This is a genomic window from Enterobacter sp. R-1.6.2 (genome assembly GCF_035064085.1).
Taxonomy (GTDB): Bacteria; Pseudomonadota; Gammaproteobacteria; order Enterobacterales; family Enterobacteriaceae; genus Enterobacter; species Enterobacter asburiae_B.
Genome location: NZ_JASEYI010000009.1, coordinates 110556 through 168226, shown reverse-complemented (window position 1 = coordinate 168226; position 57671 = coordinate 110556). Strand labels below are relative to the sequence as shown.

Annotated in this window: 52 protein-coding genes (1 of these 52 only partly in view); 29 read left to right on the top strand and 23 right to left on the bottom strand. The window is 58.5% G+C overall.

Features of this window, described 5'->3' with window-relative positions:
• Positions 1-127 carry the 5' end (the start) of a DUF6387 family protein gene (locus QMN93_RS12145; RefSeq protein WP_001067212.1) on the bottom strand. Its footprint begins 719 nt before the window's first position, so the window shows 127 of its 846 coding nt (coding positions 1-127); its start codon is at positions 125-127; its stop codon lies off the left edge, out of view.
• Between the two features lie 707 nt (positions 128-834).
• Here QMN93_RS12145 and QMN93_RS12140 point away from each other — a divergent pair.
• A complete protein-coding gene (locus tag QMN93_RS12140) occupies positions 835-1191 on the top strand; it encodes a hypothetical protein (protein ID WP_182382592.1) in 357 nt (118 codons plus the stop codon).
• 174 nt (positions 1192-1365) lie between these two features.
• A complete protein-coding gene (locus QMN93_RS12135; protein ID WP_193139836.1) occupies positions 1366-1923 on the top strand; it encodes a YceI family protein in 558 nt (185 codons plus the stop codon).
• Here the strand turns inward: QMN93_RS12135 and QMN93_RS12130 are convergent.
• The 3 genes from QMN93_RS12130 to QMN93_RS12120 are packed head-to-tail and all read right to left on the bottom strand — an operon-like array spanning position 1915 to position 3768.
• Positions 1915-2706: an anti-sigma factor gene (locus QMN93_RS12130; protein ID WP_193139839.1), complete on the bottom strand. Its 792-nt coding sequence runs from the start codon at positions 2704-2706 to the stop codon at positions 1915-1917. The two genes, QMN93_RS12135 and QMN93_RS12130, sit on opposite strands and share 9 nt — an antisense overlap.
• The gene (locus tag QMN93_RS12125; protein WP_081318797.1) at positions 2703-3233 is read right to left on the bottom strand and encodes an RNA polymerase sigma factor; all 531 of its coding nucleotides are present in this window, start codon (positions 3231-3233) and stop codon (positions 2703-2705) included. The genes QMN93_RS12130 and QMN93_RS12125 overlap by 4 nt, the downstream gene beginning before the upstream one ends.
• A 7-nt stretch (positions 3234-3240) precedes the next feature.
• Entirely contained in the window at positions 3241-3768 is a 528-nt protein-coding gene (locus tag QMN93_RS12120; protein WP_023294382.1) for a tetratricopeptide repeat protein, read from the bottom strand.
• A gap of 761 nt (positions 3769-4529) precedes the next feature.
• Between QMN93_RS12120 and QMN93_RS12115 the strand changes: the two genes are divergently transcribed.
• The 7 genes from QMN93_RS12115 to nudI all read left to right on the top strand — a co-directional run bounded on the left by QMN93_RS12115 (position 4530) and on the right by nudI (position 20824).
• Positions 4530-14585 (top strand): BapA/Bap/LapF family large adhesin, encoded by a 10056-nt coding sequence (locus QMN93_RS12115; protein ID WP_193139841.1) that lies wholly within the window; start codon positions 4530-4532, stop codon positions 14583-14585.
• An 81-nt stretch (positions 14586-14666) separates the two neighbouring features.
• A complete protein-coding gene (locus QMN93_RS12110; RefSeq protein ID WP_039263438.1) occupies positions 14667-16070 on the top strand; it encodes a TolC family outer membrane protein in 1404 nt (467 codons plus the stop codon).
• Positions 16067-18265: a type I secretion system permease/ATPase gene (locus tag QMN93_RS12105; RefSeq protein WP_182382597.1), complete on the top strand. Its 2199-nt coding sequence runs from the start codon at positions 16067-16069 to the stop codon at positions 18263-18265. The genes QMN93_RS12110 and QMN93_RS12105 overlap by 4 nt, the downstream gene beginning before the upstream one ends.
• Before the next feature lie 10 nt (positions 18266-18275).
• Positions 18276-19445, top strand: a complete 1170-nt coding sequence (locus QMN93_RS12100; RefSeq protein ID WP_086374946.1) for an HlyD family efflux transporter periplasmic adaptor subunit — start codon at positions 18276-18278, stop codon at positions 19443-19445.
• A gap of 251 nt (positions 19446-19696) precedes the next feature.
• Positions 19697-19996, top strand: a complete 300-nt coding sequence (locus QMN93_RS12095) for a type II toxin-antitoxin system RelE/ParE family toxin (protein ID WP_033146338.1) — start codon at positions 19697-19699, stop codon at positions 19994-19996.
• A 10-nt stretch (positions 19997-20006) separates the two neighbouring features.
• Entirely contained in the window at positions 20007-20354 is a 348-nt protein-coding gene (locus QMN93_RS12090) for a HigA family addiction module antitoxin (RefSeq protein WP_033146339.1), read from the top strand.
• Positions 20355-20398: 44 nt separating this feature from the next.
• Entirely contained in the window at positions 20399-20824 is a 426-nt protein-coding gene (nudI, locus tag QMN93_RS12085; protein ID WP_064673552.1) for a nucleoside triphosphatase NudI, read from the top strand.
• Here the strand turns inward: nudI and QMN93_RS12080 are convergent.
• Positions 20796-21527: an AraC family transcriptional regulator gene (locus tag QMN93_RS12080; RefSeq protein ID WP_087823320.1), complete on the bottom strand. Its 732-nt coding sequence runs from the start codon at positions 21525-21527 to the stop codon at positions 20796-20798. The genes nudI and QMN93_RS12080 overlap by 29 nt on opposite strands.
• Before the next feature lie 97 nt (positions 21528-21624).
• Between QMN93_RS12080 and QMN93_RS12075 the strand changes: the two genes are divergently transcribed.
• Positions 21625-22044: a nuclear transport factor 2 family protein gene (locus QMN93_RS12075; protein ID WP_039263434.1), complete on the top strand. Its 420-nt coding sequence runs from the start codon at positions 21625-21627 to the stop codon at positions 22042-22044.
• A 2-nt stretch (positions 22045-22046) separates the two neighbouring features.
• On the opposite strand, the gene QMN93_RS12070 is transcribed toward QMN93_RS12075, so the two are convergent.
• From QMN93_RS12070 to QMN93_RS12060, 3 genes are all read right to left on the bottom strand, one after another.
• Positions 22047-22565 (bottom strand): DUF6622 family protein, encoded by a 519-nt coding sequence (locus tag QMN93_RS12070; protein WP_069303206.1) that lies wholly within the window; start codon positions 22563-22565, stop codon positions 22047-22049.
• Positions 22566-22649: 84 nt separating this feature from the next.
• Complete coding sequence (locus tag QMN93_RS12065) at positions 22650-23831, bottom strand: PLP-dependent aminotransferase family protein (protein ID WP_182382598.1); 1182 nt, start codon at positions 23829-23831, stop codon at positions 22650-22652.
• A 19-nt stretch (positions 23832-23850) separates the two neighbouring features.
• The gene (locus QMN93_RS12060) at positions 23851-24738 is read right to left on the bottom strand and encodes a LysR family transcriptional regulator (RefSeq protein WP_193139843.1); all 888 of its coding nucleotides are present in this window, start codon (positions 24736-24738) and stop codon (positions 23851-23853) included.
• A 97-nt stretch (positions 24739-24835) separates the two neighbouring features.
• Between QMN93_RS12060 and QMN93_RS12055 the strand changes: the two genes are divergently transcribed.
• A complete protein-coding gene (locus tag QMN93_RS12055; RefSeq protein ID WP_193139845.1) occupies positions 24836-25438 on the top strand; it encodes a short chain dehydrogenase in 603 nt (200 codons plus the stop codon).
• On the opposite strand, the gene QMN93_RS12050 is transcribed toward QMN93_RS12055, so the two are convergent.
• The 7 genes from QMN93_RS12050 to QMN93_RS12020 form a co-directional block, all read right to left on the bottom strand.
• Positions 25432-26166 (bottom strand): bifunctional 2-polyprenyl-6-hydroxyphenol methylase/3-demethylubiquinol 3-O-methyltransferase UbiG, encoded by a 735-nt coding sequence (locus QMN93_RS12050; RefSeq protein WP_193139847.1) that lies wholly within the window; start codon positions 26164-26166, stop codon positions 25432-25434. The two genes, QMN93_RS12055 and QMN93_RS12050, sit on opposite strands and share 7 nt — an antisense overlap.
• Positions 26167-26343: 177 nt before the next feature.
• Positions 26344-27723: an amidohydrolase family protein gene (locus tag QMN93_RS12045; RefSeq protein ID WP_193139849.1), complete on the bottom strand. Its 1380-nt coding sequence runs from the start codon at positions 27721-27723 to the stop codon at positions 26344-26346.
• Position 27724: 1 nt separating this feature from the next.
• On the bottom strand, positions 27725-28681 hold the full coding sequence (locus QMN93_RS12040) for a carbamate kinase family protein (RefSeq protein WP_069303212.1): 957 nt from the start codon (positions 28679-28681) through the stop codon (positions 27725-27727).
• Positions 28678-30258: a xanthine permease gene (locus QMN93_RS12035; protein ID WP_069303213.1), complete on the bottom strand. Its 1581-nt coding sequence runs from the start codon at positions 30256-30258 to the stop codon at positions 28678-28680. The genes QMN93_RS12040 and QMN93_RS12035 overlap by 4 nt, the downstream gene beginning before the upstream one ends.
• A gap of 11 nt (positions 30259-30269) precedes the next feature.
• The gene (locus tag QMN93_RS12030) at positions 30270-31685 is read right to left on the bottom strand and encodes a DUF1116 domain-containing protein (protein ID WP_064673544.1); all 1416 of its coding nucleotides are present in this window, start codon (positions 31683-31685) and stop codon (positions 30270-30272) included.
• The gene (gene fdrA / locus QMN93_RS12025; protein WP_193139851.1) at positions 31685-33226 is read right to left on the bottom strand and encodes an acyl-CoA synthetase FdrA; all 1542 of its coding nucleotides are present in this window, start codon (positions 33224-33226) and stop codon (positions 31685-31687) included. Before fdrA ends, QMN93_RS12030 begins: the two co-directional genes overlap by 1 nt.
• A gap of 106 nt (positions 33227-33332) precedes the next feature.
• Positions 33333-33938 (bottom strand): ankyrin repeat domain-containing protein, encoded by a 606-nt coding sequence (locus tag QMN93_RS12020; protein WP_039263421.1) that lies wholly within the window; start codon positions 33936-33938, stop codon positions 33333-33335.
• Between the two features lie 320 nt (positions 33939-34258).
• On the opposite strand from QMN93_RS12020, the gene QMN93_RS12015 reads away from it, so the two are divergent.
• Positions 34259-35188 (top strand): LysR substrate-binding domain-containing protein, encoded by a 930-nt coding sequence (locus QMN93_RS12015; RefSeq protein WP_033146353.1) that lies wholly within the window; start codon positions 34259-34261, stop codon positions 35186-35188.
• Here the strand turns inward: QMN93_RS12015 and QMN93_RS12010 are convergent.
• On the bottom strand, positions 35185-35343 hold the full coding sequence (locus QMN93_RS12010) for a YqaE/Pmp3 family membrane protein (RefSeq protein ID WP_023308917.1): 159 nt from the start codon (positions 35341-35343) through the stop codon (positions 35185-35187). The two genes, QMN93_RS12015 and QMN93_RS12010, sit on opposite strands and share 4 nt — an antisense overlap.
• 179 nt (positions 35344-35522) lie before the next feature.
• On the opposite strand from QMN93_RS12010, the gene QMN93_RS12005 reads away from it, so the two are divergent.
• The 3 genes from QMN93_RS12005 to QMN93_RS11995 all read left to right on the top strand — a co-directional run bounded on the left by QMN93_RS12005 (position 35523) and on the right by QMN93_RS11995 (position 36612).
• Positions 35523-35822 carry a helix-turn-helix transcriptional regulator gene (locus tag QMN93_RS12005; RefSeq protein ID WP_029742056.1) on the top strand — a complete coding sequence of 100 codons (300 nt, stop codon included), beginning with the start codon at positions 35523-35525 and terminating at the stop codon, positions 35820-35822.
• Between the two features lie 9 nt (positions 35823-35831).
• Entirely contained in the window at positions 35832-36353 is a 522-nt protein-coding gene (locus QMN93_RS12000; protein WP_193139853.1) for a rhodanese family protein, read from the top strand.
• Positions 36354-36432: 79 nt separating this feature from the next.
• Positions 36433-36612, top strand: coding sequence for a hypothetical protein (locus QMN93_RS11995; RefSeq protein WP_023308920.1), 180 nt, complete (start codon positions 36433-36435; stop codon positions 36610-36612).
• Between the two features lie 38 nt (positions 36613-36650).
• Here QMN93_RS11995 and stpA read toward each other — a convergent pair whose 3' ends face one another.
• Positions 36651-37055 (bottom strand): DNA-binding protein StpA, encoded by a 405-nt coding sequence (gene stpA / locus QMN93_RS11990; protein ID WP_033146355.1) that lies wholly within the window; start codon positions 37053-37055, stop codon positions 36651-36653.
• Positions 37056-37551: 496 nt separating this feature from the next.
• On the opposite strand from stpA, the gene alaE reads away from it, so the two are divergent.
• Entirely contained in the window at positions 37552-38001 is a 450-nt protein-coding gene (gene alaE / locus QMN93_RS11985; protein WP_193139855.1) for an L-alanine exporter AlaE, read from the top strand.
• 32 nt (positions 38002-38033) lie between these two features.
• Here the strand turns inward: alaE and QMN93_RS11980 are convergent, their stop codons facing one another.
• Positions 38034-38378, bottom strand: a complete 345-nt coding sequence (locus tag QMN93_RS11980; protein WP_193052143.1) for a DUF2002 family protein — start codon at positions 38376-38378, stop codon at positions 38034-38036.
• Between the two features lie 160 nt (positions 38379-38538).
• Here QMN93_RS11980 and QMN93_RS11975 point away from each other — a divergent pair, with 160 nt between their 5' ends.
• The 13 genes from QMN93_RS11975 to leuA all read left to right on the top strand — a co-directional run bounded on the left by QMN93_RS11975 (position 38539) and on the right by leuA (position 53386).
• Complete coding sequence (locus tag QMN93_RS11975) at positions 38539-38865, top strand: DUF883 domain-containing protein (protein WP_023308924.1); 327 nt, start codon at positions 38539-38541, stop codon at positions 38863-38865.
• Positions 38866-39107: 242 nt separating this feature from the next.
• The gene (gene nrdH / locus QMN93_RS11970; protein ID WP_033146356.1) at positions 39108-39347 is read left to right on the top strand and encodes a glutaredoxin-like protein NrdH; all 240 of its coding nucleotides are present in this window, start codon (positions 39108-39110) and stop codon (positions 39345-39347) included.
• Complete coding sequence (nrdI, locus tag QMN93_RS11965) at positions 39344-39754, top strand: class Ib ribonucleoside-diphosphate reductase assembly flavoprotein NrdI (protein ID WP_021241965.1); 411 nt, start codon at positions 39344-39346, stop codon at positions 39752-39754. Before nrdH ends, nrdI begins: the two co-directional genes overlap by 4 nt.
• A complete protein-coding gene (gene nrdE, locus QMN93_RS11960) occupies positions 39727-41871 on the top strand; it encodes a class 1b ribonucleoside-diphosphate reductase subunit alpha (protein ID WP_193139857.1) in 2145 nt (714 codons plus the stop codon). The genes nrdI and nrdE overlap by 28 nt, the downstream gene beginning before the upstream one ends.
• Positions 41872-41880: 9 nt before the next feature.
• Positions 41881-42840: a class 1b ribonucleoside-diphosphate reductase subunit beta gene (nrdF, locus tag QMN93_RS11955; RefSeq protein ID WP_048979798.1), complete on the top strand. Its 960-nt coding sequence runs from the start codon at positions 41881-41883 to the stop codon at positions 42838-42840.
• A 331-nt stretch (positions 42841-43171) separates the two neighbouring features.
• Positions 43172-44383, top strand: coding sequence for a glycine betaine/L-proline ABC transporter ATP-binding protein ProV (gene proV, locus QMN93_RS11950; protein WP_032660399.1), 1212 nt, complete (start codon positions 43172-43174; stop codon positions 44381-44383).
• Positions 44367-45437, top strand: coding sequence for a glycine betaine/L-proline ABC transporter permease ProW (gene proW / locus QMN93_RS11945; protein WP_193139859.1), 1071 nt, complete (start codon positions 44367-44369; stop codon positions 45435-45437). Before proV ends, proW begins: the two co-directional genes overlap by 17 nt.
• Positions 45438-45446: 9 nt before the next feature.
• Positions 45447-46442, top strand: a complete 996-nt coding sequence (gene proX, locus QMN93_RS11940) for a glycine betaine/L-proline ABC transporter substrate-binding protein ProX (protein WP_045404718.1) — start codon at positions 45447-45449, stop codon at positions 46440-46442.
• Between the two features lie 214 nt (positions 46443-46656).
• A complete protein-coding gene (locus QMN93_RS11935; protein WP_045889178.1) occupies positions 46657-47841 on the top strand; it encodes an MFS transporter in 1185 nt (394 codons plus the stop codon).
• A 313-nt stretch (positions 47842-48154) separates the two neighbouring features.
• A complete protein-coding gene (gene mprA, locus QMN93_RS11930; RefSeq protein WP_323619698.1) occupies positions 48155-48685 on the top strand; it encodes a transcriptional repressor MprA in 531 nt (176 codons plus the stop codon).
• A 126-nt stretch (positions 48686-48811) separates the two neighbouring features.
• A complete protein-coding gene (gene emrA, locus QMN93_RS11925; protein WP_045909303.1) occupies positions 48812-49984 on the top strand; it encodes a multidrug efflux MFS transporter periplasmic adaptor subunit EmrA in 1173 nt (390 codons plus the stop codon).
• A gap of 16 nt (positions 49985-50000) precedes the next feature.
• Positions 50001-51548, top strand: coding sequence for a multidrug efflux MFS transporter permease subunit EmrB (emrB, locus tag QMN93_RS11920; RefSeq protein ID WP_032660391.1), 1548 nt, complete (start codon positions 50001-50003; stop codon positions 51546-51548).
• 182 nt (positions 51549-51730) lie between these two features.
• Positions 51731-53386, top strand: a complete 1656-nt coding sequence (gene leuA / locus QMN93_RS11915) for a 2-isopropylmalate synthase (RefSeq protein WP_182382612.1) — start codon at positions 51731-51733, stop codon at positions 53384-53386.
• Here leuA and QMN93_RS11910 read toward each other — a convergent pair.
• From QMN93_RS11910 to yqaB, 5 genes are all read right to left on the bottom strand, one after another.
• Positions 53373-54137 carry a helix-turn-helix domain-containing protein gene (locus tag QMN93_RS11910; RefSeq protein ID WP_033146363.1) on the bottom strand — a complete coding sequence of 255 codons (765 nt, stop codon included), beginning with the start codon at positions 54135-54137 and terminating at the stop codon, positions 53373-53375. The genes leuA and QMN93_RS11910 overlap by 14 nt on opposite strands.
• A 54-nt stretch (positions 54138-54191) precedes the next feature.
• Positions 54192-54707 (bottom strand): S-ribosylhomocysteine lyase, encoded by a 516-nt coding sequence (gene luxS / locus QMN93_RS11905; protein ID WP_014884972.1) that lies wholly within the window; start codon positions 54705-54707, stop codon positions 54192-54194.
• Between the two features lie 153 nt (positions 54708-54860).
• Positions 54861-56405 carry a glutamate--cysteine ligase gene (gshA, locus tag QMN93_RS11900; protein WP_069303220.1) on the bottom strand — a complete coding sequence of 515 codons (1545 nt, stop codon included), beginning with the start codon at positions 56403-56405 and terminating at the stop codon, positions 54861-54863.
• Positions 56406-56488: 83 nt separating this feature from the next.
• Positions 56489-56917: a YqaA family protein gene (locus QMN93_RS11895; RefSeq protein ID WP_008499541.1), complete on the bottom strand. Its 429-nt coding sequence runs from the start codon at positions 56915-56917 to the stop codon at positions 56489-56491.
• Positions 56914-57480 (bottom strand): fructose-1-phosphate/6-phosphogluconate phosphatase, encoded by a 567-nt coding sequence (gene yqaB, locus QMN93_RS11890; RefSeq protein ID WP_032648006.1) that lies wholly within the window; start codon positions 57478-57480, stop codon positions 56914-56916. Before yqaB ends, QMN93_RS11895 begins: the two co-directional genes overlap by 4 nt.
• Positions 57481-57671: the final 191 nt, after the last annotated feature.

Here is a 57671-nt window from a genome sequence, read left to right as displayed (position 1 = left end):
AGAACAAGTTACGAGCCCATATCTCATGGTAAAACTGGAGCAATGAGAGGTCTTCAAATTTGCGATATGTATCAATCTTAAACCAACTCTTGATGTCTTTTGTGTGCTCTGGTGACCAGTTGTTCAAAATCCATTCTCCACCTATGCTGGTACTGCCCTACGGATAGAATTCAGTTTCGCTGAAAAACTACCGCATTCACTAATCGGTGAAAAGCAGATCCTGCTTGCGCAGTTCAGCTACTAGCAGGGAGTTGAACTGAAGAATTTGTTTCCTTTTGATACAATTCTCCAATCCGCTAATCGTGATAACCCATACCATTACGATTTATGGTTCCTTTTTAGAACCACACATAAAATTCAAAGTATAAATAACATTAAAAATCAATGGAATGAATGGCTAATTACAGGGACGCCAGCCCAAAATTCTCCATCGGCGATCACCAGAGTCGACTGATGAAGTCCTGAAAGCCCGCACGGCGCAAGCCCTGCGGTTTTTTTTGTGCCCCATGCCCACGGTTCCTTCCATCCCTTTGACAAACATCATCCCCCTTCCCTTTCTCCTGTGCAAAATTACCCACACCACCCAGCGCTACGGAATAGCCGCTCAACCCGGAAGGAACCCACCATGTACAGACCCATAACCGTTATTATCTTCATTCTCCTGACTCTCGCCGCCCTTGCTGAAATAGGCTTTTTATCCTTTGGATAATCCTCAGGCGAAATATCCCTCATCAGGGAACATTGATCTCATTACAGTTTTTTCCTAAAGCCATCCCGTTTCGCCTGTGCCATGCTGAATCACGCTCATAACCGATAACGTTAAATGAGGATATTATGAAAAAAACAATTATCACATTATCTGCCGTTCTGCTGGCTTCCCCAGTATTTGCTGCGACCACACATGCAACTGACGATACCGTCGCTGCGGCGAACGCAAACGCCAACGAGGCGAAGCAAAAACTGCACGAAGAGCAGAACAAAGGTGAAGAGCTGAAGCTGAAACAGAAGCATGCTGCGGAGGGTAAAAGCGAAAGCCTGGGCAGCAAGGTCAGCGAAGATTCCCAGAAAGCCTGGCATAAAACCAAACAAGGCACCGAGAAAGGGTGGGATGCCACCAAAGAAGGCGCTGAGAAAGGCTGGAACAAAACCAAAGAAGGTGCCAGCGAGCTGGAAAAGAAAGTCACTGAGTAATCCCTTCGAAAGGCCGCGCAAGCGGCCTTTTTTATTCCCCGCAGCTCTGCGTTCTCAAGGCTACACTTGTCACCAGGTCCGGTTATCGCGCTCCGGTTGAAATAATGTCAACAAAGCCGAATAGATCCCGGGGGTGACGCGTTTACTCCCTGCCCCCCTAAAAGAGATCCTGAGATGCTGCGACGCCTGGTGATAGTGCTTGTTTTGGTTTGTCCGTGGGCGATGGCTGCCCCGAAGAGCTACATAATTGACGCCAATAACACCGCCATTCGGCTGTCGTGGCATGCCTTCGGCGGCATCCTCTCCTGGGCGACGTTCAGTGGCGTGACGGGCGCCGTGACGCTCAACCCGGAAAACGACGTCGACGACCATATTCACGTCACCATTCCCGTAGCGACTCTCGTAGCCTCAAACAAGCTGCTCACCTGGCAGCTGAAAAGCGATATGTTTTTTGAATCCGAGCGCTACCCGACTATCGAGTTCATCAGCTCTCGCGTGGTCGCCCAGGGCGACGGGCGGTTCAGGGTGTTCGGCACGCTGACCGTACGAAACATTGCCCGCCCGGTGATCCTGGAGGCCATCGTGAAAGACCCACACGCGCAGGCCCTCACGCTGGATGCCACGACGGCGATCTCGCGCGCGGCCTACGGGATGGATAAGTTTGCGCTGGTCGTGGACGATCGTATTGCCATCGCTATTGCGATTCAGACGAACGACGTGCCGTCATCCTGAGATGAGGCGCTGTAGCTGCTCCGCGTTTCCCCGCAGGTGAGACGGCGGGTTGCGGCCAATCAGGACAAACTGGTAGCCCGCCTCCTGCCACCACGCCAGGTTCATGCCGTGCCGCTGCTCCTGGCGCAGAGAGGCCATAGTCTTCTCATCTACAGGAGAGATACAGAGCGCCATCGGGCCGTAGTCGGCGTTGATCCAGGCAATCTGCGCGATCGAGGTTGTTTCATAGCGCAGCATTCGCACCATTTTCAGCTCTGCCCCCTGCAGGACAAGCTGCGACATGTGCAGCTTGATGCCGATGTCCTGCGAGGCTCGTTCCAGCCCGCGCTGCAGGACCGGCGTTACGCTGTCCATATCCAGCAGCGTCTCAACGCTGTACAGGGACATATATTGCGCTTCGAGGTCGCGAATATGAGCGTTCTCATCCGCTGGCGCGGAAGCGGGCCGCAGCAGATAGCCCAGCCCGGATCCGACCATCAAAAAACTGACCGACGCGGCGATCAGCGCCCGCCTGCTGACGCCAGCCGGCGTGGAGGATTGTGGATCGGGAAGTGCCGCCAGACGCGCCTGCATTGCCTCCAGAGGTGCCTCATCCAGCAGGGGGGCAAACGCCCCGGCGAAATCCTGGCTGCTTTTCATCAGTTCGGCGGTTCGCCCTGAGAGGCGTTCGTCACTTTTCAACTGTTCTTCAAATTGCTGCGCGTCGGCGCGGCACATCTCGCCATCTATCCATGCCACGATAGCGTCGTCGTTATAGGGCGGTGCAAAACGGTGCGAGTTCAAGAGCGTTTCTCCTTTGCCGGAGGCAGTGCGTCAGCGGATCTGGCAAGCCGAGCCCGCGCCGTCGCCAGCCGGCTCATCACGGTACCGACAGGCACCGCCAGAGTGTCCGCCGCCTCCTGGTAGGTAAAGCCTTCGACATAAACCAAAAATACCGCGTTGCGCTGGGCTTCAGGCAGCGCGTTGACGCGCTGCATCACCTTCATGTAATGCAGACGCGTCTCATCCTGTTCGCGGGTATCCGGCGCCAGAAGCTCGTCGCTGGCCACAAATCCCTGCCCCTGACGCACGTGTCGTGCCCGAAGCTCAGAGATCCAGATGGAGTGCAGTATCGCGAACAGCCACCTGTCGATGCGCGTGCCCGGCGTATACTGGCTGCTCCTTTCAAGCGCACGCACGCAGGTGGACTGAACCAGCTCTTCGGCGATATCCCTGTTTCGCGACAGCACCAGCCCATAGCGCCAGAGACGCGGCAGGTGCGCGGCTAACTGTTGACGAACCTCACTGGTAGCGATGTGTTTTCCCTCCACGAGAAAATCAGGATTCCGGATGTCCGTTGATGGCGGCCTGCAGGTCACGGTACTCCTCGCAGGACTGGCCACAAATACCGGCAATCACCTTCAGCTGTTCTTTCGCGAGGTCAGGACGTCCTTTTACCATCCACGCTTCACCGAGGTATTCCCGGGCTTTGGCATAATCCGGTGCGATAGCCAGCGCGCGCTGGTAGTAACCAATTCCTTCGTCCGTGCGGCCAAGCTTGCGCGTGGCGAACCCGCGATAGTTCCACGCTTCAGCCGTATTGCCATTTTTCAGCGAATCAAGCAGGTTCAGCGCCGCCTGATACTCGCCTTTCTTCGCGAGATGGTACGCATAGTTGGTTTTGTCCTGGTCGCTGAGGCTGCTGCTCTTGTCCGGCACGCATTTCTGGGTGGCGCTGTCATACACCTGTCCGGAAGGACAATCGGGCGTTTTGCTCTCGGTACTATTATTGCCCATTGCCAGCGCCAGGGGGGACAGCAGGGAAAAAATCAGCACCGGGATCAAACGAAACGAGGTCGTGTTCATATAAAGCTCCTGGGTAAGAAGGAAGTGACGTCAGTAAACGCCCGACTGACGATTTTTATTCATTCTCCCCGTGAATTTTTTGCTGTCGCAAAATCATGCTGACGTCGTAGCCCCATTGGAAATAAATCAGGTTATTTTACCCTTTACTTAACGCTATTATTTTCGCGTGATAGCAGAGTTTTAAGCCTGCATAAAAATATATTTTATTGTGCGGGTGATATAATATATATTATATCAAAAACGTTACCCTAACTTAAACACATATTAAGCGCACTTAAACAATAACGTTTTACAGTATATTAAAAATGTCCCCTACCAATTATCATACTGCGTAAATCACATTCAGAATCAACGTCACAGGTTAAAACTAAAATCATATAAAACAAAAGGTTGAACCGAGTAAATTATTAACCACACCAATACATTAATGCCCTCTTCATTGTTTTGGCACTTATTTACGAAAGCTTAATTTGCACAACCTTCGTTTTCTGTCTATATCATTTTTATATTCTAAAAAATAATTCCCCTATTAATTACAGGGTTTTGCACGATACAAAACACCCATAAAAACTGTTCTCTTTTATAAGTCATTAGATTCGCTCTGATGTTGCCACTCTGAATTCTGGCGGGCATCGTGCGCGCTAAAAACAACGGTCAGTGCTGCGTAATAACAGCGACTGCGCCGGGGGCGCCCTTTACCTTCTGCAGAGATGGCTCGTCTTGCTCGCCGTTCATGACACATCTGCTGGAGTAATGCCTAAATGAGCCAAATCTCTGTTATATCGAAACTTACTGGCGTGGAAACGACCACGGAAGGCACACAGGTTACCCTGAGCCATTCCTCTATCGTTGAGCTTAATGTCGAGCGAGCGAGCGTCTCCCATTTCGCGCGAAACGGTAACGATCTGCTGGTTACGCTGCACTCCGGCGAGGTGATCACCCTTAAAAACTTCTACGTCACGGACGCGCAGGGCGTGAGCCAGCTGGTACTGCAGGACAGCAACGGCGCATTATGGTGGATTGAAGATCCGACCGGAGCCGCCACGTACGAATCCATCGCGTCTACGGACGTGCTGCTTGCGGCCTCCGGGAGCGACGCCGGTGGTGCAGCCATCTTGCCATGGGCACTGGGCGGAATTGCCGCAGCGGGCGGCATCGCGGCGGCGGCAAGCACCGGCGGCGGTGATAGTGGCGGCAGTAACAATTCGGCCGATGCGGATACGACAGCACCGAGCGCGCCTTCCGGCCTTAAGTTCTCTTCAGATGGCAAAACCGTCACCGGTACCGCAGAACCCGGCAGTACCATCACGCTGAGAGACGCGAACGGCAACGTCATTGGCACAGGAAAAACGGGCAGCGACGGCAGCTTTACCGTCTCTCTCGGCACACCGTTGACCAACGGTGAGCAGGTGACCGCCACCGCGACGGATAACGCCGGGAATACCAGCCCGGGCACAACGCTCAACGCGCCGGACACCACCGCGCCCGATGCGCCAGCAATCACCAGCGTAACGGACGATGTCGCCCCGCAGACGGGAGCAGTCAGCAACGGCGGCAGCACCAACGATCAGCGCCCGCAGCTTACCGGCACCGGCGAAGCGGGCTCGACCGTGACGATTTATGACGGCGGGGTCGCCATTGGTACGGCGGTCGTCGCCAGCAACGGCACCTGGACCTTTACCCCGTCGGTTGACCTGAGCGAAAGCACTCACCAGATTACCGTGCGGGCAACCGACGCCGCCGGCAACACCGGGCCAGCGTCGCCGGTGTTTACCCTTACAGTGGATCTTACTCCGCCGGACGCGCCGAGCGCGATTGTGCTGACCGACGATACGGGCCTGATCAAGGGAACCATCACGTCTGTCGCGCCTACCGATGCTTCACTGCCCATCCTCGCGGGAACCGGCGAGCCCGGCGGAACCATCACCATCTACGATAACGGCGTGGTGGTTGGCACAACGACGGTATTGCCCAACGGCACCTGGAGCGTCACGCCGAACGGCCCGCTCCCGGACGGGACACACTCCATAACCGTCACTGAAACCGATGCCGCCGGAAACCTGAGCGCTACCTCAGAGCCCGTCATCTTCACCGTGGACACCACGCCGCCGTCTGCCCCGGGTAATCTCGAGGTTTCGAATGATGGCGGCACCATCAGCGGCATCGCGGAAGCTGGCAGCACGGTGACCATCCGTGAAGGTAATGTCACCCTTGGCACTGTTATTGCCGACAGCGAAGGGAACTTTAGCCTGACGCTGACCCCGCCGAAGCTCAACGGCGAAATCCTGACCGCTGACGCCACCGACACGGCGGGCAACACGGGGCCCGCAACCTCCGCGGCGTCACCGGATATTACCCCACCGCAGACGCCAATTATCGTGTCGGTGATGGATGACGTGCAGGCCACCACCGGCCCCGTGGGCCAGAACGGCCTCACCAACGACCGGGCCCCGACCGTGAACGGGACGGGCGAAGCGGGCTCGACCATCACGATTTATAACGGCAGCGATGTCCTCGGTACGACGGTTGTTCCCTCCTCCGGCCTGTGGAGCTTTACGCCGCCCGCACCGCTGACCGATGGCACCTGGGTGCTGACCGCGAAGGCGACGGATCCCGCCGGTAACCCAAGCGGGTTATCAGACCCGTGGACAATTAACGTCGACGGCACGGCACCTGGCGCCCCGGTGATTTCACAAGTTGTGGACGATGTTCCCGGTCGCACCGGCTCGCTCGACATTAATGAGACCACTAACGACGCCACCCCGACGCTCAGCGGTACCGCCGAAGCAAACGCGACGGTCACCGTGCGCGTGGACGGTGTTGCTATTGGTACGACCGTCGCCAATGGTCTTGGCGTATGGATCTTTACGCCTTCCTCGCCTATCGCCGAGGGCCCGCACGCCCTGACCGCCGTCGCGACCGATGCGGCAGGTAACACCAGCGGCGTCTCCAACACCTGGACTCTGACGATTGACAGCGTCGCGCCTGCCGCCCCGGTCATTACCCAGGTGCTGGATGATGTGCCGGAACGCCTCGGCGCGCTCAACCCCAACGACAGCACCAACGACACCACGCCGACGCTCAACGGCACGGCTGAACCTGGCTCAAGCGTCACCATCCGCCTGGATGGCACCGATCTTTTCACGGTCCTGGTCGACGACAACGGCACGTGGACCTATACCCTCACCACGCCTCTTGGCAGCGGGCCTCATACCTTTACCGTTGTCGCGACCGATGCGGCGGGTAACACCAGCCAGCCGTCAGGTGGCTTCACCCTGACCGTCGATACCACGCCGCCTGCGGCGGCAACCATCGCCACCGTGACCGATGACGTCGGCGGCGTTCAGGGCACGCTCAGCAGCGGCGATACCACGGATGACACCACACCGCTGCTGCAGGGCACCGCCCCGGCTGATGCGGTGATCACCGTTTATGACGGCGCCACCCTGCTCGGTACCGCCACCCTCGACGGCAGCGGTGGCTGGAGCTTTACGCCCGTTACCCCGCTCACCGACGGCCCGCATACGCTGACGGTTCACGCCACGGATGCCGCAGGCAATACCACCATCTCCAGCCCGTTTGTATTGACGGTGGATACCGTCGCGCCTGCCACGCCGGACGTCCCGGCCATCACCGTCAATCCTGACGGAACAGCAACAACGCTAAACCCGGGCGAAACCACCCGCGACACCACGCCAACCCTGAGCGGTACCGGCACGGCGGGCGATACCGTGACGATCTACAACAACGGCGCCAAAATCGGCGACGCTGTCGTGGACAATACCGGCAGCTGGTCGTGGACGCCATCACCCCCACTGTCCGGCGGTACCTATGACATCACCCTGACCGTCACCAACGTGGACGGCACGGGCAACGAAAGCGCCCCGTCGCAGCCGGTAACCATCACCATTGATACCGAAGCGCCGGCTACGCCTGCGGCACCGACCGTCACCGACAGCGTCACCCAGATCACCGGCCCCGTACCCGATGGCGGAACCACCAACGATCCGCGCCCGGTCCTGAGCGGCACCGGCACGCCTAACGACGTCATCAACATCACTGACACCGTCAACGGCATATCAACCGTCGTGGGCACCGTCACGGTAGACAGCAGCGGCAACTGGAGCTGGCGCCCGGGCAGCGACATTGCCGAGGGCAGCCACGCCTATACCGCCACCGCCACCGATGAAGCGGGCAACGTCTCTGACCCTTCTCCAGCGATTACCATAATCGTGGATACCCTGGCGCCGGATACGCCGGTGATTAGTGCAGTGGGCGGTGAGCCGAACGGTGGCTACATCACGGATACCACACCGACAGTGGGCGGAACCGGCGTTAACGGTGAGACGGTGATCGTCTACAACAACGGCGTCGAAGCGGGCCGTGTCGTGGTGGCTAACGGGGAATGGAACCTGACGCTTCCAACGCAAACGGACGGTCCGCTCAACATTACCGTGGCGGGCGTGGACGCAGCGGGTAACGTCAGCGCGCCGAGTTCGGTCTTTACCGTTACCCTCGATACCGTTGCGCCTGAGATCCCCGTCATTAGCGCCGTAGCTGACAGCCAGCTGTCTAATAACGTGCTCTACACGAAGGACGGCACGCCAACCCTTACCGGGACCGGTGAACCCGGTACCACGGTTATCGTTTCCGTAGACGGCACGCCATCTACGGTGCTGGTGACGGTCCAGCCGGGCGGCACCTGGAGCTGGACTGCCGACACGACGCTGCCGGATGGCCCGCATACCTTCACCGTCTCTTCCCGCGACCCCGCGGGTAATCTCTCAGGCAGTTCAGCGCCGCTGAGCGTGACGGTAGATACCGTCGCCCCGGCAGATCCGGGCAACATGCTGCTGGCTGATGAAGGAACACCGCTGACCGGTACCGGTGACGTGGGAAGCATCATTACCGTGACAAACGGTTCCACGGTCATTGGTACCGGCGTTGTCGGCAGCGACGGCAGTTTCTCCATTGCGCTGAGCCCGGCGCAGCTGGATCCGACCACGCTGACCGTGACCGCTACGGATGCCGCAGGGAATGCCAGCGCGGGCGTGCCTTTTGTCGTCGTCGATTCACCGCTCGACCTGCCGCAGGTGCCCGTCATCACGGCGATCGTCGATGATGCAGACCCGATTACTGGCGATGTGAAAGGCAAAACCACTAATGACACCACGCCAACGCTTACCGGTACGGCCGAAGCGGGCAGCCTGATTACCATCTATCAGGACGGTAGCGCGACGCCATTGACGACGGTGACCGCCGACGGCAGCGGCAACTGGAGCTATACGCCAGCCGCGCTTGGCGAAGGGCTGCACACCTTTGAGGTGACGGCGACCCTCAACGGCCAGACCAGCGGCCGCTCTCCGGCGGCCAGCGTCACCGTCGACCTCACCGCACCGGGCACGCCGGCTATCGGCGCGGTGATTGACGACGTCGGTCCGGGCACCGGACCGCTGACCAGCGGCCAGACCACCAACGACAACCAGCCGACCCTCACCGGCACCGGCGCGGTCGGCGATACCATCTCCATCTACAACAACGGCGTGCTGCTGGGGACCGCGGAGGTCGGCAATACCGGCACCTGGAGCTACACCACGCCCGTCCTGACTGAAGGCAACCATATCCTGACCATCCGCGAGACCGATCCGGCGGGGAATCAGAGCGGTCCTTCGGCGGGCTTCACCGTCGTGGTGGACTCCGTTTCCGCCACGCCGGTCATCACCAACGTCACGGATAACGTCGGTAACGCCGCCACCACGGTGGTCAGCGGCACCGAGACGAACGACGCCACGCCAACCCTTTCGGGGACAGCGGACGCAAACAGCGTGGTGACCATTTTCGACGGCGGTACCCAGATTGCCGTGGTAACGGCTGACGGCACCGGCGCGTGGACGTTTACCCCTGACACCGCGCTCGGCGAAGGCTCGCACAGCTTCACCGTCCGGGCGACCGATCCGCTGGGCAACGTCAGCGCGGTCTCAGCTCCCTGGAGCGTGGTGGTAGACCTGACGGCACCGACGGTTCCGACGCTGGATAATGTGAGCGACAACGTCCCTGGCGGCGTCCAGGGTAACCTCACCGGCGGCCAGGTGACCAACGACAGCACCCCGACCATCAGCGGCACCGGGCAGGCGGGCAGCACGATTCACATCATGAATAACGGCACGCAGATTGGCACGACGATCGTTGACGGCAGCGGGAACTGGTCCTTTACGCCGACCGCGCCGCTGGGCGACGGCAGCTACTCCCTGCGCGCGTATGCAACGGATACCGCAGGCAACGCCTCGGCTAACTCATCGGTCTTCACCTTTACCATTGATACCGCCGCTCCCGGCGTACCGGTGGTGACCAGCGTGATTGACGACGTCGGTCCGGTCACCGGGGCGCTCACGTCGGGTAACAGCACCAACGACGCGCGCCCAACCTTCAACGGTACGGGCGAGGTGGGTTCTACCGTGCACGTGATCGTTGATGGCAACGAAATTGGCACTGCGGTGGTGAATGCCCAGGGCAGCTGGACCTTCACCCCGGGTACCGATCTGGGCGAAGGTCTACACGCCATCACCTTCAACGCCACCGACGTGGCTGGCAATACCGGCAGCACGACGACACCGTTTAACCTGACGGTGGATACGGGCGTGCCGTCGGCGCCGGTCATTTCGACCGCGGGTGACAACGCGGGCAGCATTCAAACTTCGCTCTCTTCCGGGCAGAGCACCGACGACACCACGCCGACGCTAAACGGCACCGCGACCGCCAACGCCACGGTCACCGTGTATGAGAACGGGCAGCCGGTCGGCACCGTTCAGGCGGACGGTACCGGCGCATGGAGCTTTACGCCGTCAACGCCGCTGACCAACGGCAGCCATACCTGGACCGCCACGGTCACCGATGCAGCGGGCAACGTCAGCCTGAACTCGCCGGACTTTACCCTGATTGTGGATACCACCGCACCGAACGCGCCGGTTATCAGCCAGGCGATAGACGACGTGGGCACCATCACCGGTCCGCTTACGTCCGGGCAAACAACAGACGACACCGTTCCGCGCCTTGTCGGAACCAGCGAACCGTTTGCCACCGTGAAGATCTATGAGGGAACCACCCTTGTCGGAACGGGCACCGCGGATGGCAACGGAAGCTGGAGTATCTTGCTCAACACCACGCTGACCGCGGGCGCGCACAGCTTCACCGCGCAGGCGACGGATGCGGCAGGCAACACTAGCGTGTCGTCCACCAGCTTTAGCCTCACCGTCGACACCACGCCGCCTGCGCTGCCGGTGCTGACCAGCATTCTGGATGACGTAGGCAATGCGGCGACGCCGGTGGCGAACGGCGGGTTCACCAACGACGCGCAGCCAACCCTCAGCGGTACGGCGGAAGCCGGCTCGACGGTGAAAATCTTTGATAACGGCGTACAAATCGGCAGCGTGACGGCGACCGGCGGGGCGTGGAGCTTTACGCCATCCCCGGCGCTGGGCAACGGTCCGCACAATTTGACCTTTACCGCCACCGATGCGGTGGGCAACGCCAGCGCGCCGACCGCCGGGTACGTGATTAACGTCGATACCCTCGCGCCGGGCGCACCGGTCATCAGTTCGGTCATTGATGACGTCGGCAGCGTCACCGGCCCGGTGAGCGGTACGAATCCGACCAACGACACGCGCCCAACGCTGAGCGGAACAGCCGAAGCGAATGCCACGGTGCGGATCTACGATGGCATCACGCTGGTGGGCACGGTGACCGCCGACGGCAGCGGCAACTGGACCCTGCCGCAAACCACCACGCTGGCGCAAGGCACGCATAACTTCACCGCCACGGCCACCGATGCGGCGGGCAACACCAGCGTGGCGTCAGCCGTGACGACGATTATCGTCGATACGACCGCTCCAACGGCGCCGACCGGGACCTTCAACGCTGACGGTAGCGTCCTGACCGGGACTGCGGAAGCAGGCAGCACCGTCGCGATCCGCCTTGCGGACGGCTCGACGGTGACCGCCATTGCGGGCAGCAACGGCACCTACACCTACACCTTCATTAACAAACAGACCGAAGGCCAGACGCTGCAGATCACCGCCACCGACGCCGCGGGCAACACCTCGCTGCCGGGCTCCGCCCTTGCGCCGGTGGTGCCGCTCTCCGCCAGCAATAACGTCGAAGAGCTGAACCTCAGCACCACGGCAACCGTGACCAACAGCCAGTACAGCGATTACGGCTTCCTGCTGGTCGGCGCCGTCGGCAACGTCCTGACGCTGCTGGGCAATGATACGGCCCAGGTCAACTTCACGGTGGGCAGCGGCGGCAGTGCGGATATCGTGGTGAACGCCAACGCCACGGGCGCGGTTCTCTCTCTGCTCAACACCCTTGAGCTGGTGGTTCAGCATTACGTCAACGGCGCCTGGACCACCGTGGTGGATACCGGCCAACCGCAGTTTGCCGATCTCCTTACCCTCGGCGCAACCGGCGTATCGCTGAACCTGACCGGGCTGGCCGACGGCAACTATCGCGTGCTCAGCTACAACACCAACCTGCTGGCGACCGGCTCCTACACCAGCCTCGACGTGGCGGTGAAAGAGACCGGTCCGGGTACGGTCACGGGCGATACCAGCCTCAACGGCAACGTGATCCTCGATACGGACCCGACAGCCGGCAGCGACAACGCGCCGGCCGGAACCACCGTTTCCGCAGTCACTAACGCCCAGGGCGTCACCACCAGCGTGAACGCCGACGGCACGGTGATCCAGGGCAAATACGGTACGCTGACCATCAACCGCGACGGCAGCTACACCTACAACCTGACCGACACCAGCGCCGCGGTCGTTGGCCGGACGGAGAACTTCACCTACACCATCACCCATAACGGCGTCAGCGCGTCGGCGCAGCTGGTGTTGTCTCTGGGTGCCGGTACGGTAATCAACGGCATTGTGGCGGTGGACGATACGGCCTCGCTGACCTTTGACACCACCGTGAGCGAGATTAATAACGGCGCCTCGTCTCAGAACGGTTTTACCCTGGTGGGCATTAATCTCGGCAGCACGCTGGGGCTTAACCTGCTGGACGACATGACCAACCCGATTATCTACAACGTGGAGGAAGGCACGACCCGCACCATGACCATCCAGGCCTCCGTGGGCGGCGTGGCGCTGGCGTCGGTATTCGATCTGTACGTCTATAAGTTCAACAACGCCACCCAGACCTTCGAGCAGGTTCGCGTCGAGTCGGGCTGGCTGCGCGCTCCGCTGCTGGGAGGCTCGTCATCCCAGCTGACGCTGAATCTGCCGGCCGGGGAGTACCTGTTCTTACTCAATACCGCATCGGGGATCGCCGTCCTGACGGGCTACACGCTGAGCGTCCTGCAGGATCATGTCTACAGCGTGGCGAGCATCAGCGAAACCACCACGGGCGACGTGCTGGCGAATGACCCAGTTCCGGCGGGCACGTTGGTCACCGAAGTGAACGGCGTGGCGGTTAACAGCAGTGGAACCACCACCATTCAGGGGGAATACGGCACGCTGACCATCAATTCGTCCGGACAGTACACCTACACCCTGAGAAGCGGCGTGGGGGCGGACCATATCAGCACGCCGGATACCTTCGTCTACACCGTTACCGCGCCTGACGGCTCGAAGGATACGGCATCGCTCAACATCACCCCAACCCCCCGGGCGATGGATGCGGTGAACGATGTCAGCGCCACGATGGACCTCACCTCGGTGCACCACACGTCGGCATACTCGGATACGACCGTGGGCACCGCCAGCTGGACGACGGCCCTGCTCTCGTCAACCCAGGGCTCCGGCAGCGGAACCTTCGTGGTCGACGCGAACACCGCGCTGCACAACGTGTCGCTCCACTTTAACGTGGCCTCGCTGCTGGCGCTGGGCGGGCTAACGGTAAACTGGTCCATCAGCGACGGCTCGGGCGTGATACGCAGCGGCTCCTTCAGCGGCGGCTCACTGCTGGGCGGCAATATCGACATCCCGCTCACCGGGCTGGATCTGAACGCCGGAACCTATACGCTGAACTTTACCGGTAGCGTACCGGGGCTGAGCGTGGGGAACATCACCATCACACCAAGCGTGAACGGCACCACCTACTCGCTGAGTGATTTCGACGTCACCGGCAGCCACACCGTCAACGGCAATATCTTTGACGGCACCGATTCTGGCGGCGTGCTGGATCAGCTCCACTCGGTGGATACCCGTCTGAGCGTGACCGGGTACAACGGCGTGACCACCACGCTGGATCCGTATACCGGCAGCGCAACGGTGAACATCACCGGCCATTACGGCGTCCTGGCGATCGGCGCTGACGGCCATTACACCTATACCCTCAACAGCGGGGTATCGCTCTCATCCATGACGTCGAAGGAGACCTTCAACTACACCCTGACCGACTCTACCGGGAGAACGGACAGCGCCACGCTGACCATCAATATGGCGCCGCAGTTCATCAGTTCGGAACATAACGACGCCATCACCGGTACGGCTTACGGCGATACGCTGATTTACCAGGTGCTGAACAGTACGGTGGGGAATGCCACGGCGGGTAACGTCAGCAGCACCGCGGGCGATCACTGGACCGGCTTCTCGCTGGCGCAGGGGGACAAAATCGACATCGGCGATCTGCTGGTGGGCTGGAACGGTAGCGCCGCGACGCTGGGGAATTATCTCCATGTCACTAATAGTAATGGCAATACCGTGATCTCCATCGACCGTGACGGTGCGGGAGGCACCTACACTAATACCACGCTCGTTACGCTTGATGGCGTTCAGACCACCTACGACGAGCTGGTTAACCAGCAGCACATCATTACCTGATAGCACCTGCAAGAGATGACCCGGGCGCACAGCGCCCGGGCATAAATAATAAAGACATACTCTTTTTAATAGGGACATGACATGGGAATGAAGATGCCTCACTGGTGGCTCTCGTGCTGCCTGATATCTGTGCCCGCTCTTTGCGCGAACCCGGCGGCAATCATCAATACCGGACAGCTTCGCGAAACGCAGGAACTCCCCTCGCTCAATGGCCGCGTCGCACCTGCGGCTGGCAAAGCCGCACCCGGTTCATTGCAGCTTGGCGATGCCGTCAACCGCGCCGTCACCTGGCACCCGGCCATCAGCGAAGCCGTGGGGAAACTCTACCAGCAGAGCGAAGAGGTGGACGTCGCTAAATCAAAATACTATCCGCAGATTAATGCCGGCGTGGACAACGGTTATTCCCACGACGGCGACCAGAACGGCTTTACGCCGTCGCTGGTGCTTTCTCTCTCACAGATGCTCTACGACTTTGGCAAAGTGGACAGCCAGGTGCGGGCCGAGAGCGCGGGCGTTGCCCAGCAGCAGGCCAACGTGCTGGTGAGTATCGACACCATCGCTCACGATACCGCCATCGCCATGGTGCAGGTGCAAACCTGGCAGCAGATGGTCGAGACCGCTAAAGAGCAGCTCGACGCCCTCTCCTCCATTGGCACGCTGACCCGCCAGCGTAACGACGAAGGGGCCACGTCGCTCTCTGACGTGGTGCAGACCGATGCCCGTATCGAAGGCGCGCGCGCCCAGCTGATGCAGTACCAGGCCAGCCTGGACAGCGCCCGCGCCACGCTGATGAGCTTTCTCGGCTGGAACAGCCTGAACGCCATCAGCAATGACTTTCCGCAAAAGCTGGGCCGGAGCTGCGACATCGCCGAGCCGGATGACCGTCTGGTTCCCGCGGTACTTGCCGCCTGGGCGCAGGCTAACGTCGCCCAGGCTAACCTCGACTACGCCGACGCGCAGATGACGCCAACCGTCTCGCTGGAGCCGGAGGTGCGTCACTACATGAACGATCGCTACGCGGGGAGCGAAACCCGGGATCGCACCCAGTATTCCGCATGGGTGAAAGTGCAGATGCCGCTCTATCAGGGCGGCGGCCTCACCGCCCGGCGTAACGCTGCCGGACACGCGGTGGAGGCGGCGCAGTCCACCGTTCAGCGCACGCGCCTTGATGTCCGCCAGAAACTGCTGGAAGCCCGCAGCCAGGTGATGAGCCTGCAAAGCACGCTGCAAATCCAGGGTCGCCAGGAAGCCCTCAGCGCCCGCACCCGCGAACTGTACCAGCAGCAGTATCTCGATCTCGGCTCGCGCCCGCTCCTCGACGTGCTCAACGCCGAGCAGGAGGTCTACCAGGCGCGCTTCACCCAGCAGCAGACCCTCGGTCAGCTGCACCAGCTGCAGCTCAACTGCCTGTATAACACCGGGCAGCTGCGTCACGCGTTCGATCTTGATAACCGCACCATCCAGACCGTGGAGATCCAGCCATGAAGCAACGCGAAATCCCGCAGGGCGAAACGATGACGGATGAGGCGCTGGCGCAGTGGGCACAGGCCTTCGGTTTTGTCGCCACGCGCTACCGCGTGGCCTGCTCCCCCGGCGCGCTGATCGCAGGCGCGCCGTGGCTGAAAGGCAAACCGATGGTGCCCGCCCTCACCCAGCTGGCCCGCGAAGCGGGGCTGTCGTTTCAGCTCCTTACCGACGATCGGCAGGCGATCAACAGCTGGCGTCTGCCGGTGGTGGTGGCGATGAATGACGGCAGGATCGGCGTGATCGAGCATTTCGACGGGGACGATACGCTGGAGATCAGCTTCTTCGACGATGACACCTACACCAACCGGCTGTCGATGACGGCGATGCTGCCCGCTATCCGCCACGTCATTGCCCTGCGTCCACTCGCCGCGCTGAAGGACAGCCGCGTGGATGCCTATATCTCAAAATACCGCCCGGACTGGCTCTACCGGCTGGTGATGCGCGACCTGCGCCCCTACAGCTGGGTCATGCTGGCCGCCCTCTTTATCAACGTGCTGTCGCTCTCCGGGATCGTCTTTTCCATGCAGGTCTATGACCGGGTGATCCCCGCCCAGTCCTATCCGACGCTTTACGTCCTGACCATCGGGGTGCTGATTGCCACCCTGTTTGGTTTTGTGCTGCGCGTGGCGCGCGGGCACATTATGGATCTGCTCGGCAAGCGCTCGGACATGCGCGTTTCGGATCGCGTCTTCGGCCACGCGCTTCGGCTGCGCAACAGCGCGATCCCCCGCTCCACCGGCAGCTTTATCTCTCAGCTGCGCGAGCTGGAGCAGATCCGCGAGATGGTCACCTCGTCCACCATTTCGACCATTGTCGACCTGCCGTTCTTTCTCCTGTTCGTGGTGGTGCTGGCGATCATCGCCCCGCAGCTGGCGTGGATCGCCCCGGTCGCGGCGGTGATCATGGTCCTGCCCGGCCTGCTGCTGCAGAAGAAGCTGGCGGAGCTGGCAAAGCAGTCGGCCCATGAATCGACCCTGCGCAACGCGGTGCTGGTGGAGAGCGTGCAGGGGCTGGAGGACATCAAGCTGATGCAGGCGGAAAACCGCTTTTTGCAGCAGTGGAACAGCTATATCCAGATCACCGCGGAATCCGGCCTGCGCACCCGCGAGCTGACGCAGAACCTGATTAGCTGGGGGATGACCATTCAGAGCCTGGTCTACGCCGGGGTGATTGTGGTCGGCGCCCCGATGGTGATCGACGGCACCCTCACCACCGGTTCGGTGGTCGCCGCGTCGATGCTGGCCTCCCGCATGATCGCCCCGATGGCGACGCTGTGCGGCGTGCTGGCGCGCTGGCAGCAGGTCAAAGCGGCAAAAGAAGGGCTGGACATCATCATGCAGCTTCCCACCGAAAATCAGCGCGAGGAGACGCCGATCCGCCAGGACGTGCTGCGCGGTCATTACCTCTTCGAGCAGGCGCAGTTCCGCTATCAGCCGGACGATCCGCGCATGGCGCTGCGCATTAACCGGCTGGAGATCAGACCGGGTGAGAAAGTGGCGATCCTCGGGCGCAACGGCGCGGGCAAATCGACCCTGCTGCAGGCCATGGCGGGCGGAATGGATCTGGCGGCCGGCGAGCTGCGGCTTGATAACTTCAGCCTGCCGCATCTCGACGTCGCCGACGTCCGGCGCAACGTCGGCTTTATGACCCAGAACGCGCGGCTGTTTTACGGCACCCTGCGCGAAAACATCACCCTCGGCATGCCGCGCGCCACCGACGAAGAGATTTTCGAGGCGCTGGAGCTGACCGGCGCGGCAGGCTTCGTGCAGAAGCTGCCCAAGGGGCTGGACTATCCGATCATGGAAAACGGCGTGGGGTTATCCGGCGGGCAACGCCAGTCGATTCTGCTGGCGCGGATGCTGCTGCGCGATCCGAATATTGTGCTAATGGATGAACCCACCGCGTCGCTGGACGAGCACACCGAGCGGGAATTCATCCAGCGTCTGGGCGACTGGCTCGGGCATCGCACCCTGATTGTCGCCACGCATCGCGTGCCGGTGCTGGAACTGGTGGAGCGCGTCGTGGTGTTAAAAGAGGGGATGCTGGTGATGGACGCGCCAAAAGCCCAGGCGCTGAACAACAGCCGTATGCAGCAGCAACAGCAGCAGGCAGCAACCGGACGGGAGTGGAAAAATGAAAATCAGTCAGCGTGACGTGGCGGCAATGGACGATCTGGATAACGCCCTCGACTCCGAAAGCGGCTATACCGGCGCGCGTCGGATCGTGATCTTCTCGCTGCTGATGTTTGTGGTGCTGGGCGTCTGGGCGTGGTTTGGCGTGCTGGATGAGGTATCAACCGGCTCGGGTAAAGTGATCCCCAGCTCGCGCGAGCAGGTCTTACAGTCTCTCGACGGCGGGATCCTCACCGAGCTGAACGTCCACGAGGGCGATCAGGTGCAGGCCGGGCAGGTGCTGGCGCGGCTCGATCCAACGCGTTCCGAATCGAACGTCGGCGAAAGCGCGGCGCGCTACCGGGCCTCACTGGCCTCCAGCGCCCGCCTGTACGCCGAGGTGAACGATCTCCCGCTGAAGTTCCCCCCTTCGCTGGCAAAGTGGCCGGATCTGATTGCTGACGAAACGCGCCTCTACAACTCCCGCCGCGCGCAGCTGGAGGATACCCAACGGGAGCTGCGCGCCGCGTTAGATCTCGCCAATAAGGAGCTGGCTATCACCCAGCGGCTGGTGAAAACCGGTGCCGCCAGCCACGTGGAGGTGCTGCGCCTGCAGCGGCAGAAAAGCGATCTGGAGTTGAAGCTCACCGACGTACGCTCGCAGTATTACGTTCAGGCCCGGGAGGCGTTATCCAAGGCCAACGCCGAGGTGGATATGGTTTCGGCGATCCTCAAAGGCCGCCAGGATTCCGTCACCCGTCTGACGGTAAAATCTCCGGTACGCGGGATCGTGAAAAACATTAAGGTCACCACCATCGGCGGCGTGATCCCACCCAACGGCGAGCTGATGGAGATTGTGCCGGTGGACGATCACCTGCTGATTGAAACCCGCCTGTCGCCGCGCGATATCGCCTTTATCCACCCGAACCAGGAGGCACTGGTTAAAATCACCGCCTACGATTACGCCATTTACGGCGGCCTGCACGGGGTCGTCGAAACGATCTCTCCGGACACCATCCAGGACGAGGCCAAGCCGGAAGTGTTCTATTACCGGGTGTTTATCCGCACCAGCCAGGATTACCTGGTCAATAAGGCGGGCAGGCACTTCTCGATTGTGCCGGGGATGATTGCGACGGTGGACATTAAGACCGGCGAGAAAACGGTGCTGGATTATCTGATCAAGCCGTTTAACCGGGCGAAAGAGGCGCTGAGGGAGCGATAGTCAATCGCCGGGTGGCGGCTCCGCCTTACCCGGCCTACATACCCGGAGGCCCTTGCAAGCGCAGCGCCGCCGGGTATTTAACCGCACGTCAGAACTGGAACCTACCTCGAAATATTCATCTTTAGCCATACATCCCACTTCCCTTCAGCCATCGCCAAGGTAATATTAACCGCAGACAAAAACGCACTTGCGCACTGTGCAGGAGTGCATTACAATTCAATCAGCTTCAAGGACTGGAGCTCAGCACCATTATGATTAGTTATTTTCGGGATCAATGGCTTGAGGATTTTTTTCTTTACGGCAGATCGAGCAATGTTATTCCTGCAAATCTGGAAACAGCGCTTGCGAGAAAGCTCGATATCATCAGGGCAGCAACCTCGCACAGGGATTTGCGATCGCCACCGGGCAATATGTATGAAGCATTGAATCCTCCGCTGAAGGGATATTCCTCTATCCGGGTAAACAGGCAATACAGGCTCGTATTTCGCTGGACAGAGGGTAAAGCAGAAGATCTCTACCTCTCTCCACACAAGTACACGCAACACAAGTGAGGCATCACCTATGACACTTCAACAGGCACTCCGCAAACCCACCACGCCGGGCGACGTGTTGCAGTATGAGTATCTTGAACCGCTCAATCTGAAAATCAGCGATCTGGCGGAGATGCTCAATGTTCACCGCAACACCATCAGCGCGCTGGTCAATAACAATCGCAAGCTTACTGCCGATATGGCGATCAAACTGGCAAAAGCCTTTGATACCACGATTGAATTTTGGCTTAACTTACAGCTGAACGTCGATATCTGGGAAGCGCAATCCAACCCCAGGACGCAGGAGGAGCTAAGCCGTATAAAGACCGTTGCGGACGTCATGGCTAAGCGAAAATCTGGCCAGCCGGATGTAGCCTGATTCGGTAAACACTTCACCTATCAATACTTTTTCAGGAAGAAATCATGCGCCAACGAACCATTGTCTGCCCCATCATCCAGAACGACGGTGCCTATCTCCTGTGTAAAATGGCCGACGATCGCGGCGTGTTCCCCGGCCAGTGGGCTCTCTCCGGCGGTGGAATGGAGCCGGGCGAAACCATGGAACAGGCGTTGCGCCGTGAGATCCGCGAAGAGCTGGGCGAAGCGCTGGAGATTGTCTCGGTTACGCCATGGGCTTTTCGCGATGACATCAGGGTGAAAACCTACGCCGATGGCACCACTGAGGAGATTTACATGATCTATCTGATCTTCGACTGCATCAGCGCCAACCGGGAAGTCACGTTTAATGAAGAGTTTCAGGAGATCGCCTGGGTTAATCCGGAATCGTTAAAAGAGCTGGATCTCAACGCAGCCACGCGTGTTACCTTCGCCCAAAAGGGCCTTCTTTAATCACCCACTGCCCCGGCGTTTTACCGGTCCATGCTCTGAAAACCTCAATAAATGCGCTGACGCTGCTGTAGCCGCAGGACAGCGCAATCCACCCTACCGGCTTCCCCGCCGCCAGCCACTCCATTGCCCGCATGACGCGAGCCAGCTGCCGCCAGTTAACAAAATTCATTCCGGTCTGGGCGCTAAACCGACGGTTGAACGTACGCACGCTCATCCCAGCATGAATAGCATGGCTCTCGACCGTCTGGTTATCATCGACAAACTGCAGCAAATGGCTGACCACGTTCTTCAGACGCGGATCCGTCGGCACGGGCAGAGAAAAGCGAGCCTGGGGCGTCAGGGCAAGCTCATCCAGCAGCAAAGCAAGCTTTCGCGGATCGTACTCGCTCTCTGCATCGCATAAACGGGAAAACAGTGCATGGGTGAGATCGTCGGGCTCGAACAGCGCGGGCGCATCGGGAAGCATTGCGCACCCGGCGGGGTCAAGAAAGATAGCGCAGCCTTCTACCGCACTTTCGGAAAAAGCGGCGTGCTGCCGATCCGGAGGGATCCAGCCGATGTGTTTTGCCGGTACGACCGCTCGCGCCTGCTGCGTCTCAATGACCAGCAGCCCCGCTGCAATGCGCCACAGCTGGCCGGTGCGATGACTGTGCCAGGGCGTTCGGTACCCGCCGGGATGAAGGAGCGTTTCAACACTGACCATATCATTTTGACCGAAAATCGTTATTCTTCGGCATATTAGAGAAACTGCGACTTCTGCTGTCAAGGATAATGGTGATTCAACCACATAAGGAGCCCGCATGAGCATTATCACGTCCCTGATAGCCCACACCGACAACGCCGCGCAGCGCGAAAAGATGGCCTGCCTGTTAACCCGCTTATTCAACGGCGATATCGATCCGGCAGAGGTATTTACGCCCGATTACCAGCAGTTTACGGACGGTCACGCGCTTGACTACCGGGGTTTTGTCCAGCATCTGAGCCACGTCAGCTCACAGATCCGCGCAATCGCCTTTACCGTGGTGGAGATAGCCTGCCATGACGAACTTCTGGCTGACCGGCATATCGTAACGGTCACCTATCCTGATGGTCGTCAGGCAGAGATCGAGGTTTACCTGTTTGCCGCGCTGCGTGAAGGGAAAATCTGGCGGATCCATGAAGTCACGCGAGCACTCAGCGGCGATGCTGCAGATCGCACGCTGGCACACGCGACAGAATAACCTTACTCCGCCGGGCGCGGTGCGGCACTGTTATACACCCCAACGTAACGCGCAAATTTCCCGAGAAACACGCCGGCAAACACGCCGCCGGAGACGATCGCCAGCGCGCTCATGGCGGGCTGCTGCATCGTCTGGGGAGAGACCGCGCTCATCACGCCCAGCACATACTTCACGCCGAACGCCAGCATCATAAACGGCAGCGCGGTGTAGTCTGCCTGGCGGTAAAGGGTGCGCGGCGCATCTGCGCGGGTGATAACCGCCTGCTTAATCAGGATATACCCCAGCGCGGCCCCGGCGAGGATCCCCGCCGTCCACAATGCGACAGTTCCGGGCGTCAGGGTGCGGTAGACCACCAGATCGTAGATATCCCAGATTAGAAATATTGCCGGAATGATGGCAAGCCTCTCCAGCGTAACGGTGGCAGGCCTGCGGGCTTTAATGCCGCGAGAGATAAGGAAGATAAACAGCACCCACACCCAGGCGGGCGTGTGCGTAACGACACCGAACAGAAATTCAAACATGGAGATCTCCATGGACGATCGCGGCCCGTGCCGCCTGAACGCGTATTGCGCATAACGGCAGGAAAACCATTATGCGCAGGTCTTTTACAGCGATTTTTTCAGGCGTTTAACCGCTTCCTTCAGCTCTTCATCCGTTGGCGTGACAAACGACATACGCAGCGTAGAATGGTCTGGCTCATTGCAGTAGAAAAATTCGCCCGGCACAAATACTACGCCGTTACTTAACGTTTTTTCCAGCCAGCGGGTGGTATTACTACTATTTTTCATATTCGCCCACAGGAACATGCCGCCCTTCGGCTTGTGGAACGACATCACATCGCCCAGCTCGGCCTCCAGCTCGGTTGCGAACGTCTGGTATTTCTGGCGATAGGCTTCGCGGATCGTTTTAATCTGAGCGGGCAGACGACCGGTTTTCAGGTATTCATACGTCATCAGCTGCGACAGCGTGCTGGTGTGCAGGTCGGTGGTTTGCTTAAGGTTTACTACTGCGCGCTTCAGCCATTCCGGCACCAGCACCCAGCCCACGCGGGTTCCTGGAGCAAGAATTTTGGAGAAGGTTGAGGTATACACCACGTTCTCTTCGTTGCCGATATCTTTGGCATGGGCAATTAACGGGCGGAAAACTTCATCGGTATAATTAATTTCGCTGTACGGATCGTCTTCAATAATGACGAAGTCATAGCGCTTCGATAATTCCACCAGCTGTTTGCGACGCGCCTCAGAAAGGGTTACCCCGCCAGGGTTGCCAAACGTCGGAACAATATAGACCGCTTTGATGGTTTTATTTGCCGCCAGCGCTTCAAGCTCGTCGACCTTCATTCCGTCGCCGTCGGTGCCAACGGATTCAAAATTCGCCTGCGCCAGGCCAAATACCTGCAGCGCAGCAAGATAGGTTGGACGCTCAACCACAACGGTATCGCCCGGGTTAATTAATGCACGCGCCAGCACGTCGAGGGACTGCTGTGAACCGGAGGTCACGACCACATCATCCGCCTTGCAGCGGATCCCGCGCCCTTCACAGATGCGCTGAATTTCTTCCCGCAGCCCCGGTACGCCTTCCGTCAGGCCGTACTGGAACGCCTCGCCAAAATGCTGTGATAATACGGCATCAGCGGCAATTTTCAGCCCTTCGTGATCGAACAAGGCCGGGTTAGGAATCCCCCCACCCAGCGAAATGACGCCGGCCATTTTGCTATGTTTTAATAATTCACGGATGGCAGATGATTGCAGGCCCTGCGCGCTGCTGGCGAGTTTATTCACAGACATTCTTTGCATACCTTCTTTTTTATAGTGTGCCCAATCTTAGCAGAATATGGGCGATAAATTCCGTTAGCTTAGGGAGAGGTCGTAAATCCTGACGCCACAGCAAATGCACGGGTCTCGGCGCCGGAATATACGCCTCCAGCACCCGCACCAGCCTGCCGCTTTCCAGATCTTCCGCCACCAGAACCTCCGGCTGCAGCAGCAGTCCCGCCCCGGCTCTCGCGGCCATCCGCAGCCCGTAGCCGTCGTTGCATCTTAAGACCGCGTCCCGCTTCCAGCGCACCTCGCCCTCAACGCCCGGCAACCGCCACTCGTTGCGCGCGGTCCACACGCTGTGGGACAGGCAGAGATGATCCACCAGATCGGCAGGGGTTTGCGGCGTACCGTAGTGCGCAAGGTAGTCCGGCGCGGCGCAGATCACCATCCGGTAAGGGCAGAGGTATTTCGCCACCAGATCGTCGTTATGAATGTCGCCAATACGAATGGCCAGATCGATACCCTCCTCCACCAGATCCACCATCCGGTTGGTGAGATCCAGCTCGATGCGCACCTCCGGGTAGCGTTGTAAAAAAGAGGCCGTAAGCGGCGCGATCGCGCTGCCGCCAAACGAGGTGGGCGCCGTCACGCGCAGGGTGCCGGACGGCGCGGCGCGCAGGCGCTCCACGGCGCTTTCGGCGATCGCGACCTGCTCCAGCACCCGCTTCGCCTCGTCGAAATAGACCCGCCCGGCGTCGGTCAGGCTCTGGCGCCGCGTGTTACGCTCCAGCAGGCGGCTACCGAGCTGTGATTCCAGCAGCGCAACGTATTTCCCCACCATTACCGCCGACATCTCCAGCCGTGCCGCCGCACCGGTAAAGCTGCCGCTTTCAACCACGGCAATAAAGGTCTCCATGCTGCGAAGCTTATCCATATTCCAAACTCCTGGTTAGCAATCTTCTAACTTTAGCCCAGTTTATCTGCATTTTTATTTATTAAAGAATGGGGGCTCACAACATAAGGAGTCAGCTATGAAAATCGTCATTATTGGTGCCAGCGGTACGGTTGGTCGTGCGGTAACGGAAGAGCTGAGTCGTCGCCACGAGGTCATCCGCGTCGGCCGCACGCAGGGCGACGAGCAGGTGGATATCACCTCGCAGGCGAGCGTCCAGGCGCTGTTTGAGAAAATCGGCCCGGTGGATGCGATTGTCTCCGCCAGCGGTGGCCTTTACTTTGGCCCGCTCGCGACCATGAAGGACAGCGACTTCAACCAGGGCCTGCAGGACAAGCTGCTCGGGCAGGTGCGCCTGGCGCTGACCGGCCAGCATTATCTGAACGAAGGCGGCTCTATTACGCTGATAAGCGGCATCGTGGCGCACGAGCCGATTGCGCAGGGCGTGAATGCCACCACGGTGAATGCGGCGCTGGAAGGGTTTATCCGCGCCGCAGCCTGCGAGCTGCCGCGCGGGATCCGCATCAACCTGATTAGCCCGACGGTACTCACCGAATCCGTCGAAACGTACGACGGCTTCTTCCCGGGCTTTGAGAGCGTTCCCGCCGTGACCGTGGCGCAGGCCTATCGCCGCAGCGTGGAAGGCGTGCAGAGCGGGCGGGTGTATAGGGTGGGTTACTGAGCCTTACGGGCGGCGATCAGCACCAGCATCGGGCGCTCTGCCTCTTCGGCCAGCGCGGGCCAGGCGTCAATCTGCGCCTGCGCTGGCCCCCACTCGTTGACGTCGCTTATCGTTAATCCGGCCCCGATCAGCGCGTTAAGCGTGGTGCCGAGCGTGCGGTGGTATTTAACCACCCCGTCCGCCAGCCAGTTGCTGACGCGTTTGCCTTCATCCTGATAATGGTTCACGCCCCAGAACCGCTCGCCGCTATCGTCGGTCAGCCAGCCCTGACGGGTGGCGCAGGTGTAGATCGGGTGCTCCATCGAAAAGACCAGGCTGCCGCCGGGCTTGAGCGCGCGCTGAACCCTGGCGAATAACGTATCCAGTTCCGGCAGGTAGTGCAGCGCCAGCGAGCTGTAGACCAGATTGAGGCTGTTCTCGTTAAGCTTGAGAGATTCCAGATCGCTACGCTGATAGTGAATCTGTGGGTCAGCGGTAAGCTCCGCCGCGCGGGCGAGCATCTTTTCTGAGATATCGACCCCCGTGACGTCAGCAGCGCCCAGCTCGCGCGCCGCGCGGCAGAACCAGCCGTAGCCGCAGCCGAGATCGACAACCGATTTGCCGGTTAAATCCAGCAGCATACTTTTTAGCGCGGGCCACTCCGGCGCGCCGTCCAGACCCTGCACCGAGCGTGGAAGCCGGGCGTAGCCTTCAAAAAACGCCGGATTGTCGTAGATATTTTGTGCCATGGCAGATCCCTCTTTAAGAATGTGCATAGCAGTATACTGCATTGTCGGGTGGCGGCTTCGCCTTACCCGACCTACGGAAGTGCGGCCTGATGCCCTCACCCCAACCCTCTCCCACAGGGAGAGGGAGAAATGCACCTCACCCCAACTCTCTCCTACAGGGAGAGGGAGAAATGCACGTCAACCCACCGAGCCCCAGACAAGGTTGCCCTTATGGAACGTCGCGGTGCGCGGTGAAATGCGCGCCACGGCCTCGGCGGAGCAGGAAGCATCCACCAGCACAAAGCTGGCGTCGTCCTGCGCTTTCGGCCACACGCGCTCGCCTTTGTCGTTCAGCGGCAGCACGTCGCCGGTGGCAATACCGAGCGCGCGGGAGAGCGTCTGCTCGTTCGGGCGGATGTAGAGCTGAGCGTAAAGATTCGCTTTCTCCAGCATGTCCCCCAGACCGTACGGCGACCAGTGATCGATCACGCTGTCGGTCCCCGTCATTACGAACACGCCCTTCTCGCGCAGCTGCTTCAGCGGCATATGCAGGGTGCCAATCGGCACGGTGGAGGCGATGGTCACCTGCTGCGCCGCCATGCGGGTGGCGATCTCATCTACCTGCTGCTCGTTGAGCGTCGCCAGCGCGAAGGCGTGGCTGATGGTCAGCTTGCCCTTCAGCTCCGGCGTTTTCTCCACGGTTTCCACCATATAGTTCACCGCCGCCACGCCCGCCGGGCTGGTTTCGTGCAGGTGGATATCCACCCCTTTGTCGTAGTCCAGCGCAATCTGGAACATGGTGTCGAGGGATTTCTCCATCGCGCCGTCGACGTTGGTAGGATCCAGCCCGCCCACGTAGTGCGCCCCGGCCTGCATCGCCTCGCGCATCAGCTTTTCGGAGTTTGACAGCAGCAGCCCGTGCTGCGGAAAAGCGACGATTTCGCAGTCAAAGCCGGGCTTACGGCGCGATAAAACCGCCTGCAGGTTTTCCAGATTCTTCAGGCCGGAGGTCGGCTCGATATTGCAGTGGCTGCGGGCGATGGTGGAGCCTTTCGACTGGATCAGATCGATCAGCTTTTCCGCGCGCTCCTGGGTGTAGGGCTGTAGCTCCGGCAGCAGCTTCTGCTCAAGGCGGATCATGTCCTGAATCGTGGTGCCCGCGGGGCGGTTCAGGGAGCGCCACGGACCGCCGTAAAAGGTTTTATCCAGGTGAATGTGCATGTCGCGCATCGCCGGGAGCATCAGCTTGCCGCCCGCATCGTAGTGCGGCAGCGTGGCGTCGGCGTGGCGCTTGTTATCGCGCAGGGCGACGATCTTCCCGTCGTTAATTTCCAGCGTTTTCAGCTCGGTGCGGGTGCTCGTCGCCACACCGCCGTCGACGTTGAACCCGGCCTCCAGCAGCACGTTGTCCAGATAGTAATGTTTCGCGGTGATGCTCATCGGTTTGCCCGTCTCGCAGGTTGGCTTCGCGGGGTCAGCAGCATACGCGACGGATCCGGTGGCGCCAAACAGCGCGCAGGCGGTGACCATTTTGCCGCTCTGGCTGATAAATTCGCGGCGGCTTTTGTTTTCACTCATCTTATCTTCCTTCATTAACAATATGGGTACCGGTTTCCCCGCGCAGCGCCGCGGGCAGGCAGTCCGGCGAGGTGATAATCACGCGCCTGCCGCCGTGGTGTAAAAATTCCAGCGAGGCGACGATTTTGGGCAGCATGCTGCCCGCCGGGAAGTGGCCCTCTTCCCTGTAGCGCGTCATCTGCGCCACGCTGACGGTGTCCAGCGCCTGCTGGTTCGGCTTGCCGAAGTTGATGCACACCTTCTCCACGCTGGTGGTGATCGCCAGCACGTCGGCACCGATCTCGCGCGCCAGCAGCGCGGTGGAGAGATCTTTATCAATCACCGCATCGACGCTCTGGTAGTCGCCCTGCTCGCTGCGAATCACGGGTATTCCGCCGCCGCCCGCGCCGATCACCACAAAGCCTTTTTGCGTCAGCGTTTTGATGGCGTCGGCCTCAACGATGCGCAGCGGCTGCGGTGAAGCCACCACGCGACGGTAGCCACGGCCTGAATCCTCGACAAAATGCCAGTCCGGGTGTGCCTGTTGGAGCTCGTCGCGCTGCGCCTCGGTGAAGAACGCACCGATAGGTTTCGTCGGGTGCGTAAAGCCGGGATCGTTTTTATCCACCTCCACCTGCGTGACGACCGTGACCGCTTTTTGCTCCCCGCGCGCGGCCAGGCGATTGTTGAGCGCCTGCTGGATCAGGTAGCCAATCCCGCCCTGGGTGTCCGCCACGCAGTTTGCCAGCGGGGTCAGCGGCAGCCCTTCCCGCTCGTGGGCGATTTCGGCGCGGCGCAGATCCAGCCCCACCTGGGGGCCGTTGCCGTGGGTGAGCACGATGTCATAGTCGGATGCCAGCATTTCCAGCACCGACTCTGCCACCGCTTTCACCGCCTGCGCCTGGTGTTCAACCGACTGGCTGGCGTTGTCTTTGATAATGCTGTTGCCGCCGATGGCGACGACCATAAGCTCTTTCATTTTGTGTCCTTTAGAAGGTGCGTTCTGGTGCCCTCACCCCGACCCTCTCCCACTGGGAGAGGGGGAGTAACAGAGATATCCAGCACATGCTTCACCACAAACATGCCGCCCATCATCAGATACGCGGTGACGAACATCAGCGAACTGCCCTCGGCAAAGCCCACCACCGGGGCGTGGATCACCCCAAACAGCGCCAGCAGCGCCCCGACGGAGGCCGCAACGGCTCCGCGCAGCGGCTTGTTGATGATGGCGAAAATGGCGATACAGCCCCACAGCATGCTGGCGAGCGGCGCGCCGTTGCCGAGATGCACCAGGCCTTCGTAGTAAATTCCTTTGCTGTGCAGCACGTCGGTGCCGATCTTCGCCGCGCTGGTGCCCGCCGCCCCCATCACGCTGTTCATCATGGTCAGCGCCCAGTTTGCGATCCACGGGAACAGGCAGATGAAGATCACCGGCACCTCCACTTTGGGCGTTTCCCTCACCACCTGGTTGGCGGTGACGACGCCGATAAACACCAGTATCGGCACGATTGCGGTCATCGGAATGATGGCGAGCATAAACGCCCCCAGCCCGAACAGCGGCACGATGAACATGGTCACGCCGGAGGCCAGCGTATAGCCGATGCTCGCGCCCATCGCTTTCCAGCCAGGGTGGCCAACGTAGACCGTCACCGGGAACGGGTTCCCCATCAGGCAGCCGAGCATCGACGCCAGACCGTTAGCCAGCATCACCTTACGCGTCGGGTACGCATCTCCCGCCGCGTGGGCGCTTTCGATGTTCTCCAGATCAAAGATGTAGTTCGCCAGCCCCAGCGGCACGGCAGAGGCCAGATACGGCAGCGCGTGCGGCAGGCCCTGCATGAAGCTGTCCACGTGCACTTCCGGCGGGTTAAAGCCGAAGGATGACATGGACGCTTTAATCGCTTCCGGGCTTTGCAGGCCGGAGATCCACGCCAGTGCCGTACCGGCAATCAACAGCAGCAGACCGGTCGGGATACGGGCGAAAATCGGCTTTTTACCGAACCAGTTGATGAAGATCAGCAGCAGCACGATGAACGACACGGTCGGCGCTTCGAACGCCTGCAGTATCGGGTTCATCGCCAGCAGCAGCAGGCCCAAACCGGAGAGGCACGACAGCAGCACGGTGCGCGGGATCATCTTGCGGATGGTTTCCCCCAGGAACGAACCGCCCGCGAGGATCATCGCCTCCACGAAGCACCACACCAGGCCAATCTGGATCGCGAAGTCCGCATCGCCGGTCTGCTGATAAACCGGCATCAGGACCAGGAAGGTCACGGTAAAAATCGACGGCGCGCTCGGGCCGGACGGCAGCGCGGTCACGTCCGTTCGTCCGGTGGCGCGCGCCATCTGCATGCCGAACCAGGCGTAGCAAATACTCGCGACCAGCACCGCCAGCCCGAAGGCCGGCGCGATGCGTCCATAAACAATCTCCTTCGGGATGCCGACGACAAAAATGAGCAGCCCCATCATGGTCAGCAAATTGGTCAGGTTGTTGGTCATCAATCCGAAATACGCCGCCCAGTCACCTCTTTTCCACTCCAGCTTCATGTTTTTCATGGATGCATGCCTTATAAAAAGTAGCGATCGCGGAAGGTCAACAGCGCCTTTTCAAAACAGCTAAACGGCGGGTGAACGATGCCCGCCCCAATCATGCCGATGCCCGCGTCTTTATGGGCAATGGCGGTGTTAATCACCGGCAGAATGCCGCTGCCCGCGACTTTGGTGATGTCGATAGCGGTCGGAATGCCCATAAACGAGAGCAGCGGAATGGTGACGTTCGGGTTTTCGCCGAGGGTGATTTCGCGCATCTGACGGGAAAAGTCGATGGCTTCCTCCACCGTGCCGCCCACCAGCGCAACGATTGCCGGGGCCGTCGCCATCGCAAAGCCGCCAATGCCGTAGGTTTCGGTGATGGCGCTGTCGCCGATGTCCAGCCCGGAGTCTTCCGGCTTATAGCCTGCGAACATCGGGCCAATCACCTGCTGCGCCGGGCCGGTGAACCACTGCCCCGGCAGGCCGGAAACGCGCAGGCCAAACTCGTAGCCGTTGCGCGCCATGGTGGTGACGACGGTGCTGTACTCAATGCCGTGCGCGGCGTCCAGCGCGGCCTTACACATCGCCATCCACGTCGGGCCGGAGAAGTAGTCGCTGCTGGCGACAAACTCGAACACCTCGCGCTGCTGCTCCACCGGATAGCCCGCCTGAATTAGCCCCGGCGTCAGCGCCTGGATCAGCAGCGTGGTGCCCGCGTTGTTGCGGTTGTGACACTCGTCGCCCATGTGCAGCGCCTGAGCCAGCATCAGGCGCAGGTCGATTTCGCCGACGATCTTCATCGCGTCGCGCAGCATCGGGCCGAGCACGTCGCGCATCCAGTTCAGACGGTCGATCACGCTCTGGTCGTTGGCGCCCATGCGCAGGATCTTCGCCATCTGCTCGCTGAGGTTGGTGAACGCGCGGTTGCCGTAGGTTTTGTTTTCAACGATGTGCATAAACATCGACGCGGAGGTAACGCCCGCCATGGAGCCCACGCAGTCGTGCTCGTGGCACGGCGAGAAGGTAATATCTCCGGAGGCGGCGAGCCTTGCCGCGTCGTCCAGATCTTTCGCCAGCCCTTCAAACACCAGCGCCCCGGTGACCGCGCCCTTCATCGCCCCGCACATATTTTCCCAGGCGACAGGCGGACCGGCGTGCAGAATGGTGGTGCGGGTCATGCCCGGCACCACGTTAATGGCCTGGTCATAGCCCACCAGCACCGGATGAGACTGAATAATGCGTTCAAGGGCGATGCGGTTGGCGGCGGCGATTTTCTCCGCCAGCGGTTTTTCCGCCAGCCGATCGAGCGCTTCAACGACCTGCATATTGCCCCGCCCCGGCGGCGTCCAGTCGAGCTGGGTGACGGGAACGTGCTGTTTTTTGAGATCGTCGCTGAACATCGCAATGCCGACGTTAATCACGTTCAGCGGCTGGTTGAATAAGGTCGTCATTATGCTTTCTCCCCTTTGCAGACAAATTCGCGTGCCAGTAATCCGGTGTTGGTGCTGCTGCTGGCCCAGATGACGCCTGCGTCGGTCAGCAGCTGGCACTGCTGCGCCAGCGACTGCGGATCCTGGTCGGTGCCGAGCACGTAGCCGAGGATCTCCAGCGGACGGTTATCGGCCTTCGCGATCGCCTGCGCCTCTTTAATGGCGTCGATCATCACGCCGACCGGATCCTCGTGCGCGCCAAAGCCCAGCACGAAGTCCATCACAATTACCCCGACTTCCGGGTCGCGGGCTTCCTGCAGCAGGCGGCTGATGCGATTGGTCGGGTCGATCATCGGGTGCGGCTTGCCGTTGGTGAAATCGTCGTCGCCAAAGTCGAGGAAGGTATGGGCTTTACTGACGCTTATGTCGCTCAGGCGCTTAGCCGGATCCGGCTGGATGTTGCTGTAGACGTCGTCGAATTTCGCAAGCGCCGCGAACATCGCCTCGTCGCACAGGGTGCCGCCGCAGAACAGGCCGCGAATGTACTTCTGCTGCCGGGTCAGGCGGGCGCGCACCTCTTCAATCAACGGCCAGTTGAGCGGATGCAGATCGAGGGACTCTTTCTTGATGCCGGTGAGCAGGACCGCCTTCAGGGCCGCCTCTTTGGTGCCGCGCGCAAACTGCAGGCCGTCTTCATCGGCGGGCGGTTCGCTGCGGCCGAGGAAGCAAACAATCACCGGCTTGCGGCAGGCGCGCGCGCGGGCCAGCACTTTCTCCGCCACGGCTGGCGCTGGCGGCTTGGAGATCAGCGCGATAACCTGGGTCGCGTCGTCCGCTTCCAGCATGTCGATGGCGTCGAGCATCATCAGGCCGCCGATTTTCTCGCTGAGATCGCGCCCGCCGGTGCCGATCAGCTGCGACACGCCGCCGCCGAATTCGTGAATGCGCACGCTCAGCTCCTGGCTGCCGGTGCCGGATGCGCCTACGATGCCAATCGGTCCGCGGCGCACCGCGTTGGCGAAGCACAATCCTGCGCCGTTGATGATGGCGGTGCCGCAGTCCGGCCCCATCATCAGCAGCCCTTTCTTATGCGCCAGCTGCTTCAGCGCCAGCTCGTCGTCGAGCGACACGTTATCGGAAAACAGCATCACGTTAAGATCGTTTTCCAGCGCCTGGCGCGCTTCGCGGGCGGCGAAGGTGCCGTTGACGGAAATCACCGCGAGGTTGCTCTCCGGGCGATGGGTTTTGGCGCTGGCAATCGTGGCGTAGCGCGCTTCATGGGTGCCGCCGCTCTCTTTACGCGTGAACAGCGCTTCGATGGCCGCCAGGGTTTCATCATTCGCCGCGTCGCCTTTAATCACGATCATCAGGTCGCCGTTTTTGGCTTCCGCTAATTCCGGCGTTAATAGCCCGAGGTTTTTTAATACGCCTTTGTTCATTTCCGTCGCCATCGCGACAAACGCCTGCTCGACGCCCGGTAATTTATTGGCTTTGGTGGAAACGGACATTAATGAGACGGAGTCAAAATAGGTGTTCTTTTTTATGACGATTTTCGTGGGCATTATTTTCTCCTGAACGCGGATAAAAGGGGGCCGCCGTCGTGCAAAATGCACGTCGGTAAAAATGCGTTTTAATTAGCGGCCAGCCGGAAAAGGCTGGCCGAATGCGTTATGCGCCCGCCGCCAGCAGCAGGTCAGCTATTGCATCGAAGCCTTTTTCCCGCGCCAGCTCGAGCGGGGTTTTACCGTATTTATCGGTCATGTGCGGGTTCGCGCCGTGATCCAGCAGCAGCTTAACGATCTCCTGCTGCTTTGCGCCGCCGTCGTTGAGCACGATCGCTTCCAGCAGCGGCGTCCAGCCGACAAAGTTAGTGTGGTTGACGTTAATGTCCGTTTTTTCCAGCAGCTCGCGCACGATCTCCACGTGCCCCTTTTCACTGGCAGGGGTAATGCCCACGCCGCCAAAGCGCGTCAGGCGATCGAGATCCGGATTTGCCGGAAGGACAAGGCGCAGCAGGGTGATATCGTTGGTCAGGCAGCTAATCAGGAAAGGGTTAAAGCAGGTCTGATCCTGTTTATCAATATCCGCCCCGGCGGCAATTAATAACGCCACGCAGTCATAATGCTTTTTCAGGCTGGCAATAATAACGGCGGTTCTTTTCTGTCGATTGGTGGCGTTAATATCCACGCCTTTCTCCAGACAGGCTTTTAGCGCATCGCTATTGCCCTCTTCTGCCGCCAGCAGAAATTCAGTAACGAGTTCGTTCGCAGACATATTCAGACTCCCGATGTTTTTATTTCTGTTGACCTGAGAATAGCAACAGCCTGGTCATAAAAGAATCCGCTTAAAAATGATTCATCGACAGTCAATTCATTGTTGAGGTAAATTCAATAAACTGGTTAAAACGTGCGTCTGTGCAACCTTTTTCTTATGTTTCTCCGCTTTTTAGCGCTTCTGGCTGCATTATGCTTATGCCTGACGAAGCCTTACTGCGTGCGGCTTTCGACAAAGAGTCAGAACTGTGATCGGCTTCAAATGCGTTGTAACGACGCTGTTAAAATATGTTCAAAACTGATGGCTGAAGGGAGTGAGATATGAATTCCATCTTTACCGAGGAAAACCTGCTGGCCTTTACTACCGCCGCACGCTTCGGCAGCTTCAGCAAAGCCGCCGCCGAACTGGGCGTGACGACATCTGCCATCAGCTACACCATTAAGCGCATGGAGACCGGGCTGGACGTGGTGCTGTTCGTCCGCAGCACGCGCAGCATCGAGCTGACCGAGTCCGGGTTTTACTTTTACCGTAAGGCCACCGACCTGCTGAACGACTTTCACGCCATCAAGCGCGGGATTGATACCATTTCTCAGGGCATTGAGGCGCGGGTGCGCATCTGTATCAACCAGCTTTTGTATACCCCACGCCACACGGCGCGGCTGCTGCAGGTGCTGAAAAAGCAGTTTCCCACCTGTCAGATCACCGTGACCACCGAGGTCTACAACGGCGTCTGGGACTCCATCATCAACAACCAGGCCAACATCGCGATTGGCGCGCCGGACACGCTGCTGGACGGCGGCGGGATTGATTACACAGAGATCGGCGCCATTCGCTGGGTGTTTGCCATCGCGCCGGAACACCCGCTGGCGTTCACCCCGGAGCCAATAGCGGAAAGCCAGCTGCGCCTGTATCCCAACATCATGGTGGAAGATACCGCGCACACCATTAACAAAAAGGTTGGCTGGCTGCTGCACGGGCAGGAGGCGATTCTGGTCCCGGACTTTAACACCAAATGTCAGTGTCAGATCCTGGGCGAAGGGATTGGCTTTTTGCCGGAATACATGGTCCGCGAGGCGGTAGACGCGGGGCTGCTGGTCACCCGACGGATTAACAACCCACGTCAGGACTCGCGCATGCTGCTCGCCACGCAGCATGCCGCAACCGGCCAGGTCACGCGGTGGATCAAGCAGCAGTTTGGTCCGGCGGGGGTGCTGACCGATATCTATAGCGATTTACTGTGGCGCGCCTAGCTTTTGCTCTGTACCCAAAACGCGTGAATGAGGCCGGGGAAGTAGCCCAGCAGCGTCAGAAGAATGTTGATAATAAACGCCCAGCCAAATCCTTTACCCAACAGCACGCCCAGCGGCGGTATGAGGATCGTAAAAACAATACGCCAAAATCCCATATAAACACTCCGTTCAATCTAATCCATTGAAAATAATAAAGAGAACGCTGTAAGCATAGCCAGTTTATTCGTCTGTACCAGTTCCGGGCCTCGCGTTTACCCTCTTTTACGCTTTTGACGCTGGTTTAATGCACCGGATTAGTTTAGCATTCACTTAATTAAGCAAACACTAAACTATCATGACCGAACTCGAACAGCTTCAGGCCAGCGCCGGGCAGGCCGCCACACTTTTAAAAGCGATGAGCAACCCGCGTCGGCTGCTGATCCTCTGCACCCTGTGCGGAGCGCCCGGCACCAGTGCGGGGGAGCTTGCGCGAGCCACGGGGCTAAGTCCTTCCGCCACGTCGCAGCATCTGGCGCGCATGCGTGAGGAAGGGCTTATCGACAGCACCCGCGACGCGCAGCGCATTCTCTATTCCATTAAAAACGATGCGGTACATCAGCTTATCAGCACCCTGAAAACCCTTTATTGTCCGTAAGGAGCCGCCATGTCACTTCCTCTTATTTCACCGCGCCAGGCCAATGCCCGGGTCGCTGAAGGCGCAAAACTGATTGATATTCGTGATGCCGACGAGTACGCCCGCGAGCATATTCCCGCCGCGCGGTCCGTGCCGCTGGATACCTTACCCGGCGCACTTAACGCGCAGGCGGGCGATACGGTGATTTTTCACTGCCAGTCCGGCGCCCGGACGTCGGGGAATGCCGAGCGCCTTGCTCAGGCCGCCACGCCCGCAGAGGCATTTGTGGTCGAGGGGGGGATTCAGGGCTGGAAGCAGGCGGGGCTGCCGACCGTTGAAGACAAATCCCAGCCGCTGCCGCTGATGCGTCAGGTGCAAATTGCCGCCGGGCTGTTGATACTCTGCGGCGTGGTGCTGGGCTATAGCGTCTCCAGCGGCTTTTTCCTGCTCAGCGGTTTTGTCGGAGCCGGGCTGCTGTTCGCCGGTGTGACGGGCTTTTGCGGCATGGCGCGACTGCTCAAGGTGATGCCATGGAACCGGCGTACCTCATAAGCAGTAATCGGTGAAATACGCTGTACCCGGCGTCATGCGTGGGCTAAGGTGAAGATCGCTAAAACGATGAGGAGGTAATATGTTTTCTGTCGGTGATTATGTGCAACCGCGTAAAGGCGGCCCGAAACTGAAAGTGCTCGAAGTGAACGGTGACAGCATTGTGGCGGTCCAGGCCAGCAATGAGCAAGGCGAGAAATATACGCTGAAAGCCGCCGATGTGGCGCCTTATACCGAAGAAGGTGATTTCGGCGTCTGCTGAACAGTCAGCCGGGCGGCGTGTTCCGCCCGGCTCATCCGTTAGATCAGAAAATCATCCAGTGATTTACCGTCTGCCAGCGCGCTGGCGATAGGCTTCGGCGTGCGGCCCTGGCCGGTCCACGTTTTCTCTTCGCCATTCTGGTCAATAAAGCGATATTTTGCTTCACGCGGCTTACGCTTTTTCGCTGGCTTACCCGCCTGCGCCAGTTCAGAACCCAGCAGGTCAGTCGGGGAAATACCATCGGCTTTCATCCGCTCCAGCAGGGCATTAATTTTTTCCTGCTGCTCAGCACGCTGCTGCTCTAATTCCGTCAGCTCGCTGCGTTTCTCTTCAGTAACGACCCTGACCTTTTCCAGCATTTCCTCAAGAACGTCCAGGGATAATTCACGCGCCATGGCGCGCAGGGTTCGGATATTATTAAGATTCTGTAACGTCAAAGACATATTATTTGAAAACCTTTTCTTTGGGGGATAAATAGATAAATCGCCGACAGAATAATTCATTTGAGTTGAAATATCTACCCAAGGGTCCGTACGGGCATCAGCGTTAATATATTTAGAACTCGCTGTTAATAATAGCGCAAGGCGCTGACAGGACACCGGTGAATCCAATCACCACATTAATATAAATAGCCAACTTTAATCCAAACCGCAGCATACTCCACCGCTATCAGGTGGGGATTCCTGCTTCTCGCCACCAACAAAAGCAAGTGGTTGATTTTAATATAAAAACTCTCAAACGAGACAGATTATAACGATCGGAACAAAAAACGAACAACTTTAGAGAATTTTGTGGACAAAAGACGATTAAATAAAAATTAATCACTAGTTGTTAGTTCAAACACAGAGATATACGCTATACATGTCAAACAAACCAACCTAAAGCACTAACCGCTGAAGGAAAATCGTTTCTTTTGTGTTCTTCTCAAGGAGTTCAGACATGTTCTCGCCGCAATCTCGCCTGCGCCACGCGGTGGCGGATACTTTCGCGATGGTTGTTTACTGTTCCGTCGTGAACATGCTGATCGAAATATTCCTCTCCGGAATGTCCTTCGAGCAGTCGCTTTCTTCTCGTCTGGTGGCGATCCCGGTCAATATTATTATTGCATGGCCTTATGGTTTATACCGCGATGCGGTAATGCGCTTCGCGTGTCGTATCAGTCCTGCAGGCTGGGTGAAAAACCTGGCGGACGTTCTGGCGTATGTGACGTTCCAGTCGCCGGTTTACGTAGCCATTCTCCTGACAGTCGGTGCAGACTGGCACCAGATCGCTGCGGCGGTCAGTTCGAATATTGTTATTTCGATGTTGATGGGAGCCGTTTACGGCTATTTCCTCGACTACTGTCGCCGCCTGTTTAAGGTCAGCCAGTACAGCCAGGCAAAAGCGTGATGTGAAGCGACTGGCGCACGCCAGTCGCGGATTTACTGTACGTCGCCAAACAGTCCCTTCAAAAATCGCTCCAGCGCCATACGCGAACTGAAACCGTGCGGAATACCATAATGCTCATGCCGTTCACCGCCTAAATAGAGCGGAAATTGATGATAATGATCGCAGGTTTTAATATCCGAGGCAGGCTCAGCAAATGACAGACTTCTGTCTTTCAGCGTCGGGTGAATAATGAGAGCGGTACGTCCCATTCTTGCTTCGCGATTAACATAAACATAATTCTCGCCGCGGCGATATCCATACGCTTTTGGCGTCACCTCATCCATGGTGAATCCCTCTTTTTCAAGAACGCGTGCCACCTCGTCAGGTCGTAAATACATATCTTTTCCTCGTTATCTTTTCCTGCCCGGCAACCTTACAGTATTCAGCAATAGCAGGGCTTTCAGAATAGTCCATAAACTGCCGGATAACGCGTGATGCGCTTCAGATATTAAATTTCTGAACTAAACTGAACGGGAACACAAAATTACGGAGGATCGTATGTTTAACAGACCGAACCGAAACGATATTAACGACGACGCTCAGGATATTCGTAATGATGTCAGCCAATTAGCGGACACGCTGGAAGAGGTGCTGAAGTCCTGGGGAAGTGACGCGAAGGACGAAGCGGATGCCGCAAAGCGTAAGGCTCAGTCTCTGCTCCGTGAAACCCGCGCCCGTATGAACGGACGTTCACGCGCCACGCAGGCTGCCTGCGACATGGCAAGCTGTGCTACGACCTTCGTGCGTGAAAAACCGCTATGTACTCTGGGAACCGTCGCGGCGGTCGGCATCTTCGTCGGTGCCCTGCTCAGCCTGCGTAAATAATCCCGCGTATTCTGCCCCGGTAGCCTCAGGCGCCGGGGCATTTTTATGCCCGTTAGCCTGAAAAACCCGTACAGCCTGCCCTGCCCCGCTGTGCTCATCACAGGGGCGATATCAATCTAAATTTCCCATATCTTGTATGGTTGAAACTTAAGACATCTACATCTAGTATTCCTTTAGCAAGATACACACAACCCGACGCGATGATTCGCGCCGTACCCTCATTTTAAATGGAAATACGAATCATGAGCATTATTATTTACACTCGTAACGATTGTGTTCAGTGCCACGCGACCAAACGGGCAATGGAAAGCCGTGGCGTGGCGTTTGAAATGGTGAATGTTGACCAGGTCCCCGAGGCCGCAGATACCCTGCGCAAGCAGGGTTTTCGTCAGCTTCCAGTGGTGGTCGCCGGGGAAACAAGCTGGTCTGGCTTCCGCCCGGACATGATTAACCGCCTGAGCGCTCAGGCCACCCGGGTATGAGTGGGCTGGTTTTCTTCTCCAGCAGCTCGGAAAACACGCTCCGCTTTATTGAGCGCGTCGGGCTGCCTGCGGTGCGCATTCCGCTGAACGAGCGGGAGCGGATACGGGTAGAGGAACCTTACATACTGGTGGTGCCCAGCTATGGTGGCGGCGGTACGGCAGGAGCCGTGCCTCGCCAGGTGATCCGCTTTCTGAACGATCCTCATAACCGCGGGCTAATCCGCGGCGTGATCGCGGCGGGGAATCGCAATTTCGGCGATGCCTTTGGCCGCGCCGGGGATGTCATTTCTCAAAAATGCGGCGTGCCGTATCTCTATCGTTTTGAGCTGATGGGGACACAGCAGGACGTCGAAAACGTGCGTAAAGGAGTGAACGAATTTTGGCAACGACAACCGCAGAACGGGTGATTCAGGCGACACCGGATTACCACGCATTAAACGCCATGCTTAACCTCTACGATCGGGAGGGGCGCATTCAGTTCGATAAAGATCGTGAGGCGGTGGACGCCTTTTTTGCCGCCCACGTGCGGCCCAACAGCGTGACGTTTGCGAGCCAGAATGAACGTCTCGACTATCTGGTTAACGAGGGCTACTACGACGCGCGCGTGCTCACCCGCTACGACCGCGACTTTGTGGTGAAGCTGTTTGAGCGCGCCCACGCCAGCGGCTTTCGTTTCCAGACCTTCCTCGGCGCGTGGAAGTACTACACCAGCTACACCCTGAAGACCTTTGACGGCAAGCGCTACTTAGAGAGCTTTGAAGATCGCGTGGCGATGGTGGCGCTAACCCTGGCGCAGGGTGATGAAGCGCTGGCGGAACAGCTCGCCGACGAGATCCTCTCCGGACGCTTCCAGCCCGCCACGCCGACCTTCCTCAACTGCGGCAAAGCCCAGCGCGGCGAGCTGGTCTCCTGCTTCCTGCTGCGTATCGAAGACAATATGGAGTCGATTGGCCGCGCGGTGAACTCGGCGCTGCAGCTTTCCAAACGCGGCGGCGGCGTGGCGTTTCTGCTCTCGAACCTGCGTGAAGCGGGCGCGCCGATCAAGCGCATCGAAAACCAGTCCTCCGGCGTGATCCCGGTGATGAAGATGCTGGAAGATGCCTTCTCCTATGCCAACCAGCTTGGCGCGCGTCAGGGCGCGGGCGCGGTTTACCTGCATGCGCATCATCCGGACATTCTGCGTTTTCTTGATACCAAACGCGAAAACGCCGACGAAAAAATTCGCATCAAAACCCTGTCGCTCGGCGTGGTGATCCCGGATATCGCCTTTAAGCTGGCTAAGGATAATGCCGAGATGGCGCTCTTCTCGCCATACGACATCGAGCGTATTTACGGCAAAGCGTTTGGCGACGTGGCCATCAGCGAACTTTATGACGAACTGGTGGCCGACGATCGCATTCGCAAAAAAAACATCAACGCCCGCGATTTCTTCCAGCGGCTGGCGGAGATCCAGTTTGAGTCCGGCTATCCGTACATCATGTATGAGGATACGGTGAACCGCGCGAACCCGATTGCCGGGCGTATCAACATGAGCAACCTGTGCTCGGAGATTTTGCAGGTCAACAGCGCGTCAGCCTACGACGAGAACCTGGACTACGCGGACATCGGCAAGGATATCTCCTGCAACCTCGGGTCGCTGAATATTGCCCACACCATGGATTCCCCCGACTTTGGCCGCACGGTGGAGACCGCCATTCGCGGGCTGACGGCGGTATCGGACATGAGCCACATCCGCAGCGTGCCGTCTATTGAAGCGGGCAACGCCGCATCGCACGCCATCGGGCTGGGGCAGATGAACCTGCACGGCTATCTGGCGCGGGAAGGCATCGCCTACGGCAGCCCGGAAGGGCTGGATTTCACCAACCTCTATTTCTACACCATTACCTGGCACGCGCTGCACACCTCGATGATGCTGGCGCGCGAGCGCAACCAGCGGTTCGCGGGCTTTGAGCAGTCCCGCTACGCCAGCGGGGAATATTTCAGCCAGTATCTGGAAGGCGACTGGCAGCCGAAAACCGAAAAAGTGCGCGAACTGTTTGCCCGCGCGGGGATTAACCTGCCGACGCGCGAGATGTGGCAGCAGCTGCGAGACGAGGTGATGCGCTACGGCATTTATAACCAGAACCTACAGGCCGTCCCGCCGACCGGATCGATTTCCTACATCAACCACGCCACGTCGAGCATTCACCCGATCGTGTCGAAAATTGAAATTCGTAAGGAAGGCAAAACCGGGCGCGTTTACTACCCTGCCCCGTTTATGACCAATGAGAACCTGGCGCTGTATCAGGACGCGTATGAGATCGGCCCGGAGAAAATCATCGATACCTACGCGGAGGCGACAAAACATGTGGATCAGGGGCTGTCGCTGACGCTGTTCTTCCCGGACACCGCCACCACGCGGGATATCAACAGAGCGCAAATCTACGCCTGGAAGAAAGGCATCAAAACGCTCTACTACATTCGCCTGCGCCAGCTTGCGCTGGAAGGCACCGAAATCGAAGGCTGCGTGTCCTGCGCGCTGTAAGGAGAAAGGATGAAACTGTCACGCGTGAGTGCCGTTAACTGGAACAAAATCCAGGACGATAAAGACCTGGAGGTATGGAACCGCCTGACCAGCAACTTCTGGCTGCCGGAAAAGGTTCCGCTCTCCAACGATATTCCGGCCTGGCAAACGCTCGGCCACGCCGAACAGCAGCTGACGATCCGCGTCTTTACTGGCCTGACGCTGCTGGACACCATTCAGAATACCGTCGGTGCACCGGCTCTGATGAGCGACGCGCTGACGCCGCACGAAGAGGCGGTGATGTCGAACATCAGCTTTATGGAGGCGGTGCATGCCCGCTCCTACAGCTCTATTTTCTCGACCCTGTGCCAGACCAAAGACGTGGACGCGGCCTACGCCTGGAGTGAAGAGAGCGAGTCACTACAGAGAAAGGCGGAGCTGGTTCTGGAATATTACCGCGCCGACGAGCCGCTGAAGAAGAAGATCGCCAGCGTGTTCCTGGAATCTTTTCTCTTCTATTCCGGCTTCTGGCTGCCCATGTACTGGTCGAGCCGGGGCAAGCTCACCAACACCGCCGATTTGATTCGGCTCATCATTCGCGATGAAGCGGTGCACGGGTATTACATTGGCTATAAGTATCAGAAAGGGCTGGAGAAAATCAGCGAGGCGAAGCGCGAGGAGCTTAAAGGCTTTGCGCTCGATTTGCTGATGGATCTGTACGACAACGAGCTGAGCTATACGGAGGAACTCTACGCCGGCACCGGCTGGGAGGACGATGTGAAGGCCTTCCTCTGCTACAACGCCAACAAGGCGCTGATGAACCTGGGCTACGACGCGCTTTTCCCGCCGGAGATGGCGGAGGTGAACCCGGCGATTCTGGCCGCGCTGTCGCCCAATGCCGACGAAAACCACGATTTCTTCTCGGGATCGGGCTCATCGTATGTGATGGGCAAAGCGGTGGAAACCGAGGATGAAGACTGGGATTTTTAATGAACGCTAACGTTCGTTAATTTAATATAAACCCAACAATTTCCACTCTAATATTTACAAAACAACTACACTGTAATTTCCACGTCATATTCGCCTGAATCATTCCGGTTCAGGCGAAATTTCCCGACGCAGCAGCAAAAAATTGAGAAAAATTCAAACCGCCCTCAGCCCTTTATTCATGGGAAATTCAGCCGTTTCGCTTACTTCAAAATTCCGCCCTTAGCCCGACTCAGGGTTGTCTCAGATTCTCAGTATGTTAGGGTTATGCCCGTTAACAATTTACCATGGTAATCATATCGGCATAAACAAATAACAGGACACTCTCTATTGCATGGCAATTAAATTAGAAGTGAAAAATCTTTATAAAGTATTTGGCGAGCACCCGCAGCGCGCATTCAAATATATTGAGAAAGGCCTAACGAAAGAGCAAATTCTGGAAAAAACCGGGCTATCGCTTGGCGTTAAAGACGCCAGTCTGGCCATTGAAGAAGGCGAGATTTTTGTCATCATGGGATTATCCGGTTCGGGTAAATCCACTATGGTTCGCCTTCTCAATCGCCTGATTGAACCCACCCGCGGGCAGGTGCTGATTGACGGCGTGGATATCGCCAGAATATCAGACGCAGAGCTTCGCGAGGTGCGCAGAAAGAAGATCGCAATGGTGTTCCAGTCGTTCGCGCTGATGCCGCACATGACGGTGCTGGATAATACCGCTTTCGGCATGGAATTAGCCGGCACGCCGGCTCAGGAACGTCAGGAAAAAGCCCTTGATGCACTGCGTCAGGTCGGGCTGGAAAATTATGCGCATGCGTACCCGGATGAACTTTCCGGCGGTATGCGTCAGCGCGTGGGATTAGCCCGTGCATTAGCCATTAATCCAGACATATTATTAATGGATGAAGCCTTCTCCGCCCTCGATCCGTTAATTCGCACCGAGATGCAGGATGAGCTGGTAAAATTACAGGCTAAACATCAGCGAACGATTGTCTTTATTTCCCACGATCTGGATGAAGCCATGCGTATTGGCGACCGCATTGCCATTATGCAAAACGGTGAAGTGGTGCAGGTCGGCACGCCGGATGAAATTCTCAATAATCCGGCGAACGATTATGTCCGCACCTTCTTCCGCGGCGTGGATATTAGCCAGGTCTTTAGCGCCAAAGATATTGCCCGCCGAACGCCAAACGGCATTATCCGTAAAACGCCAGGCTTCGGCCCGCGCTCGGCGCTGAAGCTGCTGCAGGATGAAGACCGTGAATACGGTTATCTGGTTGAACGCGGCAATAAATTTGTTGGCATTGTCTCCATCGACTCCCTGAAAACGGCTCTCACTGAGAACCAGGGAATCGATGCGGCGTTAATTGACGCTCCGCTTGCCGTGGACGCCGAAACGCCGCTCAGCGAGTTGCTCTCTCACGTGGGCCAGGCGCCGTGCGCCGTGCCGGTCGTGGGTGAGGAACAACAGTACGTCGGCATCATCTCAAAAAGGATGCTGCTGCAGGCTTTAGATCGCGAGGGGGCAAACAATGACAGATCAATCTAACCCGTGGGGCGCCACTGAGGCAGCGGACAGCGCTGCGCAATCCGCCGACGCGTGGGGTTCCACGCCAGCGCCGACCGATGGCGGCGGCGCGGCAGACTGGCTCAACAGCGCACCCGCGCCTGCGCCAGAACACTTCAACATCATGGATCCGTTCCATAAAACGCTGATCCCGCTGGACAGCTGGGTCACAGAGGGGATCGACTGGGTGGTCACGCACTTCCGTCCGGTCTTCCAGGGGATCCGCGTCCCGGTGGATTACATCCTGAACGGCTTCCAGCAGCTGATGCTGGGCATGCCGGCGCCGGTGGCGATTATCCTGTTCTCCCTGATCGCCTGGCAGTTCGGTAGCGCGGGCATGGGGGTCGCCACGCTGATCTCTCTGATCGCTATCGGCGCGATTGGCGCGTGGTCGCAGGCGATGATCACCCTGGCGCTGGTGCTGACCGCCCTGCTCTTTTGCATTGTCATCGGCCTGCCGATGGGGATCTGGCTGGCGCGCAGCCCGCGGGCAGCGAAGATAATTCGCCCGCTGCTGGATGCGATGCAGACTACCCCGGCGTTCGTCTATCTGGTGCCTATCGTGATGCTGTTCGGCATCGGCAACGTGCCGGGGGTGGTAGTGACCATTATCTTCGCCCTGCCGCCGATTATTCGTCTGACCATTCTGGGGATTAACCAGGTACCTGCGGACCTGATCGAAGCGTCACGCTCGTTCGGCGCCAGCCCGCGCCAGATGCTGTTTAAGGTTCAGCTCCCGCTGGCGATGCCGACCATCATGGCGGGCGTTAACCAGACGCTGATGCTGGCCCTGTCGATGGTGGTGATCGCCTCGATGATCGCCGTTGGCGGTCTGGGTCAGATGGTGCTGCGCGGCATTGGCCGTCTCGATATGGGGCTGGCCACCGTCGGCGGCGTCGGCATTGTGATCCTCGCCATTATCCTTGACCGCCTGACCCAGGCCGTCGGTCGTGATTCACGCAGTCGCGGCAACCGTCGCTGGTATACCACCGGCCCTGTCGGGTTACTCACCCGCCCTTTCACGAAATCAAAATAAGGAACAACGATGCGACATAACGTACTTTTTGCCACAGCGTTTGCCACCCTTGTCTCCACCAGCGCGTTTGCGGCTGACCTGCCTGGCAAAGGCATTACCGTACAGCCGGTGCAGAGCACCATTTCGGAAGAGAGCTTCCAGACCCTGATCGTCAGCCGCGCGCTGGAGAAGCTGGGCTACACGGTTAACACGCCGAGCGAAGTAGATTACAACGTGGGCTACACCTCGATTGCCTCCGGTGACGCCACCTTTACCGCCGTCAACTGGCAGCCGCTGCACGACGACATGTATGCCGCCGCCGGTGGCGACAAGAAATTCTATCGCGAGGGGACCTTCGTGACGGGTGCGGCGCAGGGGTATCTGATTGACAAGAAAACTGCGGACCAGTACCACATCACCAATATTGAACAGCTGAAAGATCCGAAGATCGCCAAACTGTTCGACACCAACGGTGACGGCAAGGCCGACATGATGGGCTGCTCGCCGGGGTGGGGCTGTGAAGCGGTAATTAACCACCAGAACAAAGCTTTCGATCTGGCGAAAACGGTCGACGTAAGCCACGGCAACTACTCCGCGATGATGGCCGACACCATTGCCCGCTTCAAAGAGGGGAAACCGGTGATCTACTACACCTGGACGCCGTACTGGGTAAGCGACGTGCTGAAGCCGGGCAAAGACGTGGTGTGGCTGCAGGTGCCGTTCTCCTCCCTGCCGGGCGAGCAGAAGGATATCGACACAAAACTGCCGAACGGCATGAACTACGGCTTCCCGGTGAACACCATGCATATCGTGGCCAACAAAGCCTGGGCGGAGAAAAACCCGGCGGCGGCGAAGCTGTTCTCGGTAATGAAGCTGCCGCTGGCGGACATCAATGCCCAGAACGCAATGATGCATGCAGGCAAATCGTCTGAAGCGGATGTGAAAGGCCACGTTGACGGCTGGATCAAAGCCCACCAGCAGCAGTTTGACGGCTGGGTGAAAGAGGCGCTTGAAGCGCAGAAGTAAAAACAAAACCCTACCCCTCACCCTAACCCTCTCCCAGAGGGAGAGGGGACGATGACCTCCCTCTCCCCTTGGGAGAGGGCCGGGGTGAGGGGATCAAACCGCACAATCCCCCTAAACCGCACAATACATCACCCAACAATCCCCCAACTTTCACAATCATTAGCTATTATGGTTTCCGGAAAAATAATCACTCAACTAACGATTCCTGAAACTAATGACAAAAACAACTCAAGGGCTTAGCCCCGCACTCATCCTTTTAATGTCCGTGGCAACGGGTCTGGCGGTCGCCAGCAACTATTACGCACAACCCCTTCTCGACACCATCGCACGCGCGTTCAATCTCTCCGCCAGCTCTGCAGGCTTTATCGTTACCGCTGCACAGCTGGGCTATGCCGCCGGGCTGCTGTTCCTGGTGCCGCTCGGCGATATGTTTGAACGCCGAATGCTGATCGTCTCCATGACCCTGCTGGCCGCCGGTGGGATGCTGATCACCGCCAGCAGCCAGTCGCTGACGATGATGATCGTCGGAACCGCGCTTACCGGGCTGTTCTCCGTGGTGGCGCAAATCCTGGTCCCGCTCGCCGCGACCCTCGCCTCTCCGGAAAAACGCGGCAAGGTGGTGGGCACCATCATGAGCGGCCTGCTGCTGGGGATTTTGCTGGCGCGTACCGTTGCCGGGCTGCTGGCAAGCCTCGGCGGCTGGCGCACCGTATACTGGGTGGCGAGCGTGCTGATGGTCGTCATGGCGCTGGCGCTGTGGCGCGGGCTGCCAAAAGTGAAGCAGGAAAACCACCTGAACTATCCTCAGCTGCTGGCCTCCGTTTTCAGCCTGTTTACGCAGGACAAGCTTCTGCGCACCCGCGCCCTGCTGGGCTGTTTCACCTTCGCTAACTTCAGCATTCTCTGGACGTCAATGGCGTTTCTGCTGGCCGCGCCGCCGTTCAATTATTCCGAAGGGGTGATTGGCCTGTTCGGCCTGGCCGGTGCCGCAGGCGCGCTGGGCGCACGCCCCGCTGGCGGGCTGGCCGACAAGGGCAAATCCCACCTGACCACCTCAGCAGGGCTGGTTTTACTTCTGCTCTCCTGGGCGGCGATCTGGTACGGACACATCTCGGTGCTGGCGCTGATCGTCGGTATCCTGGTGCTCGATCTCACCGTTCAGGGCGTTCACATCACCAATCAGACCGTCATCTATCGCGTGAAGCCAGAGGCGCGTAACCGCCTGACGGCCGGATACATGACCAGCTACTTCATCGGCGGCGCAGCGGGTTCGCTTATTTCAGCGTCGGCGTGGCAGCATGCGGGCTGGTCGGGGGTATGCGCGATCGGGGCCATCGTCGCCACTCTCAACCTGCTAGTATGGTGGCGCGGTTATCACCGTCAGGATGCAATTAACTAACATTTACATTGAGTTGGCCTCTTAGGGTGTTAAGAGGCCCTTCACTCTGTTAATGTAAACGTAATCATTTATCCCAGAAATTTTAATGTGGGTGACATATTTACAATCGGCATGAATAGTTCAGACCCCCGTCCTCACATCCTCTCTTCAGCGGGTTCACACCCAACGCTTTCTGTGCTCACCGGGTCACGGACTTACCCGGCGCTTTCTGATGGTGACATAAGTTTGGCGGATATAACCGCACAAATAATTCATTTACATTATTTGTCACTATCGTTACTATATCGGCTGTAATTAATGAGGTTATGCCCAAATGGATAGTTCGTTTACGCCCATTGAACAAATGCTTAAATTCCGCGCCAGTCGCCATGAGGACTTCCCGTATCAGGAAATCCTGCTGACTCGCCTGTGCATGCACATGCAGGGTAAGCTACTGGAAAACCGTAATAAAATGCTGAAAGCTCAAGGGATTAACGAGACGTTGTTTATGGCGTTGATTACGCTGGAGTCTCAGGAAAATCACAGCATTCAGCCTTCCGAACTGAGCTGCGCGCTGGGCTCCTCCCGTACCAATGCGACCCGTATTGCCGATGAACTCGAAAAGTGCGGCTGGATTGAGCGCCGTGAAAGCGACAACGATCGCCGCTGCCTGCATCTGCAACTGACCGATAAAGGTCACCAGTTCCTGCGCGAGGTACTGCCACCTCAGCACAATTGCCTGCACAAACTCTGGTCTGTCCTCAGCACCGCCGAGCGCGACCAGCTTGAGCACATCACTCGCAAGCTGCTCACCCGTCTGGACCAGATGGATGAAGACGGCGCCGTTCTTGAGGCGCTGCGCTAACGCGACGACACGCTCACCATTCCAGATTCATAAGAAAACCGACAGGCCAGCACGTCACAGTGCTGGCCTTTCTGACAACAGGTCGGCTCAGCCGATGTGAAAATAAGAAGATCGTGGAGAACAACAATGAGCGCAAATGCGGAGAGCACTACCCCGCAGCAACCGGCCAACAAGAAAGGCAAACGTAAGAGCGCCCTTCTTCTGTTGACCTTGCTCTTTATCATTATTGCCGTGGCATATGGGATCTATTGGTTTTTAGTACTGCGTCATGCTGAAGAGACTGACGACGCGTACGTGGCAGGGAACCAGGTACAAATTATGGCGCAGGTGTCGGGCAGCGTGACGAAAGTCTGGGCTGACAATACCGACTTTGTGCAAAAAGGCGATGTGTTGGTGACCCTCGATCCAACCGACGCCCAGCAGGCGTTTGAAAAAGCACAGACCGCGCTGGCCTCCAGCGTCCGTCAGACCCGCCAGCTGATGATCAACAGCAAACAGCTGCAGGCCAACATCGACGTGCAGAAAACGGCGCTGGCGCAGGCGCAGAGCGACCTGAACCGCCGCGTACCGCTCGGCACCGCCAACCTGATTGGCCGTGAAGAGTTGCAGCACGCCCGCGATGCCGTTGCCAGCGCTCAGGCACAGCTGGATGTGGCGATTCAACAGTACAACGCCAACCAGGCGATGGTGCTGGGCACCAGTCTGGAAAACCAGCCTGCCGTACAGCAGGCGGCGACCGAAGTGCGCAACGCGTGGCTTGCCCTGCAGCGTACCAAAATCGTCAGCCCGATGACCGGCTATGTCTCCCGTCGTTCCGTCCAGCCAGGGGCGCAGATTAGCCCAACCACGCCGCTGATGGCGGTCGTGCCGGCAGACAATCTGTGGGTAGACGCCAACTTTAAAGAGACGCAGCTTGCCCATATGCGTATCGGCCAGACCGCGACGGTTGTCAGCGACATCTATGGCGATGACGTGAAGTACACCGGTAAAGTGGTTGGTCTGGACATGGGGACCGGCAGCGCCTTCTCCCTGTTGCCTGCGCAAAACGCCACCGGTAACTGGATCAAAGTGGTTCAGCGTCTGCCCGTGCGTATTGAGCTGGATGCCAAACAGCTGGCGGATCACCCGCTGCGTATCGGCCTCTCTACGCTGGTAACGGTCGACACCGCCAACCGCGACGGTCAGATCCTGGCAAGCCAGGTGCGCAGCAGCCCGGCTTATGAAAGTAACGCCCGTGAAATTAGCCTCGATCCGGTCAACAAGCTGATCGATGACATCGTGAAGGCAAACGCCGGTTAATCCGAAGGTGAGCGTTATGCAACAGCAAAAGCCGCAAAAACCGCTGGAAGGCGCGCAGCTGGTCATCATGACCATCGCGCTGTCGCTGGCGACATTCATGCAGGTGCTGGACTCCACCATCGCAAACGTGGCGATCCCGACCATCGCCGGTAACCTTGGCTCGTCGCTGAGCCAGGGGACCTGGGTCATTACCTCGTTTGGGGTGGCAAACGCCATCTCCATTCCGATTACCGGCTGGCTGGCAAAGCGCGTCGGTGAAGTGAAGTTGTTCCTCTGGTCAACGGTATTGTTCGTTCTTGCCTCCTGGGCGTGCGGCATGTCCAGCAGCCTGACGATGCTGATTTTCTTCCGCGTCATTCAGGGGATTGTCGCCGGGCCGCTGATCCCGCTGTCGCAGAGCTTACTGCTGAACAACTACCCGCCAGCCAAACGCTCGATTGCGCTGGCGCTGTGGTCAATGACCGTGATTGTCGCGCCGATTTGCGGGCCTATCTTAGGCGGCTATATCAGCGACAACTATCACTGGGGCTGGATCTTCTTCATCAACGTACCGATTGGCGCCCTCGTGGTAATGCTGACGCTCCAGTCGCTGCGCGGCAGAGAAACCCGGACGGAACAGCGGCGTATCGACGCCATTGGTCTGGCACTGCTGGTTGTCGGCATCGGTAGCCTGCAGGTCATGCTCGACCAGGGCAAAGAGCTGGACTGGTTCAATTCCCGGGAGATCATCATCCTGACGATTGTCGCGGTGGTGTCGCTGAGCTTCCTGATTGTCTGGGAGCTGACGGACGATAACCCGATAGTCGACCTGTCGCTGTTTAAGTCGCGAAACTTCACCATAGGCTGTCTGTGTATCAGCCTCGCCTACATGCTCTACTTCGGCGCGATTGTACTGCTGCCGCAGCTGTTGCAGGAGGTATACGGCTACACCGCAACCTGGGCAGGTTTAGCCTCGGCGCCGGTTGGATTGATTCCGGTTCTGCTGTCGCCGATTATTGGCCGCTTCGCCCACAAGCTCGACATGCGCCGGCTGGTGACGTTCAGCTTTATCATGTACGCCGTGTGCTTCTACTGGCGCGCGTATACGTTCGAACCGGGAATGGACTTTGGCGCGTCCGCGTGGCCGCAGTTTATTCAGGGCTTTGCCGTGGCGTGCTTCTTTATGCCACTGACCACCATCACGCTTTCCGGTTTACCGCCTGAGCGCATGGCGGCCGCATCGAGCCTGTCGAACTTTACGCGAACGCTGGCGGGCTCGATAGGTACGTCGATCACCACCACCCTGTGGACGAACCGTGAATCGATGCACCATGCGCAGCTGACCGAAGCGGTGAACCCGTTCAACCCGAACTCTCAGCAGATGTACAACCAGCTGCAGGGAATGGGTATGACGGAACAGCAGGCGTCCGGCTGGATTGCCCAGCAGATCACCAATCAGGGTCTGATTATCTCCGCCAACGAGATTTTCTGGATATCGGCGGGGATCTTTATCGTCCTGCTGGGGCTGGTATGGTTTGCTAAACCACCGTTTGGCGCCGGTAGCGGCGGCGGTGGCGCGCACTAGTCCTGTGACAGTTGCCCGGTGGCGCTTCGCTTACCGGGCCTACGAACGTAGGCCGGATAAGGCGTAGCCGCCATCCGGCAAAAAACCGCACCGTGTCCAGAACGCGACAGCGATTGACAGTTTCGATAAAGCAGCGCTCCTGAAATCAATTCACGATAGTGAAAAGACAACAGGAGCGCATCATGCTGAACACACCCGCCGACAAGTACCAACCCTATCCAACCCTTTTTCTGCCCGACCGCCGCTGGCCGGAGCAACGCATTACCCGCGCGCCGCGCTGGCTCTCCACCGACCTGCGCGACGGCAACCAGGCCCTTGCCGAGCCGATGGACAGCACCCGCAAGCTGCAGTTCTGGGACCTGCTGCTGGGCTGCGGATTCAAAGAAATTGAGGTGGCTTTCCCATCCGCCTCGCAGACCGACTTCAACTTCGTTCGCCAGCTGATTGAAGAGAACCGCATCCCGGATGACGTCACGATTCAGGTATTAACCCAGGCGCGGGAAGATCTCATCCATCGCACTTTCGAATCCCTGCGCGGTGCGAAACAGGCCACCGTCCATCTGTATAACGCCACCGCCCCGCTGTTCCGCCGCCTGGTGTTCGGCATGGAAAAAGCGCAAATCGTTGAGCTGGCGACGCGATCCACGCGGCTAATTCGTCAGCTGTGTGAAGAGAACCCGGACACCCGCTGGCAGTATGAGTATTCCCCGGAGACCTTCTGCTTTACCGAGCCGGAGTTTGCGCTGGAGATTTGTGAAGCCGTGGCGGAGATCTGGCAGCCGTGCGACGAACGGCCCATGGTGATCAACTTACCGGCCACCGTCGAAGTGAGCACGCCGAACGTCTATGCCGACCAGATCGAGTATTTCTGTCGCCACTTCAGCCGCCGCCGGGATGTCTGCATCAGCGTACATCCGCATAACGACCGCGGTACCGGCGTCGCCAGCGCCGAGCTGGCCGTGATGGCGGGGGCAGACCGCGTGGAGGGCTGTCTGTTTGGTAACGGCGAGCGCACGGGCAACGTCTGCCTGGTGACGCTGGCGATGAACCTCTACAGCCAGGGCATCAGCCCGAATCTCGACTTTAGCGATATGAACCGGATCGTGGAAGTGGTGGAAGTCTGCAACCAGCTGCCGGTGCATCCGCGCCACCCGTGGGCAGGCCGGCTGGCCTATACCGCCTTCTCCGGCTCGCACCAGGATGCGATCAAAAAAGGCTTTGATGCCCGCAGGCCTGGCGATCGCTGGGAGATGCCGTATCTGCCCGTCGATCCGCAGGATATCGGCTGCACCTACGAAGCGGTGATCCGCGTCAACAGCCAGTCAGGGAAAAGCGGCAGCGCGTGGCTCATCGAACAGAATCATGGTCTGAAATTACCTCGCGCCCTGCAGCAGGATTTCAGCCAGCACGTGCAGCAGGAAACCGATCGCCACGGAAAAGAGATGACGCAGAATGCGCTGTGGCAGCTGTTCCGCACCCGCTACGGGCTGGTAGCCACGCCGCAGTTTGCGCTGCAATCCTACCGCAGCGACAGCCAGCAGGACGGCCAGCTGCGTTTGACGGCAAGCATCGCTACGCAGGGGGGATCGCGTCAGCTGGAAGGTCAGGGTAACGGTCTGCTCTCCGCCGCCGCTCAAGGCTTAAGCCGCTGGATCAGCGCCCCGTTCGTGATTAAGGATTATCACGAGCATACGTTAGGCGAACGCAGCGACAGCCGCTCGGTGGCCTACATCCGCTGCCTGTTCCAGGACGGGAGCAGCCGCTGGGGCGTGGGCATCGACAGCGACGTGGCGCGCGCGTCGCTTCAGGCGCTTTTAAACGCCGTCAGTCGTTCTTAAAGTAATCGCTGGGTGAGACGCCCATTACCCGGCGGAACATCGCCGTAAAGGCGCTGTGGCTGCCGTAACCCAGATCCAGCGCCACGCGTAGTACCGGCTGGCCCTGCGCCAGCCGCACTAAGGCTTCCAGCAGGCGCGCCCTTCTCAACCACTCGCCGTAGCTTAATCCCGTCTGCTGCTGAAAATGGCGGTTCAGGGTGCGTTCGCTCATGTTCATCATGCTCGCGGCCTGCGCGCTGCTCCAGCTCTCCCCCGCGTTTTGCCGGATTTGCAGACACAGGTGACGTAACGCCTCGCCTTCCGGCTCCGGCAGGTGAAACGGCAGCACCGGCATGGTGCGGATTTCATCGAGAATGAGTTCATAGACGCGTTCATCCCGGCTGCCGGGCGAGTACGATTCAGGTAAAGCAAGGGAGACGAGGATCAGCTCGCGCAACAGCGGCGCGATCTGCACGATCTGACAGGTGGCCGGGAGATCGGCCCGCGCCAGCGGATCGATAAACAGCGTTCGCGCCGCCACGTTGCCGGTGATGCGAAGCGAGTGGCGGGTCCCCGCTGGTAGCCAGACGCCGCGACCGGGAGGAACAACCCAACAGCCCGAAGCCGTATCGACCCGTACCACGCCGCTCAGGGTGTGCAACAGCTGCGCGCAGTCGTGCTCATGCCACGGCTCGCTGTCACCATGAGCGTAATCATGGGCAAACGGAACGAGGGGACGATGGGTAAAGGAGAATGTTGAGGTTGTGGTCATGGGGTTAAACCACCCTCACCCTACCCTCTCCCGGAGGGAGAGGGAAAAGGTGCACTAGATGTGCAGTTCCTGCAGTTTTTCTTTTGGCAGGGCCAGCTCTTCGTTGCTGTTCACGCGAACATCACGCTCGATGATGTGACGCGCGATGTCCTGCGCTTCTTCCAGAGAGTGCATCTGGTAAGTACCGCACTGGTAAACGTTCAGCTCAGGGATCTGGTTCTGCTCTTTCACCTTCAGCACGTCTTCCATCGCCGCTTTCCACGCATCAGCGACGCGTTTCTCTTCTGGCTGGCCAATCAGGCTCATGTAGAAACCGGTACGGCAGCCCATCGGAGAGATGTCGATGATCTCAACGCCGTTGCCGTTCAGATGGTCACGCATGAAACCGGCGAACAGGTGTTCCAGGGTATGAATGCCTTTCTCTGGCATCACTTCTTTATTTGGCACGCAGAAACGCAGATCGAAGACGGTGATCGTGTCGCCGTGCGGGGTGTGCATGGTCTTCGCCACGCGTACTGCAGGTGCTTCCATACGGGTATGGTCGACAGTAAAGCTATCTAATAACGGCATACGTCACCTCCGATAGTGATTTTTTTTAAAATAAACTGAACTCTTCTACAGAATGCACGTCTGAGTATATGAAAGACGCGCATTTGTTATCATCATCCCTGAATTCAGAGATGTATATTTTGGCCACAGCGATGTGGCCTTTTTCTTTTCTGCTTAAGCCTGCTTCGCCAGAAACGCCTCAAACGACTCGGTATCCGCCGCTTCAACCTCTTTCTGACGCACCACGGACGCATCGCGTTCCGCGACAAAATCCGCTTCGCTCAGCACTTCTAACGGCTCCTGCATCAGCATCTCGCGGTACTCCGCTGAGAGTGAACGCCCGGTGCCGCCAATGCCCCGATCGATCATAGAACGCAGAATACGCGCTGAGAACGTCAGTTCCGGATTATCAAAACATTCCACCAGCTGGTCGCAGATCTGTTGATACGCGTCGCCGCCGTCAATGCTGTCCATTGTGCGGGCAACACGCTTCAGATCGCGGAACAGATCTTTGCCGACTTTGGTCAGCGGGAACTGTGCCGTTTCGCAGCCGATACCCAGCGTCAGGCCCGGCTTACGCCCTTCCAGAATCACGCGATTCCAGTTTGTACGGGTGCAGAGCAGTTCGTCTGAACTCATTTCCGGCGCATCCGCCAGCACGCACCAGACCATAAACAGATCCAGGAAGCGAATCTGCTGCTCATCAACGCCAATCGGTGAGAACGGGTTGATATCCAGCGAACGCACTTCAATGTATTCGATCCCGCCGCGCTGCAGCGCATCCGACGGGGTTTCACCGCTGCGCGTTACGCGCTTAGGACGAATAGGCGCATACAGCTCGTTTTCAATCTGCAGCACATTGCTGTTGATTTGCAGGCGCTTGCCGTCTTTTTCGAGGCCGATTTTCTCGTACTCTTCCGACGGGGTTTTGATCGCCCGCTTCAATCCTGCCACATATTCGTGCAATTCGTTAAACGTAATACCGAGATTGCTTTGCGATTTATTGGTATAACCGAGATCGCTCAGGCGCAGAGAGGTGGCGTACGGGAGATAGTACATTCCGCACTCGGTCTTCTCGAACGGCAGCGTGGTCGGTTTCCCCTGCAGGAACGAAGAACAGATCGCCGGGGAGGCACCAAACAGATACGGGATCACCCAGCCGAAACGGTAATAGTTGCGGATCAGGCGGAAGTAGCCTTCAGAGATCGCGTCTTTATCCGTTTCACCGCATTTCGCCTGCCAGAACGCCATTGGCAGCGAGAAGTTGTAATGCACGCCCGAGATCGTCTGCATCAACGCGCCGTACCGGTTTTTCAGCCCTTCGCGATAGAGCGTTTTCAGCCGGCCGATATTTGACGTGCCGTACTGCGCCAGCTCAATCTCCTGGCCCTGCTCGATATAGCACGGCATGCTGAGGGGCCACATACGTTCGTCGCCCATGTTGCGCGCGGTGTAGCGATGGATATCGCGCATGATCGTCAGCATATGATCAATATCACCCTCTACTGGCGTGATGAACTCCAGCAGTGCCTCAGCGAAATCGGTTGTGATCCATTTATGTGTCAGCGCCGAGCCTAACGCCTTCGGGTGACCCGTCGTCGCTAAGCTACCGTCCGCGTTAACGCGCAGCGTTTCACGCTCAAGACCACGCTGAATACCCTTCAATGCCTGAGGGTGGTTTTCCAGCCAGGCCAGCGCCTGAGATACGTCCGGGATCAAATTGACCTCCCGCCTGTCAAAGTAATGTTACTCAGCATAATTGTAATGGTTGACGATTGAAGGTCGCGTATTCATTCCACCAATTAGTGCCACCACGTCATACCCTGTAGTGTTGCCCACGCCACGAGAACATAGCGCAACGCCTTGCCAAGGCACAAAAAAAAGAGCACCGGTCCCCAGGAGATGCGCATCCATCCCGCCAGCAGACACAGTAAATCGCCTATTACAGGCATCCAGCTTAATAACAGCGTGGCAGCGCCATAGCGTTTTAGCCAGCCGACTGCCTTTTCCTGCCAGCGCGATTTTTCGCGCAGCGGAAAGAAACGCCCAAGAATAACGTTAGTCAGCCCTCCAAGGCTATTACCCATTGTTGCTATTAATACAAGCAGCCAGGGCTGACTCACGCCGGACAACAGCATCGCCACCAGCACCACTTCCGAATTTCCCGGTAACAGCGTGGCGCTTAAAAAACTGCTGGCGAATAATGAAGCAAGTGACAGCGCGTCACTCACAGTAAGCGCACATCCACCGCATCCATTCCGGCATCACGCGCGGCCTGAATGCCGAAATCGGCGTCTTCAAACACGACACATTTTGCCGCCGGGACGCCCATTAATTCTGCGCAAAGCAGGAAGGTGTCCGGTGCGGGCTTGTGATGTTTAACATGATCGGCGGCGACCACGGCAGAAAAATAGTGGCGCAGGCCAAGATGGTTGAGCAAAGCTTCTGCAATCGCGCTTTCGCTCCCGGTTCCTACCGACATCGGACGGCGCCCGTGCCACTCTTTTACCACATCAATAAGCGGCAGAGGGCGCACGGTATCTAAAAGCATGGCTTTTACCGCATCGGTTTTTTCGCGCGCGAGCAGATGCGGGTCGAGATCGGCCTGATTCAGTTCAATCACGGCCTGCGCAATACGCCAGGTGGGGGATCCGTTGAGGGCAATCATCGCCTGAAGATCGAAACGCATTCCGTAGCGGCCCAGGACGTCAGTCCAGGCTTGACGATGCGTGGGTTCGGTATCCAGGAGAGTGCCGTCCATATCGAAGATCAAACCGTCATACTGTGCGTACATCGTGCTCTCGCTAAACGATTAACAAAGCATTACTTTATCGTAAATGGTGATTTTTGTCGCTGACTGAGAGTGTGATTACTGACGGAACGTCGAAGGAATAAACAAAGAAGGAAAAGATGGTGCATCCGGGAGGATTCGAACCTCCGACCGCTCGGTTCGTAGCCGAGTACTCTATCCAGCTGAGCTACGGA

Excerpts from the sequence above, each read along its gene's own strand:
- QMN93_RS12055 (WP_193139845.1), top strand. The coding sequence starts at position 24,836 with ATGAAAATCGTCATTATTGGTGCCAGCGGTACGGTTGGTCGTGCGGTA.
- proW (WP_193139859.1), top strand. The coding sequence starts at position 44,367 with ATGACAGATCAATCTAACCCGTGGGGCGCCACTGAGGCAGCGGACAGC.
- QMN93_RS12140 (WP_182382592.1), top strand. The coding sequence starts at position 835 with ATGAAAAAAACAATTATCACATTATCTGCCGTTCTGCTGGCTTCCCCA.
- QMN93_RS12045 (WP_193139849.1), bottom strand. The coding sequence starts at position 27,723 with ATGAGTGAAAACAAAAGCCGCCGCGAATTTATCAGCCAGAGCGGCAAA.
- QMN93_RS12075 (WP_039263434.1), top strand. The coding sequence starts at position 21,625 with ATGAGCATTATCACGTCCCTGATAGCCCACACCGACAACGCCGCGCAG.
- QMN93_RS12115 (WP_193139841.1), top strand. The coding sequence starts at position 4,530 with ATGAGCCAAATCTCTGTTATATCGAAACTTACTGGCGTGGAAACGACC.
- alaE (WP_193139855.1), top strand. The coding sequence starts at position 37,552 with ATGTTCTCGCCGCAATCTCGCCTGCGCCACGCGGTGGCGGATACTTTC.
- nrdF (WP_048979798.1), top strand. The coding sequence starts at position 41,881 with ATGAAACTGTCACGCGTGAGTGCCGTTAACTGGAACAAAATCCAGGAC.
- QMN93_RS12050 (WP_193139847.1), bottom strand. The coding sequence starts at position 26,166 with ATGGCACAAAATATCTACGACAATCCGGCGTTTTTTGAAGGCTACGCC.
- QMN93_RS12120 (WP_023294382.1), bottom strand. The coding sequence starts at position 3,768 with ATGAACACGACCTCGTTTCGTTTGATCCCGGTGCTGATTTTTTCCCTG.
- QMN93_RS12010 (WP_023308917.1), bottom strand. The coding sequence starts at position 35,343 with ATGGGATTTTGGCGTATTGTTTTTACGATCCTCATACCGCCGCTGGGC.
- QMN93_RS12030 (WP_064673544.1), bottom strand. The coding sequence starts at position 31,685 with ATGACGACCTTATTCAACCAGCCGCTGAACGTGATTAACGTCGGCATT.
- QMN93_RS12110 (WP_039263438.1), top strand. The coding sequence starts at position 14,667 with ATGGGAATGAAGATGCCTCACTGGTGGCTCTCGTGCTGCCTGATATCT.
- proV (WP_032660399.1), top strand. The coding sequence starts at position 43,172 with ATGGCAATTAAATTAGAAGTGAAAAATCTTTATAAAGTATTTGGCGAG.
- proX (WP_045404718.1), top strand. The coding sequence starts at position 45,447 with ATGCGACATAACGTACTTTTTGCCACAGCGTTTGCCACCCTTGTCTCC.
- QMN93_RS11910 (WP_033146363.1), bottom strand. The coding sequence starts at position 54,137 with ATGACCACAACCTCAACATTCTCCTTTACCCATCGTCCCCTCGTTCCG.
- nudI (WP_064673552.1), top strand. The coding sequence starts at position 20,399 with ATGCGCCAACGAACCATTGTCTGCCCCATCATCCAGAACGACGGTGCC.
- QMN93_RS11975 (WP_023308924.1), top strand. The coding sequence starts at position 38,539 with ATGTTTAACAGACCGAACCGAAACGATATTAACGACGACGCTCAGGAT.
- QMN93_RS12040 (WP_069303212.1), bottom strand. The coding sequence starts at position 28,681 with ATGAAAGAGCTTATGGTCGTCGCCATCGGCGGCAACAGCATTATCAAA.
- QMN93_RS12070 (WP_069303206.1), bottom strand. The coding sequence starts at position 22,565 with ATGTTTGAATTTCTGTTCGGTGTCGTTACGCACACGCCCGCCTGGGTG.
- QMN93_RS12020 (WP_039263421.1), bottom strand. The coding sequence starts at position 33,938 with ATGTCTGCGAACGAACTCGTTACTGAATTTCTGCTGGCGGCAGAAGAG.
- QMN93_RS11980 (WP_193052143.1), bottom strand. The coding sequence starts at position 38,378 with ATGTATTTACGACCTGACGAGGTGGCACGCGTTCTTGAAAAAGAGGGA.
- luxS (WP_014884972.1), bottom strand. The coding sequence starts at position 54,707 with ATGCCGTTATTAGATAGCTTTACTGTCGACCATACCCGTATGGAAGCA.
- QMN93_RS12135 (WP_193139836.1), top strand. The coding sequence starts at position 1,366 with ATGCTGCGACGCCTGGTGATAGTGCTTGTTTTGGTTTGTCCGTGGGCG.
- mprA (WP_323619698.1), top strand. The coding sequence starts at position 48,155 with ATGGATAGTTCGTTTACGCCCATTGAACAAATGCTTAAATTCCGCGCC.
- yqaB (WP_032648006.1), bottom strand. The coding sequence starts at position 57,480 with ATGTACGCACAGTATGACGGTTTGATCTTCGATATGGACGGCACTCTC.
- QMN93_RS12000 (WP_193139853.1), top strand. The coding sequence starts at position 35,832 with ATGTCACTTCCTCTTATTTCACCGCGCCAGGCCAATGCCCGGGTCGCT.
- QMN93_RS12035 (WP_069303213.1), bottom strand. The coding sequence starts at position 30,258 with ATGAAAAACATGAAGCTGGAGTGGAAAAGAGGTGACTGGGCGGCGTAT.
- QMN93_RS12005 (WP_029742056.1), top strand. The coding sequence starts at position 35,523 with ATGACCGAACTCGAACAGCTTCAGGCCAGCGCCGGGCAGGCCGCCACA.
- QMN93_RS12095 (WP_033146338.1), top strand. The coding sequence starts at position 19,697 with ATGATTAGTTATTTTCGGGATCAATGGCTTGAGGATTTTTTTCTTTAC.
- QMN93_RS12080 (WP_087823320.1), bottom strand. The coding sequence starts at position 21,527 with ATGGTCAGTGTTGAAACGCTCCTTCATCCCGGCGGGTACCGAACGCCC.
- QMN93_RS12015 (WP_033146353.1), top strand. The coding sequence starts at position 34,259 with ATGAATTCCATCTTTACCGAGGAAAACCTGCTGGCCTTTACTACCGCC.
- QMN93_RS12065 (WP_182382598.1), bottom strand. The coding sequence starts at position 23,831 with ATGTCTGTGAATAAACTCGCCAGCAGCGCGCAGGGCCTGCAATCATCT.
- nrdH (WP_033146356.1), top strand. The coding sequence starts at position 39,108 with ATGAGCATTATTATTTACACTCGTAACGATTGTGTTCAGTGCCACGCG.
- QMN93_RS11935 (WP_045889178.1), top strand. The coding sequence starts at position 46,657 with ATGACAAAAACAACTCAAGGGCTTAGCCCCGCACTCATCCTTTTAATG.
- nrdI (WP_021241965.1), top strand. The coding sequence starts at position 39,344 with ATGAGTGGGCTGGTTTTCTTCTCCAGCAGCTCGGAAAACACGCTCCGC.
- leuA (WP_182382612.1), top strand. The coding sequence starts at position 51,731 with ATGCTGAACACACCCGCCGACAAGTACCAACCCTATCCAACCCTTTTT.
- QMN93_RS12090 (WP_033146339.1), top strand. The coding sequence starts at position 20,007 with ATGACACTTCAACAGGCACTCCGCAAACCCACCACGCCGGGCGACGTG.
- emrB (WP_032660391.1), top strand. The coding sequence starts at position 50,001 with ATGCAACAGCAAAAGCCGCAAAAACCGCTGGAAGGCGCGCAGCTGGTC.
- stpA (WP_033146355.1), bottom strand. The coding sequence starts at position 37,055 with ATGTCTTTGACGTTACAGAATCTTAATAATATCCGAACCCTGCGCGCC.
- emrA (WP_045909303.1), top strand. The coding sequence starts at position 48,812 with ATGAGCGCAAATGCGGAGAGCACTACCCCGCAGCAACCGGCCAACAAG.
- QMN93_RS12060 (WP_193139843.1), bottom strand. The coding sequence starts at position 24,738 with ATGGATAAGCTTCGCAGCATGGAGACCTTTATTGCCGTGGTTGAAAGC.
- fdrA (WP_193139851.1), bottom strand. The coding sequence starts at position 33,226 with ATGCCCACGAAAATCGTCATAAAAAAGAACACCTATTTTGACTCCGTC.
- QMN93_RS12100 (WP_086374946.1), top strand. The coding sequence starts at position 18,276 with ATGGACGATCTGGATAACGCCCTCGACTCCGAAAGCGGCTATACCGGC.
- QMN93_RS12105 (WP_182382597.1), top strand. The coding sequence starts at position 16,067 with ATGAAGCAACGCGAAATCCCGCAGGGCGAAACGATGACGGATGAGGCG.
- QMN93_RS11995 (WP_023308920.1), top strand. The coding sequence starts at position 36,433 with ATGTTTTCTGTCGGTGATTATGTGCAACCGCGTAAAGGCGGCCCGAAA.